The sequence below is a fragment of the Subtercola boreus genome (assembly GCF_006716115.1).
GTDB lineage: Bacteria > Actinomycetota > Actinomycetes > Actinomycetales > Microbacteriaceae > Subtercola > Subtercola boreus.
On the sequence record NZ_VFOO01000001.1, the window covers coordinates 3,646,495 to 3,704,165 of the forward strand.

General features: G+C 68.8%; 44 protein-coding genes (2 of these 44 only partly in view). 30 read left to right on the forward strand and 14 right to left on the reverse strand.

The features are described from left to right. Positions 1-701 carry the 5' portion of a VOC family protein gene (locus FB464_RS17065; protein WP_246093118.1) on the reverse strand. The gene continues 190 nt to the left of window position 1, outside the view, so the window shows 701 of its 891 coding nt (coding positions 1-701); its start codon is at positions 699-701; its stop codon lies off the left edge, out of view. Positions 702-778: 77 nt separating this feature from the next. Here FB464_RS17065 and FB464_RS17070 point away from each other — a divergent pair, with 77 nt between their 5' ends. Both FB464_RS17070 and FB464_RS17075 read left to right on the forward strand, forming a co-directional pair. After that, a complete protein-coding gene (locus FB464_RS17070; protein WP_116415963.1) occupies positions 779-2,026 on the forward strand; it encodes a multidrug effflux MFS transporter in 1,248 nt (415 codons plus the stop codon). 40 nt (positions 2,027-2,066) lie between these two features. Next, positions 2,067-3,116 carry an LLM class flavin-dependent oxidoreductase gene (locus FB464_RS17075; protein WP_116415962.1) on the forward strand — a complete coding sequence of 350 codons (1,050 nt, stop codon included), beginning with the start codon at positions 2,067-2,069 and terminating at the stop codon, positions 3,114-3,116. 15 nt (positions 3,117-3,131) lie between these two features. Here FB464_RS17075 and FB464_RS17080 read toward each other — a convergent pair whose 3' ends face one another. After that, on the reverse strand, positions 3,132-3,695 hold the full coding sequence (locus FB464_RS17080; RefSeq protein WP_142206745.1) for a YdcF family protein: 564 nt from the start codon (positions 3,693-3,695) through the stop codon (positions 3,132-3,134). Between the two features lie 10 nt (positions 3,696-3,705). Then, entirely contained in the window at positions 3,706-5,163 is a 1,458-nt protein-coding gene (gene purF / locus FB464_RS17085; RefSeq protein WP_116415960.1) for an amidophosphoribosyltransferase, read from the reverse strand. A 242-nt stretch (positions 5,164-5,405) separates the two neighbouring features. On the opposite strand from purF, the gene FB464_RS17090 reads away from it, so the two are divergent. Genes FB464_RS17090 through purM form a run of 5 tightly spaced genes read left to right on the forward strand, consistent with a single transcriptional unit; the run spans position 5,406 to position 9,571 of the window. After that, positions 5,406-6,230, forward strand: a complete 825-nt coding sequence (locus FB464_RS17090) for a DUF4397 domain-containing protein (protein WP_211327489.1) — start codon at positions 5,406-5,408, stop codon at positions 6,228-6,230. A 44-nt stretch (positions 6,231-6,274) separates the two neighbouring features. Beyond that, positions 6,275-6,973 (forward strand): class F sortase, encoded by a 699-nt coding sequence (locus FB464_RS17095; RefSeq protein WP_116415959.1) that lies wholly within the window; start codon positions 6,275-6,277, stop codon positions 6,971-6,973. Next, on the forward strand, positions 6,970-7,605 hold the full coding sequence (locus tag FB464_RS17100) for an RNA polymerase sigma factor (protein WP_246093119.1): 636 nt from the start codon (positions 6,970-6,972) through the stop codon (positions 7,603-7,605). Before FB464_RS17095 ends, FB464_RS17100 begins: the two co-directional genes overlap by 4 nt. Then, positions 7,595-8,407, forward strand: a complete 813-nt coding sequence (locus FB464_RS17105) for an anti-sigma factor domain-containing protein (protein ID WP_116415958.1) — start codon at positions 7,595-7,597, stop codon at positions 8,405-8,407. The genes FB464_RS17100 and FB464_RS17105 overlap by 11 nt, the downstream gene beginning before the upstream one ends. Positions 8,408-8,464: 57 nt before the next feature. Continuing rightward, positions 8,465-9,571, forward strand: coding sequence for a phosphoribosylformylglycinamidine cyclo-ligase (gene purM / locus FB464_RS17110; protein ID WP_116415957.1), 1,107 nt, complete (start codon positions 8,465-8,467; stop codon positions 9,569-9,571). Between the two features lie 306 nt (positions 9,572-9,877). Here purM and purD read toward each other — a convergent pair whose 3' ends face one another. Further along, positions 9,878-12,136, reverse strand: a complete 2,259-nt coding sequence (gene purD / locus FB464_RS17115) for a phosphoribosylamine--glycine ligase (RefSeq protein WP_116415956.1) — start codon at positions 12,134-12,136, stop codon at positions 9,878-9,880. A gap of 429 nt (positions 12,137-12,565) precedes the next feature. Here purD and FB464_RS17120 point away from each other — a divergent pair, with 429 nt between their 5' ends. Both FB464_RS17120 and FB464_RS17125 read left to right on the forward strand, forming a co-directional pair. Further along, a complete protein-coding gene (locus FB464_RS17120; RefSeq protein ID WP_170151991.1) occupies positions 12,566-13,003 on the forward strand; it encodes a sterol carrier family protein in 438 nt (145 codons plus the stop codon). A 51-nt stretch (positions 13,004-13,054) separates the two neighbouring features. Then, positions 13,055-13,420 carry a hypothetical protein gene (locus FB464_RS17125; RefSeq protein WP_116415955.1) on the forward strand — a complete coding sequence of 122 codons (366 nt, stop codon included), beginning with the start codon at positions 13,055-13,057 and terminating at the stop codon, positions 13,418-13,420. A gap of 89 nt (positions 13,421-13,509) precedes the next feature. Here FB464_RS17125 and FB464_RS17130 read toward each other — a convergent pair whose 3' ends face one another. The 3 genes from FB464_RS17130 to FB464_RS17140 all read right to left on the reverse strand — a co-directional run bounded on the left by FB464_RS17130 (position 13,510) and on the right by FB464_RS17140 (position 17,294). Beyond that, entirely contained in the window at positions 13,510-13,776 is a 267-nt protein-coding gene (locus FB464_RS17130; protein WP_116415954.1) for a DUF3073 domain-containing protein, read from the reverse strand. Between the two features lie 113 nt (positions 13,777-13,889). Then, complete coding sequence (locus FB464_RS17135) at positions 13,890-16,073, reverse strand: APC family permease (protein WP_246093120.1); 2,184 nt, start codon at positions 16,071-16,073, stop codon at positions 13,890-13,892. 54 nt (positions 16,074-16,127) lie between these two features. Next, on the reverse strand, positions 16,128-17,294 hold the full coding sequence (locus FB464_RS17140; protein ID WP_116415953.1) for a hypothetical protein: 1,167 nt from the start codon (positions 17,292-17,294) through the stop codon (positions 16,128-16,130). 180 nt (positions 17,295-17,474) lie between these two features. Here FB464_RS17140 and FB464_RS17145 point away from each other — a divergent pair, with 180 nt between their 5' ends. Continuing rightward, entirely contained in the window at positions 17,475-18,557 is a 1,083-nt protein-coding gene (locus tag FB464_RS17145) for a putative Ig domain-containing protein (protein ID WP_116415952.1), read from the forward strand. Between the two features lie 92 nt (positions 18,558-18,649). On the opposite strand, the gene glpK is transcribed toward FB464_RS17145, so the two are convergent. The 3 genes from glpK to FB464_RS17160 form a co-directional block, all read right to left on the reverse strand. Beyond that, the gene (gene glpK, locus FB464_RS17150) at positions 18,650-20,170 is read right to left on the reverse strand and encodes a glycerol kinase GlpK (RefSeq protein ID WP_116415951.1); all 1,521 of its coding nucleotides are present in this window, start codon (positions 20,168-20,170) and stop codon (positions 18,650-18,652) included. Between the two features lie 38 nt (positions 20,171-20,208). Next, the gene (locus FB464_RS17155; protein ID WP_116415950.1) at positions 20,209-20,976 is read right to left on the reverse strand and encodes an MIP/aquaporin family protein; all 768 of its coding nucleotides are present in this window, start codon (positions 20,974-20,976) and stop codon (positions 20,209-20,211) included. Positions 20,977-21,148: 172 nt separating this feature from the next. Then, a complete protein-coding gene (locus FB464_RS17160; RefSeq protein WP_211327418.1) occupies positions 21,149-22,924 on the reverse strand; it encodes a glycerol-3-phosphate dehydrogenase/oxidase in 1,776 nt (591 codons plus the stop codon). A gap of 128 nt (positions 22,925-23,052) precedes the next feature. Here FB464_RS17160 and FB464_RS17165 point away from each other — a divergent pair, with 128 nt between their 5' ends. After that, positions 23,053-24,030 (forward strand): sugar-binding transcriptional regulator, encoded by a 978-nt coding sequence (locus tag FB464_RS17165; protein WP_116415949.1) that lies wholly within the window; start codon positions 23,053-23,055, stop codon positions 24,028-24,030. Between the two features lie 5 nt (positions 24,031-24,035). Here FB464_RS17165 and FB464_RS17170 read toward each other — a convergent pair whose 3' ends face one another. Beyond that, positions 24,036-24,980, reverse strand: a complete 945-nt coding sequence (locus FB464_RS17170; protein ID WP_116416735.1) for an aldo/keto reductase — start codon at positions 24,978-24,980, stop codon at positions 24,036-24,038. A gap of 143 nt (positions 24,981-25,123) precedes the next feature. Here FB464_RS17170 and FB464_RS17175 point away from each other — a divergent pair, with 143 nt between their 5' ends. The 3 genes from FB464_RS17175 to FB464_RS17185 all read left to right on the forward strand — a co-directional run bounded on the left by FB464_RS17175 (position 25,124) and on the right by FB464_RS17185 (position 28,951). Beyond that, positions 25,124-25,588, forward strand: coding sequence for a MarR family winged helix-turn-helix transcriptional regulator (locus FB464_RS17175; protein WP_170151990.1), 465 nt, complete (start codon positions 25,124-25,126; stop codon positions 25,586-25,588). A 157-nt stretch (positions 25,589-25,745) separates the two neighbouring features. After that, a complete protein-coding gene (locus FB464_RS17180) occupies positions 25,746-28,019 on the forward strand; it encodes a transglycosylase domain-containing protein (RefSeq protein ID WP_142206747.1) in 2,274 nt (757 codons plus the stop codon). 179 nt (positions 28,020-28,198) lie between these two features. Next, the gene (locus tag FB464_RS17185; protein WP_116415946.1) at positions 28,199-28,951 is read left to right on the forward strand and encodes a MerR family transcriptional regulator; all 753 of its coding nucleotides are present in this window, start codon (positions 28,199-28,201) and stop codon (positions 28,949-28,951) included. A 129-nt stretch (positions 28,952-29,080) separates the two neighbouring features. Here FB464_RS17185 and FB464_RS17190 read toward each other — a convergent pair whose 3' ends face one another. Further along, positions 29,081-29,560, reverse strand: a complete 480-nt coding sequence (locus FB464_RS17190) for a MarR family winged helix-turn-helix transcriptional regulator (RefSeq protein WP_246093121.1) — start codon at positions 29,558-29,560, stop codon at positions 29,081-29,083. A gap of 72 nt (positions 29,561-29,632) precedes the next feature. Between FB464_RS17190 and FB464_RS17195 the strand changes: the two genes are divergently transcribed. The 8 genes from FB464_RS17195 (at position 29,633) to FB464_RS17230 (ending at position 44,381) form a co-directional block, all read left to right on the forward strand. Next, positions 29,633-31,708, forward strand: a complete 2,076-nt coding sequence (locus tag FB464_RS17195) for an MMPL family transporter (protein ID WP_116415945.1) — start codon at positions 29,633-29,635, stop codon at positions 31,706-31,708. 65 nt (positions 31,709-31,773) lie between these two features. Then, entirely contained in the window at positions 31,774-35,103 is a 3,330-nt protein-coding gene (locus FB464_RS17200) for an efflux RND transporter permease subunit (protein ID WP_116415944.1), read from the forward strand. Between the two features lie 44 nt (positions 35,104-35,147). Further along, positions 35,148-35,741 carry a TetR/AcrR family transcriptional regulator gene (locus FB464_RS17205; protein ID WP_116415943.1) on the forward strand — a complete coding sequence of 198 codons (594 nt, stop codon included), beginning with the start codon at positions 35,148-35,150 and terminating at the stop codon, positions 35,739-35,741. Between the two features lie 11 nt (positions 35,742-35,752). Beyond that, the gene (locus FB464_RS19910) at positions 35,753-38,839 is read left to right on the forward strand and encodes an MMPL family transporter (RefSeq protein WP_116415942.1); all 3,087 of its coding nucleotides are present in this window, start codon (positions 35,753-35,755) and stop codon (positions 38,837-38,839) included. After that, entirely contained in the window at positions 38,836-40,851 is a 2,016-nt protein-coding gene (locus FB464_RS17215; protein ID WP_116415941.1) for a YhgE/Pip family protein, read from the forward strand. The genes FB464_RS19910 and FB464_RS17215 overlap by 4 nt, the downstream gene beginning before the upstream one ends. A 325-nt stretch (positions 40,852-41,176) precedes the next feature. Next, complete coding sequence (locus FB464_RS17220) at positions 41,177-43,582, forward strand: DEAD/DEAH box helicase (protein WP_116415940.1); 2,406 nt, start codon at positions 41,177-41,179, stop codon at positions 43,580-43,582. A gap of 200 nt (positions 43,583-43,782) precedes the next feature. Next, a complete protein-coding gene (locus FB464_RS20620) occupies positions 43,783-43,986 on the forward strand; it encodes a type II toxin-antitoxin system HicA family toxin (protein ID WP_116415939.1) in 204 nt (67 codons plus the stop codon). Between the two features lie 2 nt (positions 43,987-43,988). Then, positions 43,989-44,381, forward strand: coding sequence for an antitoxin HicB (locus tag FB464_RS17230; protein ID WP_116415938.1), 393 nt, complete (start codon positions 43,989-43,991; stop codon positions 44,379-44,381). Positions 44,382-44,399: 18 nt separating this feature from the next. Here the strand turns inward: FB464_RS17230 and FB464_RS17235 are convergent, their stop codons facing one another. Together FB464_RS17235 and FB464_RS17240 are read right to left on the reverse strand one after the other, a co-directional pair. After that, positions 44,400-45,062: a TMEM175 family protein gene (locus FB464_RS17235; RefSeq protein WP_116415937.1), complete on the reverse strand. Its 663-nt coding sequence runs from the start codon at positions 45,060-45,062 to the stop codon at positions 44,400-44,402. A 60-nt stretch (positions 45,063-45,122) separates the two neighbouring features. Then, positions 45,123-46,415 carry an MFS transporter gene (locus FB464_RS17240; protein ID WP_116415936.1) on the reverse strand — a complete coding sequence of 431 codons (1,293 nt, stop codon included), beginning with the start codon at positions 46,413-46,415 and terminating at the stop codon, positions 45,123-45,125. 184 nt (positions 46,416-46,599) lie between these two features. Here FB464_RS17240 and FB464_RS17245 point away from each other — a divergent pair, with 184 nt between their 5' ends. The 8 genes from FB464_RS17245 to FB464_RS17280 all read left to right on the forward strand — a co-directional run. Beyond that, positions 46,600-48,753, forward strand: coding sequence for a bifunctional metallophosphatase/5'-nucleotidase (locus FB464_RS17245; RefSeq protein ID WP_246093122.1), 2,154 nt, complete (start codon positions 46,600-46,602; stop codon positions 48,751-48,753). Positions 48,754-48,864: 111 nt separating this feature from the next. Continuing rightward, positions 48,865-50,937, forward strand: a complete 2,073-nt coding sequence (gene recQ, locus FB464_RS17250) for a DNA helicase RecQ (protein ID WP_425472435.1) — start codon at positions 48,865-48,867, stop codon at positions 50,935-50,937. Positions 50,938-51,090: 153 nt separating this feature from the next. Next, complete coding sequence (locus FB464_RS17255) at positions 51,091-53,244, forward strand: acyl-CoA dehydrogenase family protein (protein WP_116415935.1); 2,154 nt, start codon at positions 51,091-51,093, stop codon at positions 53,242-53,244. A gap of 105 nt (positions 53,245-53,349) precedes the next feature. Further along, a complete protein-coding gene (locus tag FB464_RS17260) occupies positions 53,350-54,390 on the forward strand; it encodes an ABC transporter ATP-binding protein (RefSeq protein WP_116415934.1) in 1,041 nt (346 codons plus the stop codon). After that, positions 54,387-55,211: an ABC transporter permease gene (locus FB464_RS17265; protein WP_116415933.1), complete on the forward strand. Its 825-nt coding sequence runs from the start codon at positions 54,387-54,389 to the stop codon at positions 55,209-55,211. Before FB464_RS17260 ends, FB464_RS17265 begins: the two co-directional genes overlap by 4 nt. Before the next feature lie 2 nt (positions 55,212-55,213). Then, complete coding sequence (locus tag FB464_RS17270) at positions 55,214-56,731, forward strand: sensor histidine kinase (RefSeq protein WP_142206748.1); 1,518 nt, start codon at positions 55,214-55,216, stop codon at positions 56,729-56,731. Beyond that, entirely contained in the window at positions 56,728-57,525 is a 798-nt protein-coding gene (locus FB464_RS17275) for a response regulator transcription factor (RefSeq protein ID WP_116415931.1), read from the forward strand. Before FB464_RS17270 ends, FB464_RS17275 begins: the two co-directional genes overlap by 4 nt. A 70-nt stretch (positions 57,526-57,595) precedes the next feature. Then, positions 57,596-57,671: the beginning of a DUF7882 family protein gene (locus FB464_RS17280; protein ID WP_116415930.1), read on the forward strand. 236 nt of this gene lie beyond the right edge of the window; only the first 76 of its 312 coding nucleotides appear in the window; its start codon is at positions 57,596-57,598; its stop codon lies off the right edge, out of view.

A 57,671-nucleotide genomic window follows, 5' to 3' on the forward strand; every position in this document is an offset into this window, starting at 1 on the left:
CTCTCCCAGGTGTTCATCGCCATGTGGTGGTGGTACTTGCCCGCCGAGACGAACAGCGCGCTGCCCGGAACCTCGAAGGTCGACTCGAAGCCCAGTCGCCTGACGTAGAACTCCTTCGCCGAGGCGACATCGCCCACCGAGAGGTGCACGTGCCCCACGGAGGCCCCACCGAGTCGCGGGTTCTCGACCGTCTCCGGCGTGAGGTACTGCTCGAGGAACGCGTTCGGGTCGACGTAGAGCGTTGCCATCTCGATGCTCCCGTGCACCCAGCTCCACTCGGTGCGGGCGCGGTCCCAGTAGAGTTCGACGCCGTTGCCCTCCGGGTCGGTGAAGTAGAAGGCGATGCTGACCTTGTGGTCGGCGCTGCCGGTGAAGCTCCCGGGCGCGAACGTCGCCACCGAGTAGATGGCCGCGGCGAGGGCCTCCCGGCTCTCGAACAGGATGGCCGTGTGGTACAGCCCCGCAGCCCGGGGCTCCGGCGACCTCAGTTCGGGCGCGTGCTGGAGGATCAGCACGGGCGTCGTTCCGCGCCCGAGTACCGCGACGTCGCCGTCGGCGCTCAGCACGTCGAGCGTCACGCCGTCGCGGTAGTAGCGGATCATGGCGTCGAGGTCGCCGACCCGCAGGGTCACGGGGCCCATGCCGGTCGCGGCGGCCAGGATGTCGGCGTCCGAAGCCGCAACGCTGTTCGAGAGAGTCATGTCATTCATTGTAGCTACAACTAAAGAGCATCGCCAGACATTCCCCTAAGCTGGCGCCAGCTGAAAAGGGGGAAACAATGGATGCCGCACCGCCCAAGGCGACCTCGGATCGCCTCCTCATCGCCATTCTGCTGGCGATCATCCCGATCAGCCAGATCCCGATCGACGCCTACACTCCGGCCATCCCCGACATGATCACGGAGCTCGGCGCCAGCTCGACGCTCGTGCAGAACACCGTCTCGGCGTACGTGCTCGGCATGAGCATCGGACTCCTGCCGATCGGCATCATCGCCGACGCGAGGGGCCGGAAACCCACGCTGCTCGTCTGCCTGGCCCTGCTGTTCGTTGCGAGCATCGGCTGCGCGCTGACCACCGACGTCTACACGCTGCTCGCCCTGCGGTTCGTGCAGGGCCTCGGCGGCTGCGCGACCATGGTCATCGTCTACGCGATCGCGGCCGACCGCTTCCGCGGAACCCGGCTGACCTCGATCTCGGGCCTGCTCGGCGCCTCGTGGGGGCTCGCGCCCGTGATCGCCCCCGCGATCGGCGGACTGCTGGTGCAGTACATCTCGTGGCGCGGCATCTTCGTGCTCATCGCCGTCTCGGCGATCGCCGCGGCCGCCGCGATCGTCTTCCTGCTGCCCGAGACGCTCGCCGTGGAGAAGCGCACGCCCATCGACCTGCGGGAGATCGGGGGAGTGCTCGCTTCGACCCTCCGCCGTCGCATCTTCATCGGACTGACGCTCGTCTTCGCCGTCTTCGCTGTGGCGCAGCTGCTCTTCGGGGTGGTCGCGCCGTTGCTCTACGAAACGCAGCTGGGGCTGACCCCGGGGATGTACGGCCTTGTCGCGCTGCTGATCGGTGCTGCGAACCTCGCGGGCGAACTCTCGACGGCGCACTTCGCCACCCGGGTGTCGCCGAGGGTGCTGGGGTTCGCGGCTCTCGTCTCGTTCTCGGCGGGGGCGATCATCCTGAGCCTCAGCGGAGTGCTCGTGGGGCCGCACTTCGTCTGGATCACAGTGGGTGGGATGCTCGCCCTCGCCGGCTGCGGAGCCCTCTGCCCGCTCGCCTACGGTCTCACGCTCGGCAAGTTCGATCGCAACCTCGGCCTGGTCGGCGGGCTGACGAGCGCGATCTGCTACCTGTTCGTGGCGGTCACCATGTCGGCCGCCTCGGCACTTCCGGACAACTCGCAGGCGCCGCTCGGCTTCGTCTACGTGGGGGTGGCGGTCGTGGGTGTGGTGCTGCTGGCGCTCTGCCTGCCCGGTGCGCGGGCGCTGCGCCGCGCATCCGGAGCCGCCGCAGATCTGCATGCGAAAGCATAGAAATGGGAATATCACGGGGTCGCCCGGCGCTGTACGGGGCATGAAGAAGAAGATCGGGTTCCTGTCGTTCGGCCACTACCAGCCTGTGGTCGGGTCGCGTGCGCGAACGGCGAAGGATGCTCTGCTGCAGTCGATCGAACTCGCAGAGGCCGCTGAGGAGCTGGGCATCGACGGCGCGTACGTACGCGTGCACCACTTCGCCCGCCAGCTCGCCTCGCCGTTCCCGCTGCTCGCGGCGATGGGCGCACGAACGAAGACGATCGAACTCGGCACGGCCGTGATCGACATGCGGTACGAGAACCCGCTCGCGATGGCCGAGAACGCGGCCGCGGCCGACCTCATCGCCAGCGAGAGACTGCAACTCGGCATGAGCCGCGGCTCGCCCGAGACGGCCCTTCGCGGCTCCGAGGCGTTCGGCTACGTGCCCGCCGAGGGCGAGACGGATGCCGACCTCGCCCGCACGCACACAGCCATCTTCCGCGCCGCCATCGCGGGCGCAGGAGTTGTGCACCCCAACCCGCAGATGTCCCGCTCGACCACGCCGCTGGCCATCGAGCCACAGTCCCCGTCGCTCGGCGACCGCATCTGGTGGGGTTCCGGCACCCGCGCGACCGCCGTCTGGGCGGCCGAGCAGGGCATGAACCTGCAGTCGTCTACCCTGCTCACCGAGGACACTGGCGTGCCGTTCGACGAACTGCAGGCCGAGCAGATCCAGCTCTACCGTGACGCGTGGAAGGCGGCCGGGCACCTCCGCGAGCCCCGCGTCTCTGTCTCCCGCAGCGTCATCCCCATCACGACCGACCTCGACCGCCGCTACTTCGGTGTGGGCGCCCGCGACGACGCCGAAGACCAGGTCGGCTACCTCGACGGCGGGATCGCGCGCTTCGGCAAGAGCTACACCGGCGAGCCCGACGTGATCGCGGCGCAACTCGCGGCCGACGCGGCGGTGCAGGCCGCAGACACCGTGCTGCTCACCGTGCCGAACCAGCTCGGCGTCGAGTACAACGCGCACCTGCTCGAATCGATCGCCCGCTACGTCGCCCCCGCCTTCGGCTGGACCCCGGCGAACGCGGTCCCAGCTGCCGTCTGATCCCGGCCCGGGCCGTCAGCAGGCGGGCTCGGCCAGCACCTTCACGAACGCCGACGTCTGGTATACGGCCTCGTAGATCCAGCGAGCAGCACCCAGAGGCGCCCGATCGGCCACCATGCGGAGGTCGCCCGTGAAGCAGCGCGACATGATGATGCGGGCGCGCAGGATGTGCGGGGTGAACGTGATCACGGTCGCCGATGTCCAGCCGTGCGAAGCCGCGAGAGACTGCAGCGAGCGGGCCTCGCCCTGCGTTGTGAAGGGCGACGGTGTGACGCAGTACACCGTGAACGTCTGGGGCTGCGAGCAGATCGCCAGCGCAGTCGCCTCGAATTCGGGGGAGTCGGAGCCCGGGCCCGGCACCGAGATGATGACGTTCGAGGTGAGTCCGGCATCCACCATCTGCTGGGCGATCGCGATGCGGGTCGGAGTCGGCGGACCGATCACGAAGACCGCGTCGGTCGGCGCCGGGGCGTCTGTGTCGGGGTAGGCGTACAACCGAAGCCCGGCCAGCACGACGCCCAGGTTCAGCACGACGGCGAGGATGATCGCCACCACGTGTGCTCGCCGGAGCCTGGCCATCCTGCCACTCCTAGGAGTTCTGCGTGCGCTCCACCCACGAGAGGTACTCGGGGCTGACGGTGCCGGTCACGTAGTCGCCGGTGAAGCAGCTCATCTCGAGCGACTCGACCGAAGACCCTTCGATGATGGCGGCCTGCATGTCGGCGACCTCCTGGTAGATCAGGTGGTCGGCCCCCATGTAGGCGGCGATCTCGGGGATCTTGCGATTGTGAGCCACGAGCTCGTCCCTCGAGGGCATGTTGATGCCGTAGACGTGGGGGAAGCGCACGGGTGGCGCGGCGGAGGCGAAGGTGACCTTGTTCGCACCGGCCTGGCGGGCCATGTCGACGATCTCCTTCGAGGTCGTTCCGCGCACGATCGAGTCGTCGACGATCAGCACGTTCTTGCCCTTGAACTCGGTCGACATCGCGTTCAGCTTCTGCCTGACCGACTTCTTGCGCACGGCCTGGCCGGGCATGATGAACGTTCGGCCGACGTAGCGGTTCTTGTAGAACCCCTCGCGGTACTCGATGCCGAGCTTCTGCGCGACCTGCATGGCGGCGGGCCGGGAGGAGTCGGGGATCGGCATGACCACGTCGATGTCGCCCGACGGAGCCCACTGCGCGACCGTGTCCGCGAGGCGGTTTCCAAGACGCAGGCGCGCCTCGTACACCGAGATGCCGGAGAGCACCGAGTCGGGGCGGGCCAGATACACGAACTCGAACGAGCAGGGCACCAGGCGGGCATCCGGAGCGCACTGCTTCGAGATCAGCTCGCCGCCCATCGTGATGAACACGGCCTCACCCGGGGCGACGTCGCGAACGACCTCGTAGCCGAGGCTCTCCATCACGAGGGACTCGGATGCCACGACCCACTCGTCGCGGCCCGATTCGAGCACGCGCTTGCCGAGCGTCAGCGGGCGGATGCCGAACGGGTCCCGGAAGGCGAGCAGCCCGTGTCCCGCGATCATCGCGATCGTGGCGTACGACCCTTCGACGCGCTCGTGCACGCGCGACACCGCGTTGAAGACCTGCTCCGGGTCGAGGTCGAGGCCGGAGACCTGCTCCTGCAGCTCATGGGCGAGGATGTTCAGCAGCAGTTCGGTGTCGCTGTCGGTGTTGAGGTGGCGACGGTCGATGTGGAAGAGCTCCTGCGTCAGCTCCCGGGTGTTCGTCAGGTTGCCGTTGTGCACGAGGATGATCCCATACGGAGCGTTCACGTAGAACGGCTGCGCCTCCTGCTCGCTGCCGGCGTTGCCGCGGGTGGCGTAGCGCACGTGGCCGAGGCCCATCGTGCCGAGCAGCGACCGCATGTCGCGGGTGCGGAAGGCCTCCCGCACCTGGCCTTTCGCCTTGATGACGTGGAAGGTGTCGCGTTCGGCCGTGGCGATCCCGGTCGAGTCCTGGCCGCGGTGCTGCAGCAGCAGGAGCGAGTCGTAGACGAGTTGATTGACGGGCTCAGACGAAACGATGCCAACGATGCCGCACATGCTTTGGCGGGCTCCAGACGGTAGAGAAATAGGCCGTGGTCCAGTCTATCGCCGGGGCGGGGGGTGGTTTCCCTGATCGGAGGATGCCCGGGGTCGCCCCGGATGCGTGCAGGAACTTTTTCCCCCGATCTGAACATCCGTGCATCCGGATGCGCCCTCCCGACAGAAGTACTTGAGTGAAGGCGAATTCCGCCCGGCCCGTTCTGCGGGCGCTGTCAAGGAGGACGACCGTGAGAAAAGTAGTGAAAACCAGAGTGCTTGCCGGGTTGGTGGCGGGTTCCGTCGCCGTCATCGGACTGGCCGTGCCAATGAGTGCCAGCGCGGCCACCGGAGCGAAGCTCTCGGTGTTGCACGCCGTACCCGACACACCCGTCGACGTCTACGTCAACGGCGCCCTGACGCTCGACAACTTCATGCCCGGCGACCTGGCCGGCCCGCTCGACCTCGCGGCCGGAACCTACTCGGTGGCCATCACGGCCGCCGACGCTGCAGACGCCTCGAAGCCGGTGATCGGGCCGATCGATCTGCCGCTCGCCGACGGAGGCAACTACACCGCCGTCGCTCACCTGAAGGAAGACGGCACGCCGACGGCGACCCTCTACAGCAACGACATGCAGACCACCGCGGCGGGTGAGGGTCGCCTGACCGTGCGGCACACCGCGGCGGCTCCCGCCGTCGACGTGCTCGCCGGCGGCACTGCAGTCATCAGTGGACTGACGAACCCCGGTGAGAAGGTGCTGAACCTTCCGGCCGGCACCATCTCCGCCGCGGTCGCCGCGGCCGGAACCACCACGCCCGTGATCGGCCCGACCGACGTCACCGTCGCCGAGGGCACGAACACGATCGTCTACGCCTGGGGCAGCCTCTCGGCGAACAACCTCAAGCTTGCCGTGCAGACCATCGACGGACTCCACGGCAACCCGTCGGGCATCCCGAGCGGTACGGCCGGCCTCGCCGCTGACAACGACGACACCGGCTCGCTCATCGCCGGTGGAACTGCTGTGGCTCTGCTGCTCGCCGCCGGGTTCGTCGTGCTGATGCGTCGTCGCAGCCGCGCAAACGCGTAGTACACCAACCGAACGAAGTAGCCCGAACGAGGAGGAGAGGAACTGTGGGATCACTGGATGTTCGGCAGCGCCTGCTCCTCCTCGGGACGGCTCTCGGGCTCACGACGCTCGCGCTCGCGGGGTGCGCCGGTTCCGACCCTGTGCCGCTCGGCACGCCCATGCCTCCGGTCGTCGAGACGTCGCCGACCCCCGTGCCGACCGCATCCGGTGCGCCGACCGCATCCCCGGTGCCGGCATCCGTTCCGCCCGTGCCGATCCAGCGCTCCGATCCCGGTTCGCAGGTGGCGCCGACCGTGGTTCCGCCGACGCGACTGACCATCGGCGCGGTCGACATCGACATGGCCGTGCTGCCGATGGGAGTCGACCAGGCGGGCCAGATGGAACTTCCCGAGGACTCGGGTCAGGCGGGGTGGTACCGGTTCGGGCCCGCGCCGGCCGACACCGCCGGAACCACCGTCATCGCGGCGCACGTCGACTCGCTGGAGTTCGGTCTCGGGCAGTTCGTGCGGCTCCGCGACATCGTGGCGGGGGAGACCGTGACCGTCGCATCCGCCGATGGAACAGAGCACGCCTACACCGTCTCGCAGATCACCCGGACACCGAAGACAGACGTCGCACTCGATCAGATTTTCGATCGGTCGGGGGAGCCTCGTTTGGTGCTGGTGACCTGCGGCGGAGTCTTCAACAGGGACACCGGCCACTACCTCGACAACGTGATCGTGACCGCCACCCCTGTCGCGTGATCGGCGAAAGCGCCATCATTGTGCACGCGGCATCCATCGGGCGCCTCAGCATCCACCAGAAAGTCCACCAGATCGTGACAGACCAGACCCCCGACGACGACGAAGCCCTCGTGCAGGGTTTCATCGACGGCGACGACCGTGCGCTCGCCGCGGTCTACGCACGGTGGTCGGCGCTGGTCTACACGCTCGCCCTCCGATCGCTGGGCGACGTCGGCGAGGCCGAAGACGTCACGCAGGGCGTCTTCGTCTCGGCGTGGAGGTCGCGGGCGACCTTCGACCGAAACCGGTCGCGTCTGCCCTCGTGGATCGTCGGAATCACGCGCAACAAGATCGCGGATGCCCACACCGCCCGTTCGCGGGCGCGGGCACTCTCCCAGCAACTCGAAGCAACCGCTGGGCCGGAGCTCTCCGAAGACCCTGGAGACATGGCGGACCGCCTGCTGGTGGCCGATGAGCTCAGAAGGCTCGACCCGGTAGCGCGGCAGGTGATGTACCTGGCGTTCTACGACGATCTGACGCACGTGCAGATCGCAGAGAGACTCACCCTGCCGCTCGGTACGGTGAAGAGCCACATCAGGCGAAGCCTGGAGAAACTGAAAGTCCGGTTGGAGGTGAACACCGATGCACACTGATCCCGACATCCTCGCGCTGCTCGCCCTCGGCGAGCCCGCGGGCACCGACACCGACCGGGCGCACATCGAGGCCTGCCCCGACTGCGCCGCGACGCTCGACGCCTTCACCGGGGCGGCCGCCGCGGGTCGCTCCAGCTCATCGGTGCCCACTCTCGTCTCGCCGCACGGGAGGGTGTGGGAACAGGTCGCCCGGGCCGTGGCTGCGGAGGCCTCGGTGCCGGAACGAGCCGCCGCACCGGAGGGTGCCGCCGCGCCGGAACGTGCCGCCGCACCGGAGAGTGTCGGCGCGCCGGAACACCCTGTCGAGCGGCCGGCTGTCTCCGTACGGCCGAGATCGAAGCGCAGCCGTTTCCCGGTGCGCTGGCTGGCCCTCGCTGCCGCGCTCGTGCTCGCCGCCACCGTCGGTGGGGTCGTCACCACCCTCGCGCTTCAGCCGCGGGGGGACTCCACTCCGGGTACGGGCATCTCCGTGCTGGCCCGCGCGGCCCTCACCGCGCTGCCCGCCTGGCCGGGTGCCAGCGGTGACGCTGTGGTCGAGTCGAACGGATCCGAGACCTCCATGGTCGTCTCCGTCAACGCGGCCACCGACCGCCCCGACACCTACCGCGAAGTCTGGCTGTTGAGCGCCGACCTGACGAAGCTGGTCAGTCTCGGGCTTCTCGCAGGCGATTCAGGAACCTTCGCCATCCCCACCGACCTCGACATGTCGCAGTACTCCATCGTCGATGTCTCCTCGGAACCTCTCGACGGCAACCCGGCCCACTCCTCGGACTCGATCGTGCGCGGCAGCTTCTCGTCCTGAGCAGCTTCGCGGGCCGCTGTTCCCGCGCAGCGCGCCGGATCGGCGAGAATAGGACGCATGACGAACAGCTATGCCGCCGCCGGCGTCGACACCCGGGCCGGAGACCTCGCGGTCGAACTGATGAAGTCCGCGGTCTCCCGCACGCACGGTCCGAACGTGGTCGGCGGGTTCGGCGGGTTCGCGGGGCTGTTCGACGTCTCCGCGCTCAAATCGTTCCGCAAGCCGTTGCTCGCGACATCCACCGACGGCGTCGGCACCAAGGTCGCCATTGCGCAGGCCCTCGACAAGCACGACACCATCGGGCAGGACCTGGTGGGCATGGTCGTCGACGACATCGTCGTGGTCGGCGCGCGCCCCCTCTTCATGACGGACTACATCGCCTGCGGCAAGGTGGTGCCGTCCCGCATCGCCGAGATCGTGGCCGGAATCGCCCGCGCCTGCTCCGACACGGGCACGGCGCTCGTCGGGGGAGAGACGGCCGAGCATCCGGGGCTCCTCGGGCCTGACGACTACGACGTGGCAGGGGCCGCGACCGGTGCGGTCGAGGCGGATGCCCTGCTCGGCCCCGAGCGTGTCGTCGACGGCGACGTGGTGCTGGCGCTCGAGTCGTCGGGGCTGCACTCGAACGGGTTCTCGCTGGTGCGCCACATCCTGAGCGGAGCATCCATCGCGTACACGTCGACCTCCGACGAGCTCGGCGGCCTCGTGGGCGAGGCCCTGCTCGAACCGACCCGCCTGTACACCTCGCCGCTGCTGCGGGTTCTGGATGATGCCACCCTCGCCGGAGCCGTGCACTCCCTCTCGCACGTGACCGGTGGCGGCATCGCGGCGAACCTCGCCCGGGTGCTGCCGCGCGGCTCATGGGTCGAGGTGGACCGTTCGACGTGGTCGCCGCTGCCCGTGTTCCGCGTGCTGGGCGCCTGGGCCGGAACCACGCTGGAGAGCGCGGAGGGCACCTGGAACCTCGGGATCGGGATGTTCGCGGTGGTCTCGTACGCGTCTGCGGCGGCCGTGTCGGCGGCGCTCGTCGCCGACGGCATCCGCACCTGGCCGGTCGGGGTGGTCTCGACCGCCGTCCGCGACTTCGCGGGCGCGGGCTTCGAGCAGGGCGCCAAGGGTGTCGACGGCGGCGCCGTGCGCCTCGTCGGCGCCTACGCGTCCTGACCCGCGGCGTCTCCTCCTCCCTCCCCTCCTCTCGCGCGCCGCGCCCCCTCGCCGCGCCCCCGGCGGTGCGCCCCGCACCCCTGCGCCCGGGCGCTAACTGCATCGAATCGATTCGAAAGGGCGCCAACTGCTCCCAGGCCGCCGCTTTCGAGCAGCTAGCGTCCCATCGAATCGTTTCGGCGCGGGGGCGCGGGGGCGCGGGCGCGCGAGGGGGCGCGCGGGGGCGGGAGAGCGCGCCGGGCGGGGCCGCGGGCGCGGGGGCGCGGGCGCGGGAGAGAGCGCGCCAAGCGGGGGCGCGGGGGCGGGTCAGGCGGTGAGGCGGGCGAGGAGCTCGCGGTAGCGGGCGGCGGTGCGTTCGACGATCTCGGCGGGGAGGGCGGGGGGTGTGCCGATCCGGTCCCAGTTCGCGGAGAGCCAGTTGCGCACGATCTGCTTGTCGAAACTGGCCGTGCGGTCACCCGAATCGTAGGCGGCGGCATCCCAGTACCGGCTCGAGTCGCTCGTCAGCACCTCGTCGGCCAGGGTGATCTCGCCGGTGATCCGGTCAGCGCCGAACTCGAACTTCGTGTCGGCGAGGATGATGCCGCGATCCTCCGCCACCTCCGAGGCGCGCGCGTAGATGGCGAGCGAGAGGCCGCGGAGCGCTTCCGCTGTCTCGGCGCCGACGAGTTCGACGGTGCGCTCGAAGGTGATGTTCTCGTCGTGGTCGCCGAGGTCCGCCTTGAACGCCGGGGTGTAGATCGGCAGGGGGAGCCGATCGCCGTCGACGAGTCCGGCGGGCAGCGGCACGCCGCAGACGCTCTGTGTGGCCTGGTACTCGATCCAGCCGCTGCCGGAGAGGTACCCGCGCACCACGCACTCGATCGGGAACATGTCGAGCGGCTTCACGAGCATCGCGCGGTCGGCGACAGTGGCCGGCACGGCCGGGATCCCGCGCGCGGCAGCATCCACGTCCAGCAGGTGGTTGGGGAAGCCGGCGAGCTTCTCGAACCACCACCGGCTGAGCGAGGTCAGCAGTTCGCCCTTCGCCGGGATGCCCGGCTCGAGAACCACGTCGAACGCGCTCACGCGGTCGCTCGCCACCACCAGCAGGGCGGCCGCGTCATCCACCGACGCCGCCTCGGACGGCACATAGAGGTCGCGCACTTTGCCCGAGTACACGTGGCGCCAGCCGGTCAGGGGGGCGAGCTGCTGCTCCGCGCCGGGCACGTCGGCCGTGGCGGTGCCGGTGCCGGTGGGGGAGCCGGTGGCAGTCTCGTCGACGCGGGCGGCGATGTCGGTGCGGAACTGCCCGCCCTCCAATCCGATCAGCGAGAGCCCCCGGTAGGCGCGGGCGCGTGCCTCGCCGAATCCGCTGCCGATGCCCACGACGCTCAGCACGCGGCCGCCGGTGGCGACGAGCCTGCCGTCGACAAGCGCCGTCGCAGCGTGCGCGACATGCACCCCGTCGACCGCGTCGGCCTCGTCGACACCCGTGAGTTCACGCCCGATCACCGGATGCTCGGGGTAGTTCTCGCTCGCGAGCACGACCGTCACGGCGCTCTCGTCGGAGAAGGCGGGCCGCGGATGATCGGCGAGCGTTCCCGTGGCGCTGGCGTACAGCAGGGCGCTGAGCGGGCCGGTGAGCCGCGGCAGCACGACCTGGGTCTCGGGGTCGCCGAACCTGGCGTTGAACTCGATCACGCGAATGCCCGCGGAGGTCAGGATGAGCCCGCAGTACAGCAGGCCGATGAACGGTGTCCCCTCCTGTGCGAGCTGCCGCACGGTGGGGAGGGCGATCGAGGCGAGCACCTCGTCGACGAAGGCCTCCTCGCTGCCGAAGTCGTCGGCCAGCCAGGGCAGCGGTGAGTAGGCGCCCATGCCGCCGGTGTTCGGTCCCTCGTCGCCGTCGAGCAGGCGTTTGTAGTCCTGCGCGGGGGAGAGGGGCAGCACGGTGTGCCCGTCGCTCACGAAGAACAGCGACACTTCGGGCCCGTCGAGGAACTCCTCGAACAGGATGTCGCCGTGCCCGAGCCACTCGCCGGCGTGCGCCAGAGCCGCCTGTCGGTCGCTCGTGACGAGCACGCCCTTGCCGGCGGCGAGACCGTCGGCCTTCACCACCCAAGGGGCGCCGAACTCGTCGAGGGCGGCCTCGATCTCGGCGGCGGTGCTGGCACGGAGGGCGCGCCCTGTGGGCACCCCCGCTTCATCCATGATGCGCTTGGCGAACGTCTTGCTGCCCTCGAGGGCGGCGGCCGCGCTCGACGGACCGAACACCGGAATACCGCGGGTGCGGAGAGCGTCGGCGACGCCGGCGACCAGCGGAGCCTCGGGGCCGATCACCACGAACTGGATGTCTCGGGCGATCGCGAAGTTCGCGACGGCCTCGGGGTCGTTCGGGTCGAGGGTGGCGACCTCCACGACGCCCGCGATGCCGGCGTTGCCCGGCGCGACGATGATCTCGTGCTCTGCGGCAGCCGGCTCCGCGGCAGCCGGCCCTGTGGCGCCCTGCGCGGTGGTCTCCGAGAGCAGCGCGGTGACGATGGCGTGCTCGCGAGCACCGGAACCGAGAACGAGAATCTTCACTCGACGATTCTAGGGCGGCGGGGGTATCCGAAAAGTTTTTGAGAAATCTGCGGAGTTCGCGTAATGGAACCGGGGGTACGCACTCTCTTACTCATGTGAGGTGCTGTTTGAGGCATCGCACGCTCGTGTGGCGGGCGGTATCCCCCCTAGCTGTCCGCCACACGAAAACCGCACGACCGCATCACTCGAGAACCACAGATCGACAACCACAGACTTCGCGCGTCGGGTCGCCGGCTCCCCCCGGCTGCCGCCCGGCGCGCGAACCCAGCTTCGTACGGCCGTTCGCATCCCCCCTGCGTGCGGCCGTACGAACCAACTTCGCGGGGCAGCAGGTCTCCCCCCATCGGCTGCCCCGCGAACCACCTCCCCTCGCCGCCAGAGTCCCCAGGCTCCAGCCGTCCGCCTCCGGATGCTCGGTAGCCTTGTCTCATGGCCCGCGCACGTATCCCCGACGCTGACGGAGTCGCCGCACTGGGCGCCGCCCGTGCGGCTGTGGCGACGGTGGTCGACACGGGTGACCGGAACGGGGCAGGCGGCCCGGCCGCCGCCGACCAGGCCGCGCTCGCGGCGCTGCTTCCCCGGCCGGTGCTCGCGATGGCCGTGCGCTACTCGCTCCAGGTGCTCGCGGAACGCGCCAAGGGCAACACCGTCGAGGTGCGCGTGCCGCCGTTCGGCGCGATCCAGTGCATCGAAGGCCCGGGCCACACGCGTGGCACTCCGCCGAATGTGGTCGAGATGGATGCTCTGACCTGGGTCGCGCTGGCCACGGGTGACCTGGCGTGGGAGTCCGGGATCGAGAGCGGGAGCATCCACGCGTCCGGCCAGCGGGCTGACCTCAGAGGGTACGTGCCCGTCGCCCACCTGTGACGGTGCGGTGCCGCGCAGCTTCCGGTGGTCGCGGTGGGCGACAATAGAGGGGTGAGTGACAACGATCGTGCCCAGTCCGAACCGACGGCCGCCAGTGGCGAGCCGGTGACCGACGTCGACGGTGTGACGAGTGTGACCAGCACCGACACGGTGACGATCCACCGCTCGCCCCGGTACTACCGGTTCATGATCGCGGGCGGCGTCGCCGGAGTGATCGTGGCGTTGGTGCTGACGTTCGCGTTCCCGGAGCCTCCCGGGTTCAACCCTGCCCAGATCTTCGGATTCCTCGGAATCCTGTTCGTCATCGTCGGGGTCGTCGTCGGTTCCGTCGTGGCCCTGGTCATCGACCGCGTCTCGCGCCGGAACGCCCGCACGATCGACGTGGAGCGTTCTGAGTCGACGGAGCAAGCCGACTGAACGGAGCTGCCGGCTGGGCTGAGCAAGCCGGCTGGGCTGAGCAAGCCGACTGAACGGAGCGCAGCGGCTGTGAAGGCGGAGATCCGCCCCTAGGCTCGCTTCTGCTCGTCGCCCGGAATCCAGCCGGCGAGGTGTGAATCGTCGCCAGCCTCGAAATCGTCCGAATCGAAATCGTCAGCGTCGAGGTCGCTGTCGGCCTCGTCGTCGGTGTCGTACTTGGCGGCCAGGGCCGCGAAGTCGGGTTCGGCGTGTGTGCCCAACTCGCGCTCGAGCGCACTGTAGTTCGTGTCGGGGCTGAAATACTTCAGCTCGCGCGCCACCTTGGTGTGCTTAGCTTTTTGACGGCCGCGCCCCATGCGTGACCCCCTCACCTTTCGGGCCGGGGGATGAACGCCACCCGGATGAGTTGAATACAAGAAAAACTACACGTGAGTTTAGCATGTAGCGACGGGGGTTCTTCTGTGTGCCGCTACTCGTCGGCCGCGTCGCGGGCAGCCTGTCGGCGTGCCTCGCGCGACACCCGCCCGGCCGGTACCGCAACCGGCTCCTGGGCCGAACCCGCGTCACCGACGAGGTCGCCGACGGAGTGCGCGCCCACGTCGGATCCGCCGACGGAGACCGTTGCCGGCTTCGACGGCGCACCGTCGTGCACCGTGGGGGTGTGCGCGCGCACGATCGGACGCACCGGGTCACCTCGGCGCTCCTGGCCGGGCACGGGGCGTGAGCGGCGCCCGTAGATGAGTTCGCTCGAGTCGAGCAGCCACGGCACCAGCGAGACCGTGACCCCGTGCACCAGCATGAGCCGGCGGTTCAGGCGCTTCGCCTTGTGGTTGTGCAGCAGCGACTCCCACCAGTGACCGACGATGTAGATCGGCGTGTAGACGGTGACGACCTCGGCGCCGTGCGTGAGGCGGTGCTTCTTGATGTAGGCGCAGAGCGGCTCGGCGACATCGCGGTAGGGCGATTCGATGATGTGCAGGGGCACGGCGATGTTCTGGCCCGCCCAGTCACGCTCGAGCTGGGCGGTCTGTTCCTCGTCGATCGAGATGTGCACCGCTTCGAGGGAGGCGTGCCGCGCCGCGATCGCGTAGTCGAGCGCCTTCAGCACCGGCTTCTGCATCCGGCCGACCAGCACGATGGCGTGGTCGCCCTTCGCGCCGAACGTGGTGATCGGGTCGACTTCGATCTCCTTGTTCACGTCGCGGTAGTAGCGGTTGATGCCGAGCATGAACATGTAGAGGATCGGCATGATCACGAACACGAGCCACGCACCGTGGGTGAATTTCGTGATGGTCACGACGATCAGCACGACGCCGGTGAGCAGCGCACCGAACGAGTTGATGGTGAGGCTCCGGATGGTCCCAGCCCGGTCGGGAGCACCACTTCTCAGCAGCTTGATCCAGTGCACGATCATCCCGCTCTGGCCGAGTGTGAACGAGACGAACACGCCGATGATGTAGAGCTGGATGAGCTGGGTGAGGGACGCCTGGTAGACGAGCAGGATCGCGGTCGCAGCCAGCGCCAGCAGGATCATGCCGTTCGAGAACACCAGGCGGTCTCCGCGGGTGAGCATGGCCTTGGGAGCGTAGCTGTCTTTCGCGAGCACGGATCCGAGCAGGGGGAAACCGTTGAACGCCGTGTTCGCGGCCAGCAGCAGCACGGCGGCCGTCGCGGCCTGGATGATGAAGAACGGTATGGAGTTGTTGCCGAACACGGATGCCGCGACCTGCGCCATGAGGCTCCGCTGCGGTGTCGTCTCGCAGTTCGCGAACCCGATCAGGTCGCAGCTGTTCTCCGCGTAGTGCACCCCGGAGATCAGCGCCAGCGTGATGAGGCCGGCGAACAGCACGATCGCGATGCTGCCCATCAGCACCAGTGTGCGCTGTGCGTTCTGGATCTTGGGGCGGCGGAACGCGGGAACGCCGTTGGCGATCGCTTCGACGCCGGTGAGGGCCGAGCATCCACTCGAGAACGCCCGGAGCAGCAGCAGGATGACCGCCACCTGCCCCAGGCCTTCGGCCTTCACCGCGTAGTCCGCCGACTCGGCGACCGGGGCGCCGCCGACCGCTGTGCGGGTGAGCCCGACCACGATCATGACGAGCACGCTGCCGACGAAGACGTAGGTCGGGATGGCGAAGGCCTTGCTCGACTCGCGCACCCCGCGGAGGTTGACCGCGGCGAGCAGGATCACGAAGAAGATGGCGAGTTCGACGCGGAAACCGTTGAGCTCGGGGATGGCGGAGATGATGTTGTCGACACCACTGGCGACGGAGACGGCGACCGTGAGCACGTAGTCGACGAGCAGCGCGGAGGCGACGACGAGGCCGGCCTTCTCGCCGAGGTTCTTGTGCGCCACCTCGTAGTCGCCGCCGCCCGAGGGGTAGGCCTTGACGAGCTGGCGGTAGGAGGCGACCACGACCACCAGGAGCAGCACGACGGCTGCCGCGACCCAGGGGGCGAAGGAGAAGAAGGCGAGCCCGCCGATGAGCAGGATCATCAGCAGTTCCTGCGGCGCGTACGCCACGCTCGACAGCGGGTCGCTCGCGAAGATCGGCAGTGCCAGACGCTTCGGCAGGAGCTGCCCCTCGAGCTTGTGGCTGGGCAGCGGTTCCCCGATGATCCAGCGCTTCGCTGACTTGGGTTCGTTGGTCACGAGTGACGACACTACACCTCAGAAACGGCGACTCAAACTGCCCGGGAGCCGCATTTATTCCCGCTTCGCAACGATCTCTGGCCCGATTTTGCCGACCGCAGACGCGCGGTGGCCTGCCCGCACCTCCAGCGCCTGCCGGGCATCCTCGAAGAGCGGGTCGTAGAACGCCGAACGGTAGGCGGCGGTGGTGGTGGCCGAGATGAGGAAGTTGAGCGACGAGACGCAGCTCAGGAACACCGCCGTCTTGACGAGCGCGGCATCGACGGGAAGGCGGATGCCGGCCAGCTCGAGCGGCTCCCGCCCCGGCCCGAGCCAGCTGTCGAGCAGGCCTCCGCTGAACGCGATCTGGCCGAGCGCGGTGAGGAAGAGACAGACCAGGCCGGAGAAGATGGCCACCTGGAAGCCCTGCGCGAGCACGAGCACGGTGGTCACGTTGAGGTGTTCGAGGCGACTGAGCGGTGGGCCCGTGTTCTCGAGCCCGACCGTCTCCCGGCGGGTGACGGGAACGATGAAGAAGAGGCCGAGCGCCACGAAGAACGCCACGACGCCGGCCAGGCGCTCCGTCGACATCGCATTCGTCACCTCCCAGAGCGTGCGGGAGAAGAACGACACCACCACGACGAGCATGAGGAGGGGCAGGGCGCGGGTCGTCAGCTCGCCGAGCGCCCTCAGCTGCCGGATCGCCGACCGCAGGGACCAGCTCGCGAGCGACCCGAGCCCGAGCCCGGTGGCTGTGAGAGCGAGTGCGGCGGTGCCGGCGGCGCGTACGGTGCCGAGCAGGGCTCCCGTGCTCTCCAGCGGGCTGCTGCCGTCTGCTAGTGGATGCCCGGCGAGCCACGGGGCGACCACGACGTAGTACGCGAGAAGCATCCAGCCGGCCACGGTCATCCCGCGCGGCGAGGAGCTGAGCCAGGCGCTGGAACACAGGAACGCAAGCGCCGGGGCGAGGAACAGCACGACGAGCCCGAAGCCGGTGAGCACGAGCAGCACGAAGCCGGCGACGGGAGCACCGCTGTCGAGGCTGATTCTGGTGTGGTCGACCATCCAGCCCGCAAGATCGTACGAGCTCAGCAGCGTGATGAACGGCGCCGTGCGGGCGACCAGCAGCAGAGCGCGCTGCCCCGGTGCCACGAACCACGGCAGGCCGCGGGAGCGCAGCCAGCGCTCGGCCTCACCGTCGCCCCCGTGCTCGGGCTCCGCCCGCGATGGATCTGTGAGCATGACGTGACGATACCTCAAATATGATAGAAATGGAGGATGTCTCGTCTCTCCGTCACCAACCCATTCCCACTCGGTCTTCTCCGTTCGCGCCCGCTCGGGCGTCTCGCAGCAGCAGGAGGCCTGATCCTCGTCCTCGTGGGAGGGCCGGCAAACGGGGCGCTTGCCTCTGGAGTGAGCCAGATGATTCCCGCAGCGGCTCACGTCCACTCGGTGATACCCACCATCTCGCCAGCTACGCTGCAGACCGCTGTCATCGGGCTGGGCTATCTCGACCAAGTGACTGCCAACGGAACTGCGCCCCTCAATTTTCGAACGTTCGACGCCCTCCCGCCCGGTCTCTCGCTCCAGTCGAGCGGCGTCATTCAAGGCACACCGCTGCCCACGGCTCTGCGTTCCGTCACGATCAACGTCGAAGTGTTCAATGCTGACGGCTCGGCGACGGCGCAGGTCACCATCCCGGTCAGGCCAGCCATCGGTCCGACCCTCACGTCGACGACCCTGCCGCCGGCCTCGATCGGAACTCTCTACTCAGAGAAGATCGCGCGCACCGGAGACGGGCGGATCGATTTCACGTCCGCGAGTCCGCTTCCGCCGGGCCTTGACCTCGATCTCGACGGAACCATCCACGGGGTCCCCACTGCGACCACCTCTTCTGCTTTCGATGTCACCGTGCAGGCAGTCAGCTTCCACGGGTTCGGGAGGGCCACTGCTGTGTTCACGATTCCCATCGCCAACCCACTGCGCGCCCCGGTGTTCACCTCTGGTTCGCCGATGGCAGGGGTCGTTGGTGCACCGTACTCGTTCGCGCCCTCCGCGACAGGAGAGCCAGCGCCGACATATTCGATCAGCTCAGGAAGACTGCCTTCAGGACTGCAGATCGATTCGGTGTCGGGGCTGATCTCCGGAACGCCGCTGGAGGCGCTGACCGCGAGATTCTCTGTTTCCGCGACGAATGCCGCTGGCAGCGCCGCGGCTGAACTCTCGATCACCATCACGGCTGCCGCAACGACACCCCCGACAACGGGAGCGACCCCGCCCGCGACGCTCACTCCGACCCCCGGGTCTTCGGGTGTTGGCGGAACGGCCGCCGGCGTTGCGGGCGAGGGCTCCTCGCGAGGGACGCGAGGCACGGAACTGGCAGAGACCGGTCTCTCCGTGCTGGGAGTCGTCGGGGGCGCTGCTGCTGCGGCCCTGCTGCTGGCAGCCCTGGGTGGCCTCCTGCTCGCAGCCTCGGCCCGCCGGAGCGCTCGCCGAGGAGCGTGACGTTCTACGCTCACCGGTGGCGGCAGAAGAAAGAGGCGGGCACCCGAAGGGGTACCCGCCTCTTTTCCATCCGTCAGACGACGGGAGCGAATTTATTCGCGGACGTCTTCGTCGACCCAGTCCATCGACTTCGTGACGGCCTTCTTCCAGTTGCGGTAGAGGCGAGCGCGCTCGTCCTCGTCCATGTTGGGCTCCCAGCGCTTGTCTTCGAGCCAGTTGGCACGGAGGTCGTCGAGGTTGGCCCAGAAGCCGGTCGCAAGACCAGCGGCGTAGGCGGCACCGAGCGCGGTGGTCTCGGCAACGACCGGGCGAACCACGGGCACGCCGAGGATGTCGGCCTGGAACTGCAGCAGAGTGTCGTTCTGCGTGGCACCGCCGTCGACCTTGAGCTCGGTCAGCGGAACACCGGAGTCGGCGTTGACAGCGTCGATGACCTCTTTGGTCTGGAACGCGATCGCTTCGAGCGCGGCCCGGGCGATGTGGCCCTTGTTGACATACCGCGTGAGGCCCACGAGGGCACCACGGGCATCCGACCGCCAGTACGGAGCGAACAGGCCGGAGAACGCCGGAACGAAGTACGCGCCACCGTTGTCGTCGACCGTCTTCGCCAACGTTTCGACCTCAGGGGCCGAGCTGATGATGCCGAGGTTGTCGCGCAGCCACTGCACGAGCGAACCCGTGACAGCGATCGAGCCTTCGAGCGCGTAGTGCGTCTCGCCGTCGCCCAGCTTGTAGCCGATCGTCGTCAGCAGGCCGTTCTCGCTCTTCACGATCTCGGTGTCCGTGTTGAAGATGATGAAGTTGCCGGTGCCGTAGGTGTTCTTCGCCTCACCCTTGTCGTAGGCGGCCTGGCCGAACGTGGCAGCCTGCTGGTCGCCGAGGATGCCCGCGATGGGCACCTCGCGCAGCAGCGAGTTGTCACTGGCCGTGCCGTAGACCTCGGAGGAGCTCTTGACGGTCGGCAGCATCGACTTCGGCACACCGAAGTCGGCGAGGATGTCGTCGCGCCACTCCAGGGTCTTGAGGTCGAGGAACATGGTGCGGGAGGCGTTGGTCACGTCGGTGACGTGGACGCCGCCGTTGACGCCGCCGGTCAGGTTCCAGAGAACCCAGGTGTCGGTCGTGCCGAAGATGAGATCGCCGGCTTCGGCGCGCTCGCGGGCTCCGTCGACGTTCTCGAGGATCCAGACGATCTTCGTGCCGGCGAAGTAGGTCGAGAGCGGCAGGCCCACGATGTCCTTGTACTTCTCGACGCCGTCGGAGCCGGCGAGCCGGTCGACGATGGACTGCGTACGCGTGTCCTGCCAGACGATGGCGTTGTACACGGGCTCGCCGGTGTTCTTGTCCCACACCACAGCGGTCTCGCGCTGGTTGGTGATACCGATCGACACGATGTCGTGGCGGGTCAGGTTGGCCTTCGAGAGAGCCTGGCCGATGACCTCACGGACGTTGTCCCAGATCTCCTTGGGGTTGTGCTCGACCCAGCCCGCCTTCGGGAAGATCTGCTCGTGCTCCTTCTGGCCCGTCGAGACGATTCCACCCTCGTGGTTGAAGATGATGGCGCGCGACGAGGTGGTTCCCTGGTCGATGGCGATGACGTACTGCTCGCTCATTGAATACTCCTTTGTAGTTTCTTAGGTTCCGGGATGCGTCAGGTCAGGATCGGCAGCAGCGGGATGGCCAGCAGACCGGCCAGGATGCCACCGATGATCGGGCCCACCACGGGAACCCATGAGTACGACCAGTCGGAGCTGCCCTTGCCCTTGATCGGCAGGAGGAAGTGCGCGATGCGGGGGCCGAGGTCACGGGCCGGGTTGATGGCGTAGCCGGTCGGGCCACCGAGGGAGGCGCCGATACCGATCACGAGCAGGGCGACAGGCAGTGCTGCGAGAGCGTCGAGTCCGCCGCCGCCGCTGTTGCGGGAGAAGCCGATGACGACGAAGACCAGCACGAAGGTGCCGATGATCTCGGTGACGAGGTTCCAGCCGTAGGAACGGATGGACGGACCGGTCGAGAACACGCCCAGCTTGTTGGCCGGCTCGGGCTCTTCATCGAAGTGCTGCTTGTAGGCGAGCCAGGTGAAGACCGCACCGATGATCGCACCGATGAGCTGCGCGGCGATGAACGCGAGGATCGACAGTGCGTTGACGTCGACCTGGGTGTTCGCGCCACCGAAGTGCGTGGCACCATTCGCCCAGAGGCCGAGCGTGACGGCCGGGTTGAGGTGGGCTCCGGAAGCGTACGAGACGATGACACCGGCGAAGACGGCGAGGCCCCAGCCGATGTTGACCATCAGGGTGCCCCCGTTGAAGCCCTTTGACTTCGTGAGGGCGACGTTGGCGACGACGCCAGTGCCGAGGAGCACGAGGAGGGCAGTACCCACCAGCTCCGAGAGGAAATCAGTACCGAGATGATCCACGTTGACCTTTCTTTTGGGGCGACTTCGCCACGTTGTGTGCCTCGAGCGCGAGGCGCGGATCGGAGCCGATTGAAACCTAGCGCCGACCGCGCCTCGTGAACAAGGCGTATGTCATGCACATCCGTGCATAATTCTGTACTGCTCTGCAGGCCGCGGGGTGGCGGCCACGGGGCTACTTTGCAGCGGCCACCGTCTCGGCGGCGGCGGACGGAACCGCTGCCTCGAGGATGAGGCCGTGGAAGAACGAGAGGTTCTCCACCGCCAGTGTGCGCTCGGCGGCCGACTGCTCCGCCGACCAGCCGAGCTTCGAGGCGACGATCTCGCTCAGTTCGTCGAACACGGGCTGGGTGAGCCCGCCAACGAAGGCGACGATCGTACGCCGCAGCACGACGTCGGTCAGGTGCACGACGTACTCCGAACCGATGAGGTAGTCGAGCTCTGCCGTGCTGTACTCGGGCAGCGAGACGAGGGGCTTGTCGTCGCTGCTCGCGCCGATGGCGGCGATCAGCTCGGTTGCCTTGGTGCCGTAGCGCTTCAGGAGCTGGGTGGTGCGTGCCGGCGTCAGCCCGCCGGAGTTCTTCGCGACCCACGCCTTGACGCCGGAGTCGGTCGTCGGGAAGTCGACGCCGCCACCGATCTGCAGGTTCTCCGTGCTCACGGAGCGGGTCAGCTTCAGCAGGGCCAGTGTCTCGTTCGTGAGGTGTTCGGCGAGGGCGCGCCACGTCGTCCACTTGCCGCCGACCAGGCTCAGCATCGGCGTCTTCTTGTCGCCGGCGAAGACGGTCTGCTCGATGCGGTAGTCGCGTGACACGAAGCCGGGGGCGGTGTCGTCGTGCTTCGGCAGCGGACGGATACCCGAATACCGGAACACGATCTGCGAACGGTCGATCGCGATGGTTGGGAAAACGTGCGAGACCAATTCGAAGAAGTAGTCGACCTCCTCCTCGGTGCAGACGGCAGGCTCGGACGGGTCGGCGTCGATGTCGGTCGTGCCGACGAGAACACGGCCGTTCAGCGGGTAGATCAGCACGATGCGGCCGTCGTTGTTCTCGAAGAACATCTCTCCTCCCGCGCAGGCGTCGAAGAGTTCCTGGTTGTCGAGAACGATGTGCGAGCCCTTGGTGCCGCCCATGAAGCTCGTCACCTTGCCGAGGGAGGCGTTGGTGAGGTCGGTCCAGGGGCCCGAGGTGTTCACGACGACATCCGCCTTGACGGTGAATTCGGTGCCACTGACCGTGTCGCGGAGCACCACGCCTTCGGGCGACGAGCCGATCGCCTCGACATAGTTGGTGTGCCGGGCCTTGCCCTTGCCTGCCACGACGCCGTCGGCAACGATGTCGAGGGCCAGGCGCTCGGGGTTCTCGACGGCAGCGTCGTAGTAGCGGGCGGTGTACTTCACCGTGTCGCGGAGCTTCGGGAACTTCTGCATGCTCTTCTTGTGGCCCTTGAACTCATGGCGGGGCACGGTGCCGCCGTCGCGTGAGAACGAGTCGTAGCCGGTGAGCCCCAGCTTGATGAGCAGGGCGCCGCGTTCCTTGGTCTTGCCGCCCGGCTTGTGGGTCAGCAGGCGGAGGGGGGCGGAGAGGATGCCCGAGAAGGTGGAGAAGATCGGGATGGTCGTGGGAAGGGGCTTCACGTAGTGGGGCGCCAGACGGAGCAGACGGTTGCGCTCCTGCACGGATTCGCGCACGAGGCGGAACTCACCGTTCTCGAGGTAGCGCACGCCGCCGTGGATCATGTGGCTGGACGCGGCCGATGCGCCGGACACGTAGTCGCTGCGTTCGATGAGGATCACGTCGACGCCCTGGAGTGCCAGGTCGCGGAACGTACCCACGCCGTTGATGCCGCCGCCGATGACCAGCACCTGTGCCGACGGACGGTCGATGATTGCCTGAACGTCGCTGCGGAGCCCTGTGTTCGCGATCGATTCGGAGTTTGTGTCAGTCACTTTTCACTCGCCTTCGTGTAAGTCCCCGGTTGCAGCCGTGCAATCCGTGTGACTCAATACATAATGAGAACTGTGACACGAATGGTCAAGGGAGTTGCACACATGTGCAAACCGAGGGAAGGCTCACGATGAGACAACCGGTGGCCGAGCATCCGGCAGCCAGCGAGCGGGTGCGTGACGCCCTCCGGGCCGCGCACCTCTACTACATGCAGGATCTGACGATGGAAGCCATCGCGGCGGAGCTGCACACCTCGCGATCGTCGGTGTCGAGACTCATCAGTTACGCCCGCGAAGCGGGGCTCGTCGAGATCCAGGTGAAGACGCCGGCCGAACGCATCTCCACGACGCTCCAGCGCATCCAGGACAAACACCACGTGACCGTGCACGTCGTTCCGGTGCCCGACTCGGCGAACGAGATCGACCGCCTCGAGCGGGTGGGGATGTCGGCCGCGCGCATCCTGAACCAGTACTTCGACTCGAACATGACGATGGGCATCGCGTGGGGGAGCACGATGAGTGCCGTGAGCCGGCACCTGCAGCCGAAAGTCACCCACAATTCGCAGATCGTGCAGTTGAACGGTGCCGCGAACACCCGGACGACAGGCATCGTGTACGCCAGCGAGATCATGAGCCGGTTCGGGGCTGCCTACGGCGCCTATGTGCAGCAGTTCCCGGTGCCGGCGTTCTTCGACGACCCGGCGACGAAGAAGGTGCTCTGGCGGGAACGCAGCATCCGGCGGGTGCTCGACATCCAGAAGCGGATGGATGTCGCGCTCTTCGGCCTCGGCACGCCGCTGTCAGACGTGCCGGGCCACGTCTACACCAGCGGGTACCTCGACGACCAGGACTTCCAGAGCCTGACCGCGTCGGATGTCGTCGGTGATGTCGCGACCGTGTTCTACCGCGCGGACGGCTCCAGCTCCGACGTGCCCATGAACATGCGCTCGAGCGGGCCGCCCCTCGAGCAGCTCGCCCGCGTCTCCCGGCGTATCTGCGTGGTCTCCGGCAAGTCCCGGATGCCCGCCCTCCGCGGCGCGCTGGCCGCACACCTGATCACCGACCTGATCGTCGACGAGGCCACGGTGCACGGCCTGCTGGACGATTAGGCTGCTCAGGCCGTCCAGGCGCTGACGGTGTCGAGGGCCGCGACCTCGTCGGGGGTGAGCGTGACGTTGGCGACGGCGACGAGGTCGGCGACCTGGGACGGCTTCGAGGCGCTGGCGATCGGCGCGACGACGGTGGGCTTGGCCAGTAGCCAGGCGAGGGCCGTCGTCGTGATGCTCGCGCCGTGCGCTCTGCCGATCTCGTCGAGGGCATCGATGATCGCGAGTCCCTGTGTGGAGACGAACTTCGCGGCACCCGAGGCGCGGGGTGAATCGCCGAGGTCGTCCTTCGAGCGGTACTTTCCGGTGAGGAAGCCGCTGGCCAGGGAGTAATAAGGTACGACTCCGAGGTTCTCCCGCTCGGCGATCGGCGCGAGAGTGTCTTCGAAGTCGTTTCGGTGCACGAGGTTGTAGTGGGGCTGCAGGGCGACCGGCAGAGCGAAACCGTTGGCTCGGGCGACCGCGAAGTACTCCTCGATGCGCTCGGGCGAGTAGTTCGACAGGGCGATGTAGCGCACCTTGCCGGCCTTCACGAGGTCGTCGAAGGCCCCGGCGGTCTCCTCCAGCGGGGTCTCCTCGTCGTCGAAGTGGGCGAAGTACAGGTCGATCACGTCGGTCTGCAGGCGCCCGAGCGAGGCGTCGGCGGCGGCGCGGATGTTCGCTGCCGCCAGTCCCAGGAAGTCGGGGTGCCTGCTCACCTTCGTCGCCACGACGATTCCGTCGCGATTGCCGCGGGCGGTCATCCACTCGCCGATGATCGTCTCGGACTCGCCGCCGTGGTTGCCCGGCGCGAACGCGGAGTAGGAGTCTGCGGTGTCGATGAAGTCGCCGCCGGCCGCGGTGTAGGCGTCGAGGATGTCGAAGGAGGTGTCACGGTCGGCCGTCCAGCCGAACACATTGCCGCCGAGGGAGAGGGGGAAGACGTCGAGGTCGCTGGAGCCGATGCGGGTCATGTTCATCCTTTCGAGATGCTTCAAGGCTACGCCGCGTGCGGCAGGGGTGAGGGCGTGTCCGACACTCTCGTCGAGGTGGCCGCCGGAGGAAGGCATCGCTGATGCCGGGCGGGCTCGAAGGTTCTTTCGCTAACCTCAGACACATGTCGCCACAGGATGCCCCGGCCGAACAGAGCGTGATCCTCGACATCGAGGCGGGCATCGCGCAGCTCTTCCGTTCGGCGCGGTACGTGATCCGGCGCTATTCGGCGGAGGTGCATCCGGAGCTCCAGCCCACCGGATTCTCGATCCTCCGGCACATCGCGCAGTCGGGCCCGTCGCAGGCGAGCTCCATCATCGCCGCGACCGGGCTCGACAAGAGTGCCGTGAGTCGGCAGTTGAGCGCGCTGCGGGCGCTCGGTCTGCTCGCCACGCGGCCCGATCCGACGGATGGCCGGTCGAGCTACCTCGTCACGACACCGCTCGCCGAGGAGCGGCTCGCGGCGGTGCGCCGGCTCGTCACGCTCGACTATGCGGAGCGCTTCGAGACCTGGAGCGGCGACGAGTTGACGACCTTCGCCCGCCTGCTCGAGCGCTTCAACGACAATCCGCCGGGCGTGCCGCGATGACCTTTCGAGCCGCGCGGAGGATGTCGGCGCTCGGCGCTGCCTGAGAGTTCTGCTGAGAGGGTTCGCGGCGAAATCGCAGCCTGCTCATCACGGTTCGACAGGTGCCCGACCTACGCTTTCACGGCCCGTCCGACTCGGCGGGGCAGGAGGAGGTCACGTGGTCGGCAGGGCGAGAGCGGTAGTGGGGCTGGTGGTCGCGAGTGCGCTGGCCGGCGTGCTGGTGACGGCGATGTTCACCCCGGCGGTCGCTCTCGGCGGTGTGGTGGTGGGATCCTCCCTCGATGCCTTCGACAACCTGCCCGACTACATCAAGCCCGACACGCTCTCGCAGACGTCGAGCATCTACTCGCAGGACGCCGACGGCAACCGCACCCTTCTGGCCTCGTTCTACGACCAGAACCGGCAGGAGGTGGGCTGGGGCGCCATCTCGCAGTACTTCAAGGACGCGATCGTGTCGACGGAGGATCCGCGGTTCTATGTGCATGGCGGCATGGATGTTCAGTCCACCGTTCGCGCGCTCGTCTCGAACACGGTGTCGGGCGGTGTCGAGTCGGGGGCGTCGACGATCTCGCAGCAGTACGTGAAGAACATCCTCGTGCAGCGCGCGGAGGCGATCAGCGACCCGACGGCGGAGGCCGCGGCCTACGCCGACGCCACCGCCACGACGGCCGACCGCAAACTGAAGGAGCTGAAGCTCTCGATCGGTCTCGAGAAGGAGTACAGCAAAGACGACATCCTGCTCGGCTACATGAACATCGCACTGTTCGGGGGCCGCGTGTACGGCATCCAGGCCGCGTCGCAGTACTACTTCGGGGTGAACGCGGATGCGCTGACGCTGGCGCAGGCCGCCAGTCTCGCCGCGATGGTGAACGCGCCCGAGGCGCTCCGCATCGACGTTCCCGACAACATCGCCGCCAACACCGCCCGGCGGAACGAAGACGTGCTCGCCTCGATGCTCAAGGAGCACACGATCACCCAGGTGCAGTACGACGACGCCGTCGCCACACCGGTGACCCCGAACATCACCCAGCCCTCGACGGGCTGCCAGACGGCAGCGGACGGCGCGGGTTTCTTCTGCGACTACGTGAAGAACATCATCCTGAACGACACGACGTTCGGTGCGTCGGCGGATGACCGGGCGAACGCCCTCAACCGGGGCGGCTACACGATCGTCACCACCCTCGACCCGGCCCTGCAGGCCGCAGCGAACCAGGCGGTGACCGACTACGTGCCCTCGTCGATGTCGAGCGTCGACATCGGGGGAGCGTTCGTCACGGTGCAGCCCGGCACCGGCAAGATCGTTGCCATGGCCCAGAACAAGACGTACAGCCAGGATCCGTCGGCGGATCCGGCCACCAATACGGCCATCAACTACAGTACGGATGCCGCGTACGGCGGCTCGGCCGGCTTCCAGAACGGGTCGACGAGCAAGCTCTTCGTGCTGATGGACTGGCTGAAGAGCGGGCGTTCGCTGAACGACTTCGTGAACGGCTCGAACAACCAGAAGTTCTCGGCCTCGAACATCACGAACAGCTGCGGTGCCACCGTGAACGGCACCTACACGGCAGGCAACGACGCCGGCGAATCGGGCGGTACGGCATCCGTGCTGACGCAGTTCGAGGACTCGGTGAACAACGCCTTCCTGAACATGGCCACCAAGCTCGACCTCTGCGACATCAATGCGATCGCCACGGCGTTCGGGATGCACCGGGCCGACGGCGCGGCGATGGACACCGGCCTCTACGCCACCGTGCTCGGCGGCAACGAGGTCTCCCCGCTGACGATGGCGGCCGCCTATGCGGGAGTTGCCAACAACGGCATGTTCTGCACGCCCGTCGCCATCTCGAGCATCACGGACTCGACCGGCGCGGCCGTCGCGGTGCCGCAGAGCACCTGCACGCAGGCGATCGACCCCGCGATCGCGCAGACGGCGCTCTATGCCATGCAGGGCGTCATCCAGGCGGGGACGGCCACCACGGCGAACCCCGCCGACGGCACCCCGCACTTCGGCAAGACCGGTACGACCGATGCTGAGAAGGATGTCTGGCTCGTCGGCGGCACCACGCAGCTCGTCTCGGCCTCGTGGGTCGGCAATGTGACCGGGAACGTGTCGATCCGGCAGACCGCGGTGACGGGCGGCAACGACGTCACGGTGCGGAGCGGACTCTCGCGGCTCTACGTCTGGAAGGAGTTCTACCAGGGCACCGCCGATGACCGCGGTGGCAACAGTTTCCCGCTGCCGGCGTCGGCGTCGCGCGGCTCCGGATCGGGTACAGGGCGCAGCACGGCCACGCCGACACCCTCCTCGACGCCCTCGCCCTCGTCGACGGCCGCGCCCGACGCCCCCACCGGCGACGGCACCTCTCCCGCGGCGGACCCTGCCGCGACGCCCCCGGCGGTTCCCGTGCCGACATCCACGCCCGCCGGCTGACCCCGGGCACTTCCCCTCCCTCCTCATCCCTGACGCGCGCGGGTGTGCGGGGAGGGCGGGGGTGGGCGGAGGTGCGGGGGCGCGGCGAAGCGCGCTTGACTCTGACGCTGCGTCAACCTCTACCGTGGGGTGAGTAGGCGGCCACGAGGGTCGCCCCGACCGGAGCCCAGGAGGCCGACATGACACGGGAATGGCCGATCCAGCAGATCGCGGCGCTCGCCGGAACGACGAGCCGCACGCTCCGGCACTACGGCGACCTGGGGCTGCTCGCGCCCAGCCGAATCGGCGCGAACGGTTACCGCTACTACGACCAGACGGCTCTCGTTCGGCTGCAGCGCATCCTGATGCTGCGTCGACTGGGTCTGGGCCTGCCCGCTGTCGCCGAGGTTCTCGCGAACCAGACCGATCCGATGTCGGCGCTCGACGCGCACCTCGACGGCCTCCGGCTCGAGCAGCAACGGATCGCGCGCCAGATCACTGCGGTCGAGGCCACACTAGACGCCCTTCAGAAAGGAACCCCTCTCATGGCAGAGACGATGTTCGACGGATTCGACCACGCGCAGTACGAGCCCGAGGTGACGGAGCGCTGGGGCGGTTCCGCGTGCGCCGCCTCCGACTCGTGGTGGCGAGGGTTGACGGATGACCGGCAGCGCGAATTCCAGGCCGAGGGCCGCGCGACGGCGGCGGCGTTCGGGGCGCTGAACCTGGCCGGAGCCGAACCCACAGGCCCCGAGGCGCAAGCTCTGGCGCGGTGCCACGTCGCCTGGTTGGCCGAGGCGACGGGCTCCGTCTCGGCGGAGTACCTCGTCGGGCTGGGTGACCTGTACGTGGCCGACGACCGCTTCGGCCGCACGTACGACCGCCACGGCCCGGGCACGGCCGCCTTCGTGCGCGATGCGCTGCGCGCGTTCGCGGCCACACTGCCCGCCTGACCGGCCAGGCCGGGCATCCGTCCTTTCGCGACGGACGAACGTCAGCTGACACGGCGCTCCAGGGAGGCCCGTGCCGGCTGAGGTTCGTCCGTCTGAACAGAACCGGCTCGAATCCGGCGGGGCCAGGGGTCAGGGGGCGGGCGGCGGCGGAGGTGCGTCCGCGATGACGCGGCGGTAGACCTCGGCCACGCGGGCAAGGTACAGCTCGATCGCGGCACGCTCCGACGGGGCGAAGTCGTCGAGCACGGCATCCACGCCGAAGATGAGCGGGCGGAGCGCCGTGAAGGTGCGGGCGACGGATGCCTCGGCCGGAACGACGCGTACGCTCCGGCGGTCGCTCGGGTGCGCCTCGCGCGAGGCGTGGCCGGCCTTCTCGAGCCGGTCGATCACGAGCGTGGTGGCGGCGGTGGTGATGCCGAGCCGGTGGGCGAGCTCGGTGGGGCTGAGCGGGCCGGACTGGATCAGGTGCTCCATGGCGCCGAGGTCGGTGCTGTTGATGGAGAGGTGCGCGGCCAGCACGCGCTCGAAGTCCGCCGTGAGATTCAGCAGCTCGCGGAAGCTCAGGCTCGCCTGCTGCATGCCCGGGAAGGGTGCATCCGAGGCCGTCATGCAGATCATCCTATCCTCTGTTATTGTCAAGTAGCTTAACAATCAGGCAAGTAAGAGAAACGGGATCTCCGGATGCGCCACCTCACCGATTTCGTCAGCGGCAAGTTCACCGCGTGGATCGTGTTCGCGCTCGCGATCGTCGCTGCGGGCATCCTGTTCGCCACCGCACCGGCGAGCACCGGCACCGTCGCACCGACCGCCGGGCTTCCCGCGAGCACCCAGTCGGCCCAGGTCGCCGAACTTCAGAAGCAGCTTCCGAACTCCGACGCCGGGTTCGCCCTGGTCGTGTTCGATCGCGGCGGTGCGGCCCTCACCGAGGCCGACAAGACCGCGATCGCAGCCCGCGGAGCGGCCCTCGCACCCGAGTCGCTCGGCGGCCAGCTGCCTCCGGCGCAGTTCTCCGACGACGGCACCGCCGCTCTGCTGCCGCTCCCGCTGCCCGCCGCGACCGACAGCGACGCCCAGGGTGAGCGGGTCGCAGACCTCAGGGCCACAGCGAAGTCCGATCTGCCCGAGGGGCTGAACGCCTTCGTGACCGGGCCCGAGGGGTTCCAGGCCGATGTGGCCGCCGCGTTCCAGGGTGCCGACTTCCGGCTGCTGCTCGTGACGGTGATCGTGGTGGCCGTGCTGCTGCTGATCACCTACCGGAGCCCGTGGCTCTGGCTGGTTCCGCTGGCCGTCATCGGGCTCGCCGACGGACTGGCAGGCATCCTCGTGAAGCAGCTGGCGAACGTGTTCGGCTTCACCATCGACGCCTCGATCTCGGGCATCCTCTCGGTGCTGGTCTTCGGCGCGGGCACGAACTACGCCCTTCTGCTGATCGCGCGCTACCGGGAGGAGTTGCGACGGCACGAGAACCGGCGGGCGGCGATGTCCCAGGCGCTCCGCGGTGCGGGGCCGGCGGTGCTGGCCAGCGGCAGCACCGTGACGCTCAGTCTGCTGACGCTCCTGTTCGCCGAGCTCTCCGGCAACCGGGCGCTCGGGTTCGCCTGCGCGATCGGCATCGTCACGGCGATGATCTTCGCCCTGCTGGTGCTGCCGGCGGCGCTCGTCATCTTCGGGCGAGGGCTGTTCTGGCCGTTCGTGCCGACCTTCGGCTCCGAGTCGCCGACTGAGCACGGCTTCTGGTCGAAGCTCGGCCACGGCGTCTCGAGGCGGCCGGTCGTGGTGGTGATCGGCAGCGTGGTGGTGCTCGGCGCGCTCGCCCTCGGCGCCCTCAACCTCAGTGTCGGGCTCTCGCAGGTGCAGCAGTTCCGCGGCAACCCCGAGTCGGCCCAGGGCCAGGCAGTCATCGACGAGGCGTTCCCCGCGGGCCAGAGTGCGCAGACGATCGTGATCACGCCGACGGATGCCCTGCAGAGCGCCGAAGCAATCGCGACGGAGACGCCCGGGGTCGACGCGGTCAGCGTGGGTGCGGCTGCCGGATCCATCACCCAGCTCAGCCTGACGCTCGCGGCCGAGCCGCAGTCCGACGCCGCCTTCCAGACGATCCAGGACCTGCGGGCCGCCTACGCCGGAGCCGGCGACGGTGCCAGCGCCGCGCTTGTCGGCGGCACGGATGCGACGGCGCTCGACGAGAAGACCGCTTCCGCCCACGACGAGGCGCTGATCATCCCGATCATCCTCGCCATCGTCTTCGTGGTGCTGCTCGTGCTGCTGCGGGCCCTCGTGGCGCCGCTGCTGCTGATCGTCACCGTCGTCGCGAGCTACTTCGCGAGCCTCGGGGCGGCGAACCTGGTCTTCAAGACCGTCTTCGACATCCCCGCCTTCGACACGAACGTTGTGCTGTTCAGCTTCCTGTTCCTAGTGGCGCTCGGTGTCGACTACAACATCTTCCTCGTCACGCGGGCCAGGGAGGAGGCTGGTCGCCTCGGCACGAGACCCGGGATGATCCATGCGCTGTCGGCGACCGGCGGCGTGATCACCAGCGCGGGCATCCTGCTCGCCGCCGTCTTCGCGGTGCTGAGCGTGCTGCCGATCATCGCGCTCACGCAGATCGGCGTGATCGTCGGCATCGGCGTGTTGCTCGACACCCTGCTCGTGCGCACGGTTCTCGTGCCGGCGCTCGTCTTCGTGACCGGTGACCGATTCTGGCTGCCCTCCCACCCGGCGAAGGTGCTGGCCCTGCCGGCCAGAGAGCTCGCCTGATCGATGGCGCCGTCAAGGGGGCTACCCGCGACTTCGACGCTCCGTAGAAGTGCGACACTGTAGCCATGCATCTCCTCGCCGTGCTGAGCATGAAGAACCGTGCCCTGATCGCCCTCGTGACGATCGTGGCGGCCGTCTTCGGTGGTCTGGCCCTCACCAGCCTGAAGCAGGAGTTGATCCCATCGATCGACTTCCCGCAGCTGGTCATCCTCACGAACTATCCCGGCGCGTCGCCCGAGGTCGTCAATGACGACGTCTCGACGCCGATCGAGCAGGCCGTGCAGGGTGTCGAGGGCATCGACACCACCTCCGCGACATCCAGCACCAATCTGTCGATCGTCAACGCGACGTTCGTCTACGGCACGAACCTCGCGAACGCCGAGCAGAAGATCTCCCAGGCGATCAACCGGGTGAAGTCGACACTTCCGGATGCCGTCGACCCGCAGGTGCTGAGCGGCAGCATCGGTGACCTGCCGGTCATCCAGATCGCCGTGACGCCGGGTGCGGGCGGGGACACGAAGGCGCTCGCGGCATCGATCCGGGCCTCCACGCTAACCGACATCGAGCAGGTGACGGGGGTGCGCGCGGCGCAGCTCGTCGGCGACCCGGGGCAGCGCGTCACGATCACGCCCGACAGCGGGAAGCTTGCAGCGGCGGGGCTCAGCACCACCGTGCTCAAGACGGCGGTCGCGTCCAACGGCGCCCTGGTGCCGGCGGGATCCCTCACCGAGAACGGAACCACCCTCTCGGTGCAGGCCGGCTCGAAGCTGGCGTCGACCGACGACATCGCCGCCCTGCCGCTCCCGGCCGCCAAGCCGGGCGGAGGCGTGTACACGATCGGCGATGTGGCGACCGTCGCGCTGGTGGACAACCCCGTGACATCCATCTCCCGGGTGAACGGCGAGCCCGCGCTCACCATCGCCGTGACGAAGCTGCCCGCCGCGAACACAGTCGACGTGTCGAAGGGCGTGCAGGACGTCATCCCCGAGCTGCAGTCGGCCCTGCCCGGGGCGACCTTCACCGTCGTGTTCGACCAGGCCCCGTTCATCCAGCAGTCGATCGAGTCGCTCGCCACAGAGGGCCTGCTCGGTCTGTTCTTCGCCGTCGTGATCATCCTGATCTTCCTGATGTCGGTGCGGTCGACGATCGTCACGGCGATCTCGATCCCGACCTCGGTGCTCATCACGTTCATCGGGTTGCAGACAGCGAACTACTCGCTGAACATCCTGACCCTCGGTGCGCTGACGATCGCGATCGGGCGGGTGGTCGACGACTCAATCGTCGTCATCGAGAACATCAAGCGGCACCTGGGCCAGGCCGAGGTGTCGGGGCCGATCGACGGCGCGACCCGGTCGGCGGTCATCATCGAAGCGGTGCGCGAGGTCGCCACGGCCATCACGGCGTCGACGATCACGACGGTCGCCGTGTTCCTGCCGATCTCGTTCGTGCAGGGCACGACGGGCGAGCTGTTCCGGCCGTTCGCGCTGACCGTGACGATCGCGCTGCTCGCGTCGCTGTTCGTGGCGCTGACGATCGTGCCGGTGCTCGCGTACTGGTTCCTCGGCAGTTCGCACCGGGTGAGCCGGGACGCGCGGAAGAAGGCGGCGGCAGCCCACGCCACGCCGGCAGCCGCCGGGGATCCGGATGCGCCCGGCGCCGGCGACACCGTCGCCGGGCGTCCCGTGCGGGACAGCCTCGCCGTGGCCACCGCCGCGCTGCCCGGCCGCCGCGCCCGCCGCCAGCAGGCCGTCATCGAGGACGAGGCGCCCGGCGCCCTGCAGCGCCGCTACCTCCCGATCATCACCTGGACGCTCAAGCACTCGTTCGTCACCCTGATCATCGCTGTGCTCGTACTCGGCGGCACCATCGCGCTCGTGCCGTTCATGAAGACGAACTTCCTCGGGTCGAGCGGGCAGAACACGCTCACCGTCACCCAGACCGTGCCGGTCGGCGCGAGCCTCGACGTGCAGGACGCGTCGGCGCAGAAGGTCGAGGCGGCGCTTCGGGGCATCACGGGCATCCAGACCGTGCAGGCCTCGATCGGTTCGAGCGGCTCGAGCCTCCGCGACGCGTTCGTGGGCGGCGGCGGCAACGCCATCACCTACTCCATCACCACCGACGACGCGGTGAACCAGGACGACCTGCAGAACACCGTGCGCACCGACCTCGCCGCCATTCCCGACGCCGGCGACATCTCGGTGTCGGCCTCGGCAGGCTTCGGCGGCTCCTCCGACATCACCGTCGACATCTCGGCCACCAACCAGACCGACCTGCAGACCGCGGCCGACGCCGTTCTCGCCTCGGTGAAGGACCTCGACGGCATCACCCAGAGCGCTTCGAACCTGGCCGCGACCCGGCCGTACATCGCCGTGGCGGTCGACCGCACCAAGGCCGTGGAGGCGGGCCTCAGCGAGGTCGCCGTCGGGTCGCTCGTCGCGAACGCGATGCAGCCGCAGACGGTCGGATCCGTCGTCATCGACAGCACCCAGTACACGATCTACATCGCGAGCGACAGCACGCCGACCACGCAGGCTGAACTCGCGGCGCTGCAGGTGCCGACCGCGGCCGGGGCCGTGCGACTCGACTCCCTCGCAACCGTCTCCGAAGTGAACGGCCCCGACACCATCACCACGTCGCGGGGTCTCCGCACGGCGACCGTCACCGCGACGCCATCCAGTGACAACCTCGGCTCGGCCAGCGCCGAAGTGCAGAAGGCAGTGGATGCCGTGCAGCTGCCCGCCGGAGCGACCGCCGAACTCGGCGGAGCGACCTCCGACCAGAGCGACGCCTTCGGCCAGCTCGGGATCGCGCTGCTCGTGGCGATCCTGATCGTGTACGTGGTCATGGTCGCCACATTCAAGAGCCTGCTGCAGCCCATCCTGCTGCTGGTGTCGGTGCCCTTCGCCGCGACCGGGGCCATCGCGCTGCAGGTCATCTCGGGCATCCCGCTCGGTGTGCCCTCGATCATCGGCGTGCTGATGCTGATCGGCATCGTGGTGACGAACGCCATCGTGCTCGTGGATCTCGTGAACCAGTACAGGGAGAGGGGTCTGCCCGTTCGCGAGGCCCTCATCCAGGGCGCGGTGCGGAGGCTCCGGCCCATCCTGATGACGGCCCTCGCGACGATCTTCGCGCTGCTGCCGATGGCGATCGGCCTGACCGGCCACGGCGGCTTCATCTCGCAGCCGCTGGCGATCGTGGTGATCGGCGGGCTGGTCTCGTCGACGATCCTCACGCTGATCGTGCTGCCGGTGCTCTACAACCTCGTGATGGGCCGACTCGAACGTCGACGCCACCGCCGGGAGCAGCGGTTCGCCGACCGGCACGGCGAACGCGCCGGGACTCGAGCACTCACAGCTTCGGGCGCCGAGCCTGTGAGCACCCCGCAGGTCTGACCGATCGTACAGAAGCTGACCGAGCGGTCAGGTACGCTCGAATCATGCCGCTTCATCCGTCGCCCCGTCCCGACCCGTCCGAAGAGCTGAAGGCCGTCGCCCTCCGCCTGTTCGTCGAGACGAGCTACGCGGGTGCGTCGCTGCAGCAGATCGCGGATGCCGCGGGGTACTCGAAATCGAGTGTGCTCTACCACTTCGCGTCGAAGGAGGCCCTGCTCGAGGAGGCCCTCACTCCGGCCGTCGTGAGGCTCGACAGTCTCTTCCAGGGCTCGATCGGCCGGATCGCCGACGCCGACCTGCGCGGCACCTTCGTCGAGGACTTCATCGACTTCCTCCTGGTCTACGGCCTCGAGGCGCACATCATCATCAACCAGGGCCAGTCGCTCGCGGGCATCCCGATCATCGACCGTGCCACCGACTTCCTCCGCCGGTTGAGCGACTCGTTCGTGAACGAGCTGGCGACTCCCGAACAGCGGATCCGGCTCGGTATCGCGCTGTCCGGCGCCGCCTACGTGGTCGCGACCGGCGTTGCGATGCAGGCGACCGACCAGGCGCCCATCGAAGAGGCCCGCTCGGCTCTCATCGCCGTGGTCACCGAACTTCTCGTCCCCTTCGCCGCCCCGGCCGTCACGCTCTAGGAGCCCGCACCATGGCAACTCTTCTCTACCGCATCGGCCGGTTCTCGTTCCGTCACCCCTGGCAGGTCATCGTGGCCTGGTTCCTGCTCCTCGCGGCCATCCTCGGTGGCGGGTTCGCCCTCGGCGGCAGCTACGACGAAGGCTTCAGCATCCCGGGAACCGAATCGCAGCAGACGCTCGACAAGCTCGACGCCGTGTTCCCCGCGGTTGCCGGATCGAGTGCGCAGGTCGTATTCCAGGTGCCGGAGGGCCAGACGGTCACCGACGCCGCCGACCAGGCGGCGATCACCGCTGTGACGGATGCGCTCGCCAAGATCCCGCACGTCAGTTCGGTGGTCACCCCCTACTCCGAGTACGCGACGAACGCGATCTCCGCCGACAAGACCATCGCCTACGCCTCGGTGTCGTTCGACGGACCGACGATCGACATCCCGGCTTCGACGACGGATGCTGTACAGGCCACGCGCGACCTGGCAGCCGAAGCGGGCATCCGGGTCGAGTTCGGCGGCCAGGTCTTCCAGGACAACACCGTCGGCATCTCGCCGTCGGAGGGGCTCGGCGTGCTGTTCGCCGCCGTCGTGCTCTTCATCACCTTCGGCTCACTGCTCGCCGCCGGGCTGCCGCTCCTCTCCGCGATCATCGGTGTCGGCATCTCGATCGGCGCCGTCACCGCCTCGACCGCCTTTGCGGCCATCTCGAGCACCGCCCCGCTGCTGGCTGTGATGATCGGCCTCGCGGTCGGCATCGACTACGCGCTGTTCATCCTCTCGCGCCACCGGACCCAGCTCGCCCAGGGACAGGATCCCGAGGAATCGGCCGCGCAGGCCGTGGCCACCGCCGGCAGTGCCGTGGTCTTCGCGGGCACGACCGTGATCATCGCCCTCCTGGGGCTCCTGGTCGTCGGCATCCCGTTCCTGAGTGTCATGGGCGTCGCTGCGGCGTTCGCCGTCTTCATCTCGGTCTGCATCGCGGCGACGCTGCTGCCGGCCATCATGGGGCTGGCGAAGAACCGGTTGCGGCCGAAGCACGGCTCGCGGGTCGAGCGCCGGGCGCTGGCGGCGCTGGTGCACGACGAGCCGGTCACGATCGCAGGACTGGGTGCGGCTGCTTCGGATGCCCACCCGCACGCGCACGCGGCACCGGAGGTCGACGTGGTCGACGGCAACTCTCCCGTGCACGCCGGAGCTCATGCCGCCCGCGCGAAGTCCGGTACGAAGCCGGTCTCGCGATCGATGGGTGCCCGCTGGGTGGGCCTCGTCATGAAGGCGCCGATCGTCTTCATCATCGCGGTGTGCGGGCTGGTCGGCGTCGCCGCCATCCCGGCGTTCAGCCTCGACCTGAACCTGCCGACCTCCGGCCAGCAGCCCGCCGACACGACGAATCGGCAGGCCTACGACCTGCTCGCCGAGGGCTTCGGCCCCGGGTTCAACGGACCGCTGATCGTCGTCGCCGACATCACGCAGTCCACCGACATCCAGGGCGTGCTCACCAAGATCGGCGACGAGCTGCGCACCGTTCCCGGGGTCGCGGTGGTCGGCCAGGGCATTCCCGACCCCACCGTCGACACCGCGATCTTCCAGGTCATTCCGACGACCGCACCCGACTCGCCCGAGACCAAGACGCTCGTGCACGATCTGCGGGCGCTGAACGACAAGGTCACGGCCGACCTCGGCACGCCGATCGCCGTCACGGGCCAGACCGCCGTCGCTGTCGACATCTCCGACCTGCTCACCGCCGCGCTGCTGCCGTTCGGCATCCTCGTCGTCGGGCTCTCGATCGTGCTGCTGGCCATGGTCTTCCGGTCGATCGCGGTGCCGATCAAGGCGGCCGTCGGCTTCCTCTTCTCCGTCGGAGCCAGCTTCGGGGTGACGGTCGCCGTCTTCCAGTGGGGCTGGGGGGCCGACCTGCTGAACATCGCGACGACCGGGCCGCTCATCAGCTTCCTGCCGATCCTGCTGATGGCCATCCTGTTCGGGCTCGCCATGGACTACGAGGTGTTCCTCGTGTCGGGGATGCGTGAGGAGTTCGTGAAGACGAAAGACGCCCGCCGGGCCATCCGCGTCGGCTTCGTGCAGGGCGCACGCGTGGTCACGGCCGCGGCCCTCATCATGTTCTTCGTGTTCTTCGCCTTCGTGCCCGAAGGCACCGGGGCGATCAAGCAGATCGCGCTCGCGCTCGCTGTCGGTGTCTTCGTCGACGCGTTCCTCGTCCGGATGACGCTGGTGCCCGCCGTGATGACGCTGCTCGGCGCCGCCGCGTGGAAGCTGCCGCGCGGACTGTCGCGCATCCTGCCGAATGTGGATGTCGAGGGCGAGGGTCTCCGCGAACACATCACGAGTGCGGCCTGGGCCTCCGGTCACACGGATGACGTCATCACGGCCGAAGACCTCCGCATCGGGGGAGTCGAGAACACGCTCGACCTGTCGCTCGCCGAGGGTTCGATCCTGGTGATCGCGGGCGACACCACGTCGCGTCGCCTGGTCGGCGCAACCCTGGCGGGGCGCCTCCACCCCGAGTCGGGCGAGCTGCAGGTGCTCGGGCTCACGGTGCCTTCCGAGGCCGGTCCCCTCAGCCGATGCGTCACCCTGGTAGACCTCGCCTCCGCGCGGACGGATGTCTCGACCTCTGTCGGCTCGGCCCTCCGTGAGCGCCTCCGCTACGCCCGGCCGGTGTTCCGGCGCGGCGCGTCGGCGGCGGAGATCGACGATCGGGTCGCCGGCATCGGCCGGGTGCTCTCGCGGTTCCCCGGCGAGGCGCCGGTCTCGGCCGACACCGCCCTCGGCTCGCTCACACCGCTCGCGACAGCACTGGTGCTCACCGCCCTGGGGCTCGCCGACGGCGGTGCGGTGATGGTGCTCGACACGGGCGACTCGGGGTCGCCGCTGGCGGATCCTCAACGCTTCGTGGATGCCCTGGCCGACCTTGTGCCCGCCGGGATGACGCTCGTGCTCGGCCTTCCCGCGGTGCCGGTGTTCGAGGCCGCGGGGCAGACCGCCGCGGACTCCGCATCCGCATCCACATCCGCACCCGCTTCCGCCCGGCCGCTGGTCACCCTCGAACTCTCCGCTCCCGCCCGTCATGAAGGGATCCTCCGATGAGCATCCAGAACACTGCCGCCCCCGCCGCAGAGGCCGCCCCCGTGAGATCCCACCGACGCCGCAGCAGATGGTGGTTCGCCGTGGCTGCGGTCGCCGTGATCGTCGTCCCGCTGGCGGCCAATGCGCTCTTCTCCGGGGCGTTCTCGAACGTCTCCGACAACCTGGACAAGGTGCCGGCGGCTGTCGTCAACAACGACAAGCTGCTCACCACGACCGCGGCCGACGGCACGCAGTCCACCGTCTACGCCGGTCGCGGACTGGTCACCGAGCTCACCGGCCCCGGCCAGACCGGCTTCGACTGGAACGTCACCAACAGCGAAGATGCCGCCAAGGGCCTCGCCGACGGCACCTACTACGCCGTGCTGACGATCCCCGAGAACTTCTCCGCCCAGATCAACACGCTCGGCACGCCCGCTCCCGCACAGGGTTCGATCGACATCCAGACCGACGACTCGCACGGCTACCTCGCCGGTGTGGTCGCCAGCACCGTCGGCACCGCGCTGAAGGCGGGTTTCGGCCAGACAATCACGGCCCAGGTGCTGACCGGGGTCTACTCCGGGCTCGGAACGGTCGGCACGCAGCTGAGCACGGCTGCGAACGGTGCCACACAGCTCGGCACGGGAGCTTCGACCCTCACCGACGGGCTCAACCAGCTCGCCACGGGAGCGTCGGGTGCAGCATCCGGAGCCGCCACACTCAGCTCGGGCATCAGCCAGTACACCGGCGGCGTCGACTCCCTGGCAGACGGCGTGCAGACGCTCGACGCCCAGGCCGGCAACCTCTCGCAGCTCTCCGACGGCGTCAGCACCTACACGGGCGGCATCTCGACCCTCGCGGGTGGGTTCAGCTCGCTGCAGTCGGGCATCGTCGCCGCGGTGAACTCGAACCCGAACATCCCGGACGCCCAGAAGCAGCAGCTGCTCGGAACCTACGCCCAGCTCTCCGGTGGGCTCAACCAGGCCGCGGCGGGCGGTTCGACCCTTTCGTCGCAGACGTCGTCGGGTCTGGATGCCCTCCAGGGCGGCATCTCAGAGCTCTCCTCCGGCGCCTCCCAACTCTCCTCCGGCTCCGGCCAGCTGCGGGACGGTGCGTCTCAGCTGTCCGACGGTGTCGCGCAGCTCGCCACCGGAGCGCAGCAGTCCGCCGCGGGTGCGGGCCAGCTCGCCACCGGTGCCACCACGCTCGCCTCGGGGCTCCAGACGGGCGCGGATGCGCTGACCAAGAGTTCCGCAACGGATCCGGCTGCCTCCGCCAAGGTCGCCGCCGACCCGATCGCGGTGAACGTGACGACGCTGAACAGCGCCGGGGGGATCGGCAGTGTCATCGCGATCCTCATCGTTCCCGCCGGGCTCTGGATCGGGGCTCTCGCGATCTTCCTGCTGCTCCGCCCGATCCGGACGTCGCTGCTGGCGAGTTCGGCCTCGACGGGCCGGCTCGTGCTGCGCATCTTCGGCCGGGCCTCCCTCTTCGCGGCGATCCAGGCGCTGGTCGTGGTGGCCTACCTGCAGTTCAGTCTCAACACGCCCTGGTCGTCGCTGCCCGCGCTGCTCGGATTCGCGTTGCTGGTCGCGCTCGCCTTCACGGCGTTCCACCAGTTCCTGCGGTCGGCGTTCGGCCGGGTCGGGGCGGTCGTGTCGCTCATCCTCTTCGCGGTGCAGATCGCGACGACGGCTGGCATCTACCCGGTGGAGATCCTCTCCGGCCCGTTCCAGTTCATCAGCAGCATCTCCCCGGTGGCGTATGCCGTCTCGGGCATGCAGGGCATCCTGGCCGGTGGGTCCGCGGGCACGGTCTGGGCAAGCGTCGCCGTTCTCGGCATCCTGCTGCTGCTCAGCCTGCTCTTCGCAGGAGCCGCGCTCGCCAGGCGACGCCGGCCGGAGCGTACCGGGTGGCTGCTCGTGGGGGCGCCAGCGCGCGAGACCGGTCCGCGCCGCGTGGCGCGGCAGTCGGAGCATGCGGGGCCGGCGGGCGCCGCTGCGCCGGGCGCCTCACGGCCCGGGCTCGCGACCTGACGCGGGGTTCGTGACAATCGAGGGCCGACCGTGTAACGTATACAGGTCGGCTCTTGACACCGCGCGTCGTGCGCGGATGGGTTTGTAAGTCAGGTGGGCCGGTTTCTCGTTTCGTGCGATGGGTGCGACGCAATATGGATGCGTCGTGCAAAGAGTGCACAAGCGCAACAACACCGCACGAACGAGTGCACGGGTGTGAAGGCGCGGGGCGGGAACAATCACGTATGTGAAACGGCCCCGGCCAAAGACTGCCCGGGTTCAGCAAAAGTCAATCGCAAATGTATTGACCGCTTTGCCATGCAAATGAAACAACCCGGAAAGCACCATGCCCGATTACTCAAAGAATTCCTCGACCGGCGGTAACAAGTTCGGTCCGAAGAGCGCAGGCCACCGAGGCCAGAAGCCCGCCGCGGCCGGCGCCTCGAAGAAGGCCCGCTGGAGCCCCGACGAGCGTGCCGCTCGCGGAGCCGCCCCCACGAACCGTGGAGAGCGCCCCAACTGGGAGCCGCGCGCCGCAACCCCCACCCGCGAGTCGAACTACAGCGACCGCGGATCGCGTCCCTCCTACGGCGACCGCAACGACCGCGGTGCGTCGACGGGCCGCCCGTCCTACGGTGACCGTAACTCCTCCGGAGCCGGCCGGAGCGACCGTCCTTCATACGGTGACCGTCCCGACCGTGGTGCTCGCACCGAGCGTCCGAGCTACGGCGACCGCGGTGCATCCACCGGCCGTTCCTCGTACGGTGACCGCAACTCGTCGGGCGCGGGTCGGAGCGACCGTCCCTCGTACGGCGACCGTCCCGCGCGGAGCACCGAGCGCCCGTCGTACGGTGACCGCAACGCGTCGGGTGCCGGCCGGAGCGACCGTCCCTCCTACGGCGACCGTGGAGCATCCACGGGCCGTCCGTCCTACGGGGACCGCCCCGAGCGCAGCGAACGTCCGAGCTACGGCGACCGCGGAGCATCCACCGGCCGTCCGTCCTACGGCGACCGCAACGCCTCCGGCGCCGGCCGCACCGAGCGTCCGAGCTACGGTGACCGCCCGGCTCGCACCGAGCGCCCCTCGTACGGCGACCGTCCCGACCGCGGTGCTCGCACCGAGCGTCCGAGCTACGGCGACCGTGGAGCATCCACCGGCCGTCCCTCCTACGGCGACCGCCCCGAGCGCACCGAACGCCCCAGCTACACCGAGCGTGCCGGCCGCCCCGAGCGCCCGACGTACGGTGACCGCCCGGCGCGCACCGAGCGTCCCGAGCGCACCGAGCGTCCCTCGTACGGCGACCGTCCCGACCGCGGCGCCCGCACGGAGCGTCCGAGCTACGGCGACCGCCCGGCCCGCACGGAGCGCCCCAGCTACACCGACCGCCCCGCGCGCTCGTTCGAGGACCGCCGCGACTCCAACACCGACCGTGCCGCCCGTGGCAGCGACTTCTACCCGAAGCGCGAGAACAACGGCTACAGCGACGGAGCCGGAACCGCAGCCGCGGGCCGCTTCGGAGCCGGCGACGACGTCGTGCTCGAGCGCCTCGAAGCCGAAGTGACCACCGCCAGCGACGTCGTCGACAAGACGTTCGGCGACCTCGGCCTCGGTGACAACATCCAGCGCCAGCTCGCGTCGATGGGTGCCCCGAGCCCGTTCCCGATCCAGGCAGCCACCATCCCCGACGTTCTCGCCGGCAAGGATGTTCTCGGCCGCGGCAAGACCGGCTCGGGCAAGACCATCGCCTTCGGTGCCCCGCTCGTCGAGCGCCTGATGGAGAACGACGGAGCCAAGGGCCGGAAGCCCGGCCGCCTGCCGCGTGCCCTCATCCTCGCTCCGACGCGTGAGCTCGCGATGCAGATCGACCGCACCGTGCAGCCCATCGCCCGCTCGGTCGGCCTGTTCACGACGCCGATCTTCGGCGGCGTTCCCCAGTTCAAGCAGGTCTCGGCGCTGCAGCGCGGCACCGACATCATCATCGCGACCCCCGGTCGCCTCGAAGACCTCATCGAACAGGGCCGCCTCGACATCTCGCAGGTCAAGATCGTCGTTCTCGACGAGGCCGACCACATGTGCGACCTCGGGTTCCTCGAGCCGGTCCAGCGGATCCTCCGCCAGACCGCGCCGAAGAGCCAGAAGTTGCTCTTCTCGGCCACCCTCGACAAGGGTGTCGCCCAGCTCGTGAACGAGTTCCTCGTCGAGCCGGCTGTGCACGAGGTCGCCGGTGAAGACCAGGCCTCCTCCACGATCGACCACCGCGTGCTGCTCATCGAGCAGCGCGACAAGCGTGCGATCATCGAGCAGCTCGCATCCGGTGAGGGCAAGACGCTGATCTTCGCCCGCACCCGTGCGTTCGCCGAGGAGCTCGCCGACCAGCTGGATGACGCGGGCATCCCGTCCACGTCGCTGCACGGCGACCTCAACCAGTCGCGTCGCACGCGGAACCTCCAGCTGCTCACCAGCGGCCGGGTCAATGTGCTCGTTGCGACAGACGTCGCCGCACGCGGCATCCACGTCGACGACATCAACCTGGTCATCCAGGCCGATGCTCCCGACGAGTACAAGACCTACCTGCACCGTTCGGGCCGTACGGGCCGCGCGGGCAAGCAGGGCACCGTCGTGACGCTCATCTCGAAGTCGCGTCGTCGCCGCATGGACGAGCTCCTCGAGCGCGCCGACATCGAGGCGACGATGGTTCCGGCCGCCCCCGGCGACCGCCTCATCGACGACCTGCAGAGCGCACACGCGTAGGTCTCACCGCAGCACCATTCCGCACGGACCGCCACAGCAGGCGTGACATGAACGGGCCCCGGATGCTCCCACCACGGTGGGGCGCCCGGGGCCCGTTCTGCGATCGTCGCACAAAAAATGAGGTATGTTCGACATGTGGACATAATAATTTCGGCTACTCCGCCTAGTGCAATTGGACTAGTGCTACTGGTCGTCGCATAATGGTGAAGGAAGTGAAGCAACGCGAGGTTGAAAGGGTTCTCGCCGCAGAAGGTTGGATACTCGCCAGAACCAAGGGTGGTCACAATGTCTGGAAGTCACCCGACGGTGAGTCGCTGGCCATACCGACGCACGGAACCGTGTCGCCGGGCGTCGTGAGACAAGTGCTCAAGAGGGTGCCGGGAGCGCCCGAAAGGTGGAGGTAGTCATGGCATCGCAGGAGGTTCGCGCGTTCACGGTTGTCGCTGCCCGGGAGGGCCGATGGTGGATCATCACGGTGCCTGAGCTCGATGCCGTCACGCAGGCGCGGCATGCGCGCGAGATCGAGGACATGGCTACCGGTCTCATCTCTGCGCTTCTCGACATCGAGGAGGAGTCCATCAGTGTCGCTGTCACTCTCGAGTTGCCCGAGCGCGTCGCTGCGGTCTGGGGCGAGGCGTCAGCGCTTCATGACCGGGCGCTTGCCGACGAGAGGCGTTCGTCAGCATTGCGCCGCCAGGTGGTCAGGGAGCTCTTGACCTCCTCGGGCCTCAGTCAGAGGGACACGGCCCGGTTGCTCGGTTTGTCCTCCCAGCGCGTTCAGCAACTGGCGCACCAGTAGGGTGTCGGCCACCCGCTTTCAGTGATCGGAGGTCGAGTGGTTGGCGGGGGAGGGGGAGGCGGAGGCCGAGGCGCGCGCGGCAGTCGCGCGGGCCTTCTGGTGGCGGGCGATCTGCCCCTCGACGAAGCCGGAGAGCAGCAGCAGGAACAGCGAGTAGAGCCCGATCGCGAAGGAGAGCGCGAACGCCGCCGCCATGGCGCAGGTGGCGACGACAGCGGGTGTGAGGCGCAGGGTGCCCCGCACCGACTCGAGTTGCATCTCGGGTCTTCGCGCGATGATCACGAGCTGCACCAACCCGGTCACCGAGGTCACGAGCATCGTGCCGATGTAGAGAGCCCCGGTCACGGTGCTGACGGTGGTGCCCTGGCCGAGGAGCTCCGTCGGGAAGGGCAGGAAGACGATCGAGAGCAGCCAGGCGAAGTTCACCCAGACGAGCGGGATCGTGTATCCCTCGATGACCCGGTAGATCTGGTGGTGCAACAGCCAGAACCGGGCTATGACGACGAAACTCAGCCCGAACAACAGGAGACCCTGCACGTTGTCCTCGAGGAACTGGGCGGGCGACGTCGAACTGATGTCGCCCGCCCTGTCGACCAGGGGGAGGATCAGCAGCGTCACGGCGATCGCGATCACTGCGTCGCTCAGGTTGACGAGCCGGTCGTAGCCGCGGGTGAACACCATGGGCCCATTATTCCGCGAGCGGGCCCGTCGAGGTGCCGCCGGGCATCCGGAGCGACGGGCTCAGCAGGGCTGCAGGGTTGATGAACCCGGGAGGGCTTCGCACGGGTTCGGCTTCACGGTGATCGGTTCGCCGGCGTCGGACGCGGAGGCGGCGGATGCCCGGCGAACCCCGAGCACCAGGACGGTGACGGCACCGACGGCCGCGATCCCCCCGGCCAGCCAGAAGTCGACGGCGATCCCGCCTGTGCTGACCGCGACGGCACCGGCCGTCGATCCGGCCGCGATGGAGATCTGGATGGTCGTGACGAACAGTGCCAGGCCCCCTTCCGCCGCCGCGGGGGCTGCGGAGATCACCCACGTCTGCATCGCGAGGGGCAGGCCGCCCCAGACCATGCCCCAGAGCGCGAGGAGCACAAACGCTCCGACGGCGCTTCCGGCGACGATCGGCAGCAGCAGGATGGCGACAGCCGCGATCGCCATCGCTCCGACGACGGTCGCGGTGATGCTGCGGTCGAGGGCGAAGCCGGCGATGAAGTTGCCGGCGACGCCCGCGACACCGAACACGAGCAGGGCCAGTGTGATCGAGGCGGGATCCAGTCTCACCAGCTCTTCGAGGTAGGGGGAGACGAAGGTGTAGGCGGCGAACTGGGCGAAGAAGACGAACGCGGCCCCGATCAACCCGATCCGGGCCCGCGGAACCTTCAGCAGGGCGACGAGGGTCGACGTGCGCACACGCTGAATCGACGGGATGCCCGGCAGCAGCAGGAGCTGGCCGAGGAGCGCGACCAGGGCCAGGCCCGCGCCGATCAGGAAGGCGAGCCGCCAACTGGCGAGGGAGGAGATCAGGGCGCCGAGGGGCAGGCTGACGACAGTGGCGACGGAGATGCCGGCGGTGATGAACGAGGTGGCGCGGATGACCGACCCCGGTTGCACGAGTCGGGATGCGACTGCGGCGCCGATGGCCCAGAATCCGCCGAGGGCCACGCCGAGCAGCAGACGGGCGGCGAGCAGAACGGTGAAATTCGGGGCGAGAGCGCCCGCGACATCCGCGACCACCAGCGCGGCCGACAGGGCGATGAGCACGACGCGGCGGTCGAGGCTCGAGGTGACGATGGTCACGACGGGCGCGCTCACTGCGGCGGCGAGGCCGGTCGCGACGACGACGAGGCCCGCGGTGCCGATGCTCACGTCGAGGTCGGCGGCGATGGCCGGAAGCAGGCCGATCGGCAGGAACTCCGAGAGCACCAGCACGAACGAGCCGAGCGCGACCGAGAGGACGGCCAGCCAGGCCCGCCGGCCAGTGCGGGCGGGGGCGGAGACGGGGAGCCGGACGCTTCCGGTGTGAGTGCTCATGCGGTGCTACAAGCTGGCGGGTGCCGGATCCATTCCCGAGAAACTGCTTGCCGAATATGAACATTTCGTTACAGCTCCAATCCGGAGTCTGAGAATCGGCACACAAACCGTATGGTTTCTTAGAGCCCTCTTCCAGCGTGGCCGTCTGCGGCTGCACCGAACACGAACCCATGAAGGAGACCTGGTGTCCCCGAGAAACTCCCTTCCCCGTCGACTGCCGCGCATCGTCGCGCTGGCAGCGTCGGTGACCCTCGCCGTCGGCCTGAGTGCGGCATCCGCCGGTACCGCGTCTGCGGCCTCCGCTCCGGTCAAGATCGACATCGTGAACATCAACGACTTCCACGGTCGCCTCGAGGCGAGCGGCAGCACTGCCGGTGCCGCCGTGCTGGCCGGAGCTGTGGACGATTTCCGGGCGAAGAACCCGAACACGATCTTCGCCTCCGCCGGTGACAACATCGGGGCGTCGACGTTCACCTCGTTCATCCAGGACGACCAGCCGACGCTCGACGCGCTCAACGCCATGAAGCTCGACGTGTCGTCTGTCGGCAACCACGAGTTCGACAAGGGTGCCGCCGACCTGACGGACCGCGTCATCCCGGCTGCCGACTTCCCGTACCTCGCGGCGAACGTCTTCGACAAGGCGACGGGCAAGCCGGCCTACGACCAGTACTTCGTGAAGGATGTCGCGGGCATCCGGGTCGGTTTCATCGGTGCAGTGACCGAGGAGCTTCCCTCGCTCGTGAGCCCGGCGGGCATCTCGTCGATCACGGTCGGGCCGATCGTGTCGAGTGTCAACACCGTCGCCGACGAGCTGAAGGACGGTGACGCCTCCAATGGGGAGGCCGACGTGATCGTGCTGCTCGTGCACGAAGGAGCGCCGACACCCGAGGTCGCTGCGCCGGATTCGGTGTTCGGCAAGATCGTGAGCGGTGTCGACTCGAACGTCAGCGCGATCATCAGCGCCCACACCCACCAGCTCTACGACTACGACGCACCCGTGCCCGGCGTCGCCGGCGCCACCCGCCCGGTGCTGCAGACCGGCTCGTACAGCATGGACCTCGGCCACCTCGCCCTCTCGGTCGACCCCGACTCGAAGCAGCTGCTGAGCATCACGTCGGAGGTGCTGCCGTTGACGGATGCGGCCGCAGAGAACGCGCCGCTCTACCCGGCCGATCCCGCCGTGCAGGCGATCGTCGACGCAGCCGTCGCGAAGGCCGATGTGCTCGGCAACGTGCAGACCGGTACCATCACGGCCGACTTCAACCGGGCCAGGCAGAGCGACGCGAGCGAGAACCGCGGAGGGGAGTCGTCGCTCGGCAACTTCGTCGCCGATGTGCAGCTTTCGGCGACCGAGGAGGCCGGCGCTGAGGTCGCGTTCATGAACCCGGGGGGTCTGCGCGCGGATCTCACCTATGCCGGGTCCGGTGACGAGGCCGGGTCTGTGAGCTACAAGGAAGCCGCGAGCGTGCAACCCTTCGCCAACACGCTGGTGACACTCGACCTCACGGGCGCCCAGATCAAGCAGGTGCTCGAGGAGCAGTGGCAGCCCGCCGCGGCGGCCCGGCCGTTCCTGAAGCTCGGTGTCTCGAAGTCGCTGGCGTACACCTACGACCCCGCCGCTGCGGCCGGTTCGCACATCACGTCTCTCTCGCTGAACGGTGCGCCGCTGGCCGCCGACCGGAGCGTCACGGTCGTCGTCAACTCGTTCCTGGCCTCGGGGGGCGACAACTTCAGCACGCTTGCAGAGGGAACGGATGTCGCCGACTCCGGCAAGATCGACCTGCAGTCGATGGTCGACTACTTCGCCCAGTTCACGACGGCGTCGCCCGACGAGGCCCAGCGTGCCGTCGGCGTCTCGTTCGGCCCGGGCGTGGATGCCGCGGCCGGCGTCGCAGCGGGCCAGACCGTCACCGTGAACCTCTCCTCGCTGCTGTTCAGCGGCGGCGAGGCTCCTGCGCCGACCGTCGACATCCTCTCGGGTGGACAGGTCGTCGCGAGCCAGGCGATCGACCCCGCTGTGGTGGACACGACGGATGAGGTGGGGCGGGCATCCGTCACCTTCACCGTTCCCGCCACCGCTGCGGTCGGCGACGTGATCTCGGCCTCGGTGCCGGGCACCGGTACGACGGCCGCACTGCTGACCGTGACCACGGCGGCTGTCGTGACGCCGACGACGCCGGAGACACCGGTTCCGACGCCGGGGGCCACGGGCGCTCCGGTGCTCGCGAACACCGGAGCGCCGGGCGCCGAGAGCATCGGTGTCGGGGCCCTCGGGGTGCTGGCACTGCTCATCGGTGGTGCTGCGGTCGCCGTGCGCCGCCGCCGCGTCGTGCGGTAGTCCGCCCAGCCTGCGGCTCGTCCTCTCGAGGGGTGGGCCTGTGGAGAAGGAACTCTCCACAGGTTCACCCCTTTCGGTTTCCGTGTCGGAGGCCGAACCTAAACTGGGTGCATGACGATGCGACCTCCCGCCGGCAACCCCGAGGCTGAACCGCCGCCCCTGGACTACCCCGGGGCGGAGGCTCCCGGTGATGAATACCCGGGCGCCGAGCCGCCGCTGCCCGACTATCCCGAGCCCGACTACCCCGACTACGACTCGTTCTCGTTCGACGCGCCCTCCGGTGGGGCGTCCGCGGCGCGGTCCGCGCCAACGCGGCAGGCGGGCCCGGCGGTTCTCCGGGCGCGGCCCGCGCTCGGCGAAGACGCGCGCGCGGTGCTGAAGCGGGTCTTCGGCTACGACGACTTCCGCGGTGACCAGGCCGCCGTCATCGACCACGTCGCAGGCGGCGGCGACGCCGTCGTGCTGATGCCCACCGGTGGTGGCAAGTCGCTCTGCTACCAGATCCCCGCGCTCCTCCGCGAGGGTACGGGTGTCGTCGTCTCGCCGCTGATCGCCCTCATGCAAGACCAGGTCGACGCGCTGAACGCCGTCGGGCTGCAGGCGGCGTACCTGAACTCGACGCAGGATGCCCGGGAGCGCGAGCGCGTCGAGACCGCGTACCTCGCGGGCGAGCTCGACCTCCTCTACGTGGCACCGGAGCGGTTGTCGTCGGAGGCGACCAAACGCTTCCTCGACCGCGGCACCATCTCGCTGTTCGCGATCGACGAGGCGCACTGTGTGTCGCAGTGGGGGCACGACTTCCGGCCCGACTACCTCGGGCTCTCCGAGCTGCACGAGCGCTGGCCCGACATCCCACGCCTGGCGTTGACCGCCACGGCGACCGAGGCGACCCACAAGGAGATCACCGAGCGGCTCGGCATGGACCGCGCCCGGCACTTCGTTGCGAGCTTCGACCGGCCGAACATCCGGTACCGCATCGAGAACAAGGCCGAGGTGAGGCAGCAGCTGCTGGCGCTCATCCGCACGGAGCATGCCGGCGACGCGGGCATCGTCTACGGGTTGTCACGCAAGACGGTCGAGCAGACCGCGCAGTTCCTGGCTTCGAACGGGGTCAACGCGCTGCCGTACCACGCCGGTCTCGACGCGGGCACGCGTGCGCGCACCCAGTCGCGTTTCCTCCGGGAAGACGGGGTGGTGATCGTCGCGACCATCGCGTTCGGCATGGGCATCGACAAGCCCGACGTGCGGTTCGTCGCGCATATCGACCTGCCGAAGTCGGTGGAGGGGTACTACCAGGAGACCGGGCGCGCCGGGCGTGACGGGCAACCGTCCACGGCGTGGCTGGCCTACGGGCTGCAAGACGTGGTGCAGCAGCGGCGGATGATCGACCAGTCGCCGGGAGACGTCTCCCACCGCCGCAAACTCTCCGCCCACCTCGACGCGATGCTCGCACTCTGCGAGACGGTCGACTGCCGGCGGGTCAACCTGCTCGGCTACTTCGGCCAGGCGAGCACGCCGTGCGGCAACTGCGACACCTGCCTCGTGCCGCCGGAGGCATGGGACGGCACGGTGCCCGCCCAGAAACTGCTCTCGACGGTCGTGCGACTGCAACGGGAGCGCAACCAGAAGTTCGGTGCCGGGCACCTCATCGACATCCTCCGGGCGAAGAAGACCCCGCGGGTGACACAGTACGGGCACGACGACCTCGCGGTCTGGGGCATCGGCGACGACCTCAGCGAGCAGCAGTGGCGGGGAGTGGTGCGCCAACTGCTCGCCAAGGGCCTCCTGGCGGTGAACGACGACGGCTTCGGCACGCTGGTGCTCGCGCCCGAGAGCGCGGCCGTGCTGAGCGGGGCGACCCGGGTGTCGTTCCGCACCGAGCCCGAGCGCACGGCGAGCCGGTCGCAGCGCTCCGGTTCCGGGTCTGGAGCGAGGGCGGCCGCCACGGCAGACCTCAGCGACGACGCCGTGCCGCTGTTCGAGGCGCTGCGGGCCTGGCGTTCGGCCACCGCGAAGGAGCTCGGGGTGCCCGCCTACGTGATCTTCCACGACGCGACGCTCCGCGAACTGGCGACCCGTCGCCCGGCGGCGCTCAGCGACATCGACGGTATCCCGGGCATCGGCCAGAAGAAGCTCGACACGTACGGGGAGGCGCTTCTGGAGGTTGTGGCAGGTCTCTCATAGAACCTTCCGCGGGTTGTAGGTATCCACAAGGTGCCGCGAGGCGCGAGGCGCGCCGATTGTAGGGCTGGCACTGGTTGTTTGGCGTGCGGCAAGCAGGCTCATATCGTGAAAATGCGAGCATTTCGAACCGACGCCAAGAGATGAGGGCCACCCATGGTCACCACAGCTGTTACTGACACCACCGCTGCCGCGAAGGCGGGGCTCCGGAAGGTCGAGCTTCCGGCGAAGGGTTCGAAGAATGCCGCGAACGCGAAGGGTTCGAAGAACGTCGCGCCCGCGACATCCGTCGCACCTCGCATCGACATCGACTGGCTGAGCCGCTACCTGCTCGGCACCTGGTCGGAGGCGCGCCTCGAGTCGCGCCGGGTCGCCGGCCGGCCGGAGCTGCAGCGCATCGAGGGCCAGACCCGCGCCGAGCACCGCACGACGGTCTTCGGCCAGCTGCACGTGCTGGTCGGGGAGGGCGCCGTGAACAAGGCCTTCCCGAAGCACCTCGGCGGTGAAGACGACCACGGCGGCAACATCGCCGGGTTCGAAGAACTGGTGACCGCCGACCCGTCCCTGCAGATCAAATCAGGCGTGCAGTGGGGCCTGTTCGGTGCCGCCGTACTGCACCTCGGCACCGCCTACCACCACGAGACCTTCCTGCCCGCGATCATGAGCCTCGAGGTGCCCGGTGCCTTCGCGATGACCGAGACCGGCCACGGCTCGGATGTCGCCGCCATCGGCACCACGGCGACCTACGACGCCGCCACAGAGGAGTTCGTGCTGAACACGCCGTTCCGCGGCGCATGGAAGGACTACCTCGGCAACGCAGCTGTCGACGGCACCGCAGCGGTCGTGTTCGCCCAGCTCATCACGGCGGGGGTGAACCATGGCGTGCACGCGTTCTACGTTCCGATCCGTTCGGTCGACGGCACGTTCCTCGACGGGGTCGGCGGGGAGGACGACGGCCTCAAGGGCGGCCTGAACGGCATCGACAACGGCCGACTGCACTTCGACCACGTGCGCGTGCCCCGCCTCAACCTTCTGAACCGGTACGGCGACGTCGCCGCCGACGGTACCTACACCTCGTCGATCACCAGCCCGGGCCGCCGCTTCTTCACGATGCTCGGCACCCTCGTGCAGGGCCGGGTCTCGCTCGACGGGGCATCCACCGCGGCAGCCAAGATCGCCCTCATCATCGCGATCACCTACGGCAGCCAGCGCCGCCAGTTCACGGCGGGCAGTGACACCGACGAGGAGGTGCTGCTCGACTACCAGAAGCACCAGAGCCGTCTCTTCCCGCTCCTGGCGACGACGTATGCCGCGAGTTTCGCCCACGAAGTGCTGCTGACGAAGTTCGACAGCGTGTTCTCGGGCGCGCATGACACCGACGTCGACCGGCAGGACCTCGAGACGCTGGCCGCGGCGCTCAAACCGCTCTCCACCTGGCACGGGCTCGACACCCTGCAGGAGGCGCGCGAGGCGTGCGGAGGGGCCGGGTTCCTCGCCGAGAACCGCCTCACCAGCCTCCGGGCCGACCTCGACGTATACGCGACGTTCGAGGGCGACAACCACGTGCTGCTGCAGCTCGTGGCGAAACGACTGCTGACCGACTACAGCCGCAAGTTCGCGAAGGCCGACGTGGGCGTGCTCGCCCGCTACGCCGTCGAACAGGCCGCCGACCGCGCCGTGAACGGTGCGGGGCTCCGTCGGCTCGCCCAGAACGTCTCCGACCGCGGGTCTGTCGCCCGCTCGGTGGGGCAGCTCCGCTCCGCGCGCTCGCAGCGCGCCCTGCTGACCGACCGCGTCGAGACGATGGTCGCCGAGATCGCCGGCAACCTGCGGCCTGCAGCGGCGGGCTCGAAGAAGCCCGGGGCGAAGAAGAAGGCTGCCGACCTGTTCAACCAGAACCAGAACGCGATGATCGATGCCGCGCAGGCGCACGGTGAACTGCTGCAGTGGGAGGCCTTCACGGATGCTCTCGCGAAGATCGACGACCCGGGCACGAAGACGGTGCTGACCTGGGTGCGCGACCTGTTCGGGCTCGGCCTGATCCAGAAGCACGCGGCGTGGTACCTCATCAACGGTCGGCTCTCGCCGAGCCGGGCGAAGGCCGTCGAGGCGTACATCCAGCGCCTCACCCTGCGGCTCCGCCCGCACGCTCTCGACCTCGTCGACGCTTTCGGCTACGGCCCCGAGCATGTGCGCGCCCCGATCGCCTCCGGTGCCGAGGCGGCGCGCCAGACCGAGGCCAGGGACTACTACCGTGACCTCCGCGCGAGCGGCGACGCCCCGGTCGACGAGAAGGCCCAGAAGAAATAGCGCAGCTCGACTAGTACCCGGGTACCACACAGGCGGAGGCGGCAGCCGTAAAGACCCGTCTGTGGGCGGATGCCCGGGTACGAGGCATCCTCGTAGTGTCGAAGCATGATCGAAGCACACTCACTCAGTAAGAAGTACGGCCCGAAGACCGCCGTCGACGATGTGACGTTCACCGTCAGGCCGGGGCTGGTCACCGGCTTCCTCGGCCCGAACGGCGCCGGCAAGTCGACCACCATGCGGATGATCGTGGGCCTCGACCGCCCGAGCGGTGGCAGCGTCACCGTCAACGGCAAGGCCTACCGCGACCACGCGGCGCCGCTCCACGAGGTGGGTGTGCTGCTCGACGCGAAGGCCATCCACCAGGGCCGGTCGGCCTACAGCCACCTGCTCGCGCTCGGCGCGACCCACGGCATCGGGGCTTCCCGGGTGCGCGAGGTCATCGAGATGACCGGGCTCGACACCGTCGCGAAGAAGCGCGTCGGCGGGTTCTCGCTCGGCATGGGCCAGCGGCTCGGCATCGCCGCCGCGATGCTCGGAGACCCGTCGACCCTCATCCTCGACGAACCGGTGAACGGGCTCGACCCCGAGGGTGTGATGTGGGTGCGCGAGCTCGTGCGCTTCCTCGCCTCGGAGGGCCGCACCGTGCTGCTGTCCAGCCACCTGATGAGCGAGATGGCCCAGACGGCCGACCACATCATCGTCATCGGCAAGGGCCGCGTCATCGCGGACGCGCCGGTGGCCGACATCGTCAGCGGCGCCACCACCTCCTCGGTGCGAGCGGTCAGCCCGCGCGCCGCGGAGATGGCCCGCCTCCTCAACTCGCCCGGCGTGACCATCACCAGCGTCGACGGAGAGACCCTCGAGATCGTCGGGCTCACGTCGGCGGCCGTCGGTGAGATGGCCGCCTCGAACGGCATCGTGCTGCACGAGCTCACCCCGCTCCGCGGCTCGCTCGAAGACGCCTACATGAACCTCACCGCCGACGCCGTCGAGTACCGCACGGGCGTCTTCGACCCCGTGAACACGCTGCAGCCCGCGGCCCACGCCGACCCTGCAACGGTCGACGCCCCCCACGAACACACGCACGCGGCAAGCCACGCCGCTCCGACCCACGCCGCACCGACCGGCCCGGAGGCAACCCGATGAGCGCCACGATCACCAAGCGGAGCACTGCGCTCCCCACCTCGCCGATCCGCCTGACCGCGGGCGGCATCATCCGTTCCGAGTGGATCAAGCTCCGCTCCCTCCGTTCGACGATCTGGGCGTACGCGGTCATCCTCGTGCTGCAGATCGCGATCGGGCTGCTCGTGATCTCGTTCACGGTGAGCAACATCGACTCCCCCCGCGGGGAGGCGATCCTCCAGTCCCCGGAGCTCGCCACAGCCGGCGCGACGGCCGGAGTCGTCTTCGCCCAGCTCGTCGTCTCCGTGCTCGGCGTGCTGGTCATCAGCGGCGAGTACTCCACCGGCCAGATCCGTTCGAGTTTCGCCGCGGTGCCCAAGCGACTGCCTGTGCTCTGGGCGAAGCTCGCCGTGTTCGGCGTCGTCACGTTCGTGGTCTCGCTCGTCGGCATCCTGCTCGCCTACGGCGTCACCTACCCGATCCTCGCGAATGCCGGCCACTCGTCGAATCTCTTCGACTCGGCCGTCTTCCTGCCGATCATCGGTGCGGCCGGTTACCTCGCCCTGATCGGGATGCTCGCCCTCGGCCTCGGCGCGATCCTCCGCAGCACCGCCGGTGGTATCGCCGCCTCGCTCGGTCTGCTGCTCGTCGTGCCGGTGATCTTCTCGCTCATTCCGGTGGACTGGGCGCACAGCATCTCCGACTGGCTGCCGGGTTCCGTCGGCCCGGCGATCTACCAGATGAGCGCGACATTCGAATGGTGGCAGGCCCTGCTCATTATGATCGGATGGATCGCCGTCGTCTTCGCCGCGGCCGCCACCCTGATGCGCCGGAGGGATGCCTGAGCATGACGCCTGACGAACGCCCGGTCACCCCGCCTCGAACGGCGACGGTGGCCGGGCGTTCGTCCGTCGGGCAAGGGGCGGTTCCGGTTGCCCGTGGTGCTGCCGGGCCGGGTGCACCCGCGGCGGCTCCGGATGCCCGGATGAGCGACCTCGCCCTGCCGAAGCCACCCGGGGTGTTCCGTTCGTTCTTCGCCCGGCACGCCTGGATCGTGGACGGTTCGATCGTGGTGGTCTACGGGCTGCCCACCATCCTGTTCCTCGGTGTCTCGTTGGCGATGGGACGGGACGACTGGAGCCGCGACCCGCTCCGGGCGGGCGCGGCGATCGCGGGTTCGCTGATCGTGCTCGTCGCCCTCTACCTCCGCCGACGGCATCCGTTCGTGCTCGTCATCGCGACGGGGGTCGGCATCCTCCTGGTCGCCCCGAGCTTCGAGGGCCTCGCCCAGATCCCGTCGGTCGTGGCGCTGTACGGGGTCGCGGTGTACGTGTCGTCGCGGTCGGCCCTGGTCGCGTTCGCGGGCCTCGCGGCGGTGCGCATCCTCGCCGATCTGATTGCTCGTGGCGGCGATCTCGGACAGGTGCTCGTGATGTCCACGGCCTCCATCTTCCTGATGCTGATCGCGACCCTGATCGGCATCAACGTGGGCAACCGCAAGCGGTACGTCGAGGCGCTGCTCGACCGCGCCGCGCAGCTCGGGCGCGAACGGGACCAGCAGGCCCTGCTCTCCTCCGCCTCCGAGCGGGCGCGCATCGCCCGAGAGATGCACGACATCGTGGCACACAGTCTCACGGTGATGGTGGCGCTGGCGGATGGGGCGGACCGCACCGTCGGCCACGATCCGGGCCGCGCCCAGGAGGCGATCCGGCAGGTCGCGGAGACGGGCCGCGTGGCCCTCGCCGACATGCGCGTGGTGCTCGGGGTGCTGGCTGAGCCGCTCGCGCCCGCCCAGGAACCCGCCCGAGAACCCGCCCCGGAACCCGTCCCGGAACCCGTCCAGGGGACCCAAAGTGCTCCTTCCGGGGCCTCTCTGGAGCAATTCGCGTCCCCTCGAGGCCGCGCGACCGCAGGCGCCGACGCATCGCCGTCGCTCACTCCGCAGCCCGGCCACGACGACCTCGACGCGCTCATCGCCTCGTACCGGAGCGCCGGCATGGTGGTCGTGTACACGGTCACGGGGGCGATCAACCCCGATCCGGGCATCCAACTCGCCGTGTTCCGCATCGTGCAGGAGGCTCTCACGAACAGCCTCCGCTACGCGCCCGACCCGAAGCACGTCACGGTCGCCGTCGTGTTCTCCGGGGACGGGATCGCGGTGACCGTCTCCGACCAGGGCCAGTCGCAGGTCGCGGCCCCCTCGATCGGAACCGGCCACGGCATCGTGGGCATGCGGGAGCGCGCGCACGGCTACGGCGGAACCCTCGAGGCAGGCCCGACGACGGCCGGCGGGTGGCAGGTGCGCGCGCGCATCCCGCAGCCGGCGAAACCCGCGGGAGACGCTGAAGACACGGAGGACGCATGACCGACATCCGGCTGCTGCTGGTCGACGACCAGGCGCTGCTCCGCCTCGGGTTCCGCATGGTGCTCGAGGCCGAGCCGGGGTTCGTGGTGGTGGGCGAGGCCTCCGACGGGGCATCCGGTGTGCGCGAGGCGACCGCGCTCCGGCCCGACGTGATCCTGATGGACGTTCGGATGCCCGGCATGAACGGCATCGAGGCGACCCGGGCGATCGTGCGGGAGGTGCCCGAGAGTCGCGTGCTGATCCTCACGACGTTCGACCTCGACGAGTACGCCTTCGAAGCGCTGAGGGCGGGTGCGAGCGGTTTCCTGCTGAAGGATGCCCGGCCTGCCGAGCTCGTCGCGGCGATCAACGCCGTGGCGTCCGGGGATGCCGCGGTCTCGCCGCGCGTCACCCGGCAGCTGTTGGAGCTGTTCGGCCGCGACCTGCCCGGGGCCGGGGCTGGGGCGGGGGCCGGGGCCGGGGGCGGGGCCGGGACGGCAGCAATCGGCGGCGCTGGCGGCGCGACGGGCGCTGAGCGCCGGGAGGGTGCCCCCGGGCATCCGGAGACCGACGGCACCGTGCAGGCCGGCCGCCACGCCAGCAGGATCGCAGCACTCACCGAGCGGGAGCGCGAAGTGCTCGTCGCGATCGCCGAAGGGCTGACGAACACCGAGATCGCCGGCCGGCTCGTCGTTTCGGAGTCGACGGTCAAGTCCCACGTGGGTCGGGTGCTGACGAAGCTGCAGGCGCGCGACAGGGTGCAGGCGGTCATCCTCGCCTACGAGGCCGGGCTGGTCGGGCCGCTCGAGCGCTGAGCGTTTCGGGCGAAAGATCGTGGGAAACGACGGTGCACCGCTATGTTGAGCACAACCGAGGAGCCCAAACATGGGCATATTGCTCTATGGCAACCCCAGCATTGAGATCGATTTCGACGACCGCGCCCTGACCCACCTGCAGATCG

Excerpts from the sequence above, each read along its gene's own strand:
- FB464_RS17275 (WP_116415931.1), top strand. The coding sequence starts at position 56,728 with ATGACCGACATCCGGCTGCTGCTGGTCGACGACCAGGCGCTGCTCCGC.
- purM (WP_116415957.1), top strand. The coding sequence starts at position 8,465 with ATGACGAACAGCTATGCCGCCGCCGGCGTCGACACCCGGGCCGGAGAC.
- FB464_RS17230 (WP_116415938.1), top strand. The coding sequence starts at position 43,989 with ATGGCATCGCAGGAGGTTCGCGCGTTCACGGTTGTCGCTGCCCGGGAG.
- FB464_RS20620 (WP_116415939.1), top strand. The coding sequence starts at position 43,783 with ATGGTGAAGGAAGTGAAGCAACGCGAGGTTGAAAGGGTTCTCGCCGCA.
- recQ (WP_425472435.1), top strand. The coding sequence starts at position 48,865 with ATGACGATGCGACCTCCCGCCGGCAACCCCGAGGCTGAACCGCCGCCC.
- FB464_RS19910 (WP_116415942.1), top strand. The coding sequence starts at position 35,753 with ATGGCAACTCTTCTCTACCGCATCGGCCGGTTCTCGTTCCGTCACCCC.
- FB464_RS17070 (WP_116415963.1), top strand. The coding sequence starts at position 779 with ATGGATGCCGCACCGCCCAAGGCGACCTCGGATCGCCTCCTCATCGCC.
- FB464_RS17195 (WP_116415945.1), top strand. The coding sequence starts at position 29,633 with ATGCGCCACCTCACCGATTTCGTCAGCGGCAAGTTCACCGCGTGGATC.
- FB464_RS17080 (WP_142206745.1), bottom strand. The coding sequence starts at position 3,695 with ATGGCCAGGCTCCGGCGAGCACACGTGGTGGCGATCATCCTCGCCGTC.
- FB464_RS17240 (WP_116415936.1), bottom strand. The coding sequence starts at position 46,415 with ATGAGCACTCACACCGGAAGCGTCCGGCTCCCCGTCTCCGCCCCCGCC.
- FB464_RS17265 (WP_116415933.1), top strand. The coding sequence starts at position 54,387 with ATGAGCGCCACGATCACCAAGCGGAGCACTGCGCTCCCCACCTCGCCG.
- FB464_RS17270 (WP_142206748.1), top strand. The coding sequence starts at position 55,214 with ATGACGCCTGACGAACGCCCGGTCACCCCGCCTCGAACGGCGACGGTG.
- FB464_RS17105 (WP_116415958.1), top strand. The coding sequence starts at position 7,595 with ATGCACACTGATCCCGACATCCTCGCGCTGCTCGCCCTCGGCGAGCCC.
- FB464_RS17145 (WP_116415952.1), top strand. The coding sequence starts at position 17,475 with ATGATTCCCGCAGCGGCTCACGTCCACTCGGTGATACCCACCATCTCG.
- FB464_RS17165 (WP_116415949.1), top strand. The coding sequence starts at position 23,053 with ATGAGACAACCGGTGGCCGAGCATCCGGCAGCCAGCGAGCGGGTGCGT.
- FB464_RS17075 (WP_116415962.1), top strand. The coding sequence starts at position 2,067 with ATGAAGAAGAAGATCGGGTTCCTGTCGTTCGGCCACTACCAGCCTGTG.
- FB464_RS17175 (WP_170151990.1), top strand. The coding sequence starts at position 25,124 with ATGTCGCCACAGGATGCCCCGGCCGAACAGAGCGTGATCCTCGACATC.
- FB464_RS17170 (WP_116416735.1), bottom strand. The coding sequence starts at position 24,980 with ATGACCCGCATCGGCTCCAGCGACCTCGACGTCTTCCCCCTCTCCCTC.
- FB464_RS17220 (WP_116415940.1), top strand. The coding sequence starts at position 41,177 with ATGCCCGATTACTCAAAGAATTCCTCGACCGGCGGTAACAAGTTCGGT.
- FB464_RS17140 (WP_116415953.1), bottom strand. The coding sequence starts at position 17,294 with ATGCTCACAGATCCATCGCGGGCGGAGCCCGAGCACGGGGGCGACGGT.
- FB464_RS17190 (WP_246093121.1), bottom strand. The coding sequence starts at position 29,560 with ATGACGGCCTCGGATGCACCCTTCCCGGGCATGCAGCAGGCGAGCCTG.
- FB464_RS17235 (WP_116415937.1), bottom strand. The coding sequence starts at position 45,062 with ATGGTGTTCACCCGCGGCTACGACCGGCTCGTCAACCTGAGCGACGCA.
- FB464_RS17255 (WP_116415935.1), top strand. The coding sequence starts at position 51,091 with ATGGTCACCACAGCTGTTACTGACACCACCGCTGCCGCGAAGGCGGGG.
- FB464_RS17215 (WP_116415941.1), top strand. The coding sequence starts at position 38,836 with ATGAGCATCCAGAACACTGCCGCCCCCGCCGCAGAGGCCGCCCCCGTG.
- glpK (WP_116415951.1), bottom strand. The coding sequence starts at position 20,170 with ATGAGCGAGCAGTACGTCATCGCCATCGACCAGGGAACCACCTCGTCG.
- FB464_RS17200 (WP_116415944.1), top strand. The coding sequence starts at position 31,774 with ATGCATCTCCTCGCCGTGCTGAGCATGAAGAACCGTGCCCTGATCGCC.
- FB464_RS17205 (WP_116415943.1), top strand. The coding sequence starts at position 35,148 with ATGCCGCTTCATCCGTCGCCCCGTCCCGACCCGTCCGAAGAGCTGAAG.
- purF (WP_116415960.1), bottom strand. The coding sequence starts at position 5,163 with ATGTGCGGCATCGTTGGCATCGTTTCGTCTGAGCCCGTCAATCAACTC.
- FB464_RS17260 (WP_116415934.1), top strand. The coding sequence starts at position 53,350 with ATGATCGAAGCACACTCACTCAGTAAGAAGTACGGCCCGAAGACCGCC.
- FB464_RS17130 (WP_116415954.1), bottom strand. The coding sequence starts at position 13,776 with ATGGGGCGCGGCCGTCAAAAAGCTAAGCACACCAAGGTGGCGCGCGAG.
- FB464_RS17185 (WP_116415946.1), top strand. The coding sequence starts at position 28,199 with ATGACACGGGAATGGCCGATCCAGCAGATCGCGGCGCTCGCCGGAACG.
- FB464_RS17120 (WP_170151991.1), top strand. The coding sequence starts at position 12,566 with ATGGCCCGCGCACGTATCCCCGACGCTGACGGAGTCGCCGCACTGGGC.